Below are 42,693 nucleotides of genomic sequence, written 5' to 3' on the forward strand. Positions count from 1 at the left end.
AGAATTTACACAAACATTGTTTGCGTGGATGGGTGGTAAACACTATCTACGTAAGAAAATTATACCGATTTTAAATAGCATTGACCATGAAACCTATGTTGAACCATTTTTAGGCTCTGGTGTTATTTTCCTCAATAAAAGACCAGCAAAATATTCCGTGATTAATGATTTGAATGGAGAGATCACGAATCTGTTTCAATGTGTTCAAAATGACTTTGATGATTTAGCCAAACGACTAGAATGGTTTGTTTGTTCAAGACAGTTGTTTTTTGAACTTGCGGCTATTGAACCAGAGAGCCTCTCCAAAGTTGAAAGAGCCGCACGTTTTTTGTTTCTCCAACGTTGTGTGATGTATGGGAAAAAAGATTATGTCTCTTTTGGCTTTGGAAGGAAAAAGCCTACATTATTTAATCCCGATAAGCTGTTATCAAGGATGCGGCGTGTTAGACAGAAGCTTCTTGATACGACAATCTTAAATTTGTCGTGGGATCGGGTTATTGAGCTTTTTGATGCACCCGACAGTTTATTTTATTTAGACCCGCCTTATCTTGTGAAGAAGAAGTGTTACAGCTCTGGGAATTTTGTTGGAGATGATTTTGTGAACATGGCAAAAGTTCTCAAAGGGATCCAAGGTAAATTTGTCTTGAGTCTGAATGATTGTGATGCGGTTCGAGAGATTTTTAGGGATTTTGACTTTTTAGAATTAGAGACCCTTTGGACAGCAGGTACAGCTAAAAAAACACCCCGAAAAGAACTCTTGATTCGCAATAATTAGAGAGACGGTTGCAAAATCCTATTCCCTCACTTTTATTTACGTATCCCTCACTTTAAAAATATATGAAGTATCAATAACTTAATAGCAATATCAAGCTATATGGTGGGCGTGACAGGGATTGAACCTGTGACCCCTACGATGTCAACGTAGTGCTCTCCCGCTGAGCTACACGCCCATTTATTGATGTTGCATACACCATATAGAATACCAAACGTCAATGCCTAATTTCATTTTCTCTTTCAACAGATGAAAATAACTTTAAAAAAATACTTTTTAAGCAGCGATAAGGATCTTTTCAACCTCATTGACGAGTTCACGTAAGTGAAATGGCTTAGAGAGAACCTTTGCATCAGGAGGGGCATCGCTATTTGAATTGAGTGCTACCGCTGCAAAACCTGTAATGAACATTACTCGTAAATCAGGGTCAATCTCAGTAGCACGTCGTGCGAGTTCGATACCATCCATCTCTGGCATCACAATATCAGTCAGGAGAAGGGAAAATGGCTCTTCTTGTAAACGTTCATAGGCGCTAATACCATTATCGAAATCGGCGACTTCGTAGCCTGCACGTTCTAGGGCTTTTACGAGAAAGCGACGCATATCGTTATCATCTTCTGCGAGCAGGATTCGTTTCATGATTATGTTCCAATGGCTCCATTTGTCAGAGTTTTGCCGCATCAATTATACAATATAGAGTATTTATAAAAAAGATGGTAAAACGCTCATAATTGAAATGAATGGCAAAATGGTTAATTCTTACATTCTTATTCAGAATACAGCATAATCGTTGTGAGTTGGTTAAATTCGAAATATATGTGATTTTGAAAAAGAAGGGGTTCTCTAAAACTTTTAAAATGATTCATTGCTATCTTTTCTTTTAAATTTGCTGATTGTTATCAGAATTCCATTAAAAAACTTATGAAAACCGTTATTGTAGGGATTTCTTATATTGAGCAATTAGAAGAATATTGTGTTAATTTATTGTTTTTAAAAAGTTCTCCTAAGAAATAGAATTTTTATAGCTATTTGTTTTTATAGAGATTTGTAATGATTATTATAAATGCGCTTTATTTTCAGTTTTTTCTTAAATATAAGAAAACTATTATTTTTATAGATATAATATTAAATTAGCCATTAGTAATATATCAAAAATAGTATTTTGATGATTTACTTATAGATATGTACCATGTTATATTAATATATATTTATTACTTTTATTAATTATATAAAATATTTTTTATGATGTAAATTAATATTGTTTAATGTAATGATATACTTTGTATATTAGTTTTTTTATTAAAATGCGTGGTGAATATTTAGGTCATAGCTAGCCTGTAGAGGCTAGAAAACGAATCATATGAGTGGTTGGAAAGTAAAATCCGTTATATTAAAAAGTATTTGTAGACCCAATGTTCGTAGAAATTTACTTTTTTGATGGGGCGGAGCGGAAATTAAGGTTTAGTTTTATTTTATAGATACATTACTGGGAATAAATGCATCAAATGCTGCCCAAAATTGCTTTTTATAATCTTCATTAACCATAATTGTATCCAGTTCAGCACCTTTAATAGTAATACTTTCTGTCAGACGTGTGTGTTGGCATAATTGCCGTACTTCAATGTTGTTTGCAATATTGTTTTGATTGGCAAGAATAAAGAGTGTTGGGATTCGTAAATCTCCGTGAAGTACATTTCTCTTCATAGAATCAATCGCATTAAATACCGATGCCATCCATTGCGATGTTGGGGGCTTAATGGAAGAGATTGGCACTTTATGCATGTGTTCCAATTGTATATTTTTTTGTTTTGTTTTGTTTAATTTTTTCCCATCTTTCGCTGGTATAAAGCCAAGACCTATATCAGAAAGAAATTGTGTTAATTTATGTTGAAAACCATTCGTTTTATTGCCGAATGGAGCGAAAAGCGGAGAAACACAGAGTAATCTACTAAACTGATGATTAATAAGATCTAATCCGCTAAGTGCTATCAATCCACCTATGCCATAGGTGAGCATAGAGTAAGGAGGCGGACAATTAGGATAAACAATATTTTTAAGAAATTTATATAAGTCATTAAGATCATTATTTATATCAAAACAGTGATGTCGGATTTTTTTTCTTATCTTGAAGGATTTTTTTTCTTGATCAAACCAGTCAAATATTGCTGTATGAAAACCGCGTTTAGAAATTTCATTTATTAATAAAAAATATTTTTCTAAAGCATTTGCGTAGCTTTTGAGAATAACAATTGTTCCTTTAGATTTTTCCACCTCAGGATATGTTATCCCAAAACGAATTTCGTGATCTATTGCTATTTTAAGAGTACCATGATGGATATTAGGAGGAGTGGAACCCCAGTCTATGGGATAAAGAGGTGTTTCCAATTGAAATCCTTTACAGTGTATTTGCTGCTTAGTGCTTTGAGATTTATGTAATGAAGAAAAAAGATTTAAAAAGGGGTATATTTCTTTTTAGATAGTTTTTATCAATTTAGGTCCAAAAGAGTTGAAATAAAGAAAAGCGATTACCAGATAATATGGTGTGGTTGCCATGATGGGACCGCAGGTTCACAAGCAAGTTTGCCATTTGGGAACTTTGTGAATTAATTATTAAGTTATAGTCGCTCTAGAGGAGGGCAATATTATGCGTCAAGTAGATTTTTCACCATTTTATCGTTCCACAGTAGGTTTTGATCATCTTTTTAACTGGTTTGATTCTAGAACACAACCAGATGAAGTTTCTTCTTATCCCCCTTATAATATCGAGCGTTTAACTGAAGATTCTTATAGAATTTCTATGGCGGTTGCTGGTTTTTCCCAAGATGAAATTGATATTGAAACGCATTGTAACCAGCTGATCGTTAAGGGAGATAGAAAGACTAAAAATGATGATAAAGAGCGAGAATTCCTTTATCGAGGCATTGCTTCGCGTGCTTTTGAACGGCGTTTTCATTTGGCTGATCATGTTAAGGTTATTGGAGCAGAACTTGGAGATGGGCTTCTTCATATTCAGCTTAAACGGGAAATGCCAGCGGAATTAAAACCTAAAAAGATAACCGTACAGATGTCACCAGCCATTACAAAAAATGATAACAGCGAAATTATCGTGTAGGAAAATTTAGAAAATATAAGACCGAATAATTATAAATTTTTCTGAAGAATAAAAAACGCGAGACAAAAGGTCTCGCGTTTCGTGTGTTCCTAAGAACGAATCTTATTTTAATGAAACAGCTTATCTCGAATTTATGATAAAATGTTATTGCATATTATTCTACGTTGAAGAAAAAAATCATGTATGTGCAATTGAAATGCATAATAATTCATTTTTTAAGTAAGCTTATTTTTTATTTTATAGAATTTAAAAAATGGTCGGAGCGGCGGGATTTGAACCCACGACCCCTTGACCCCCAGTCAAGTGCGCTACCAAGCTGCGCTACGCTCCGAGTTCGTGTAAAACGATTAAATGACTGTTTCTTTAAAGGCAAGAGAAAAAATAAACAGAATAAAATCTAAAATGCTTTTGCACTTAGAGTTTTTGAAAGTAAAAATTTGGGACATCAATATTTTGTTGTCAGTTCAAGATACGTAATGAATCTATAAAATTCTTTGTGATCATTAAACTTTTAGCTCTATATTTAATAGATGTATGCATTTAACTACTTTTGCAGATTTTGAAGGGGTAAGATTGGTGGCTTTAGGGGTATGAATTGGAGAAGGAGGGGAGCAAATGAATGCGGGAGGTATATTTTTTCCTTATTTAATCGTTACTTTTCTAAAAAGATAAAGATTTTCAAAAGGAGAGGAGTGAATGTATGACATTGAAACATTTTCCTTTGAGTTTTTATAGACGAGGCATTTTGCATTTTATGTGGACAAAAAATTGTAAGTTCTGGATTGTATAATCACAAATCTCATTTTATGGGTATGCGTTTTTATCCAAATAAACAAGATCAGAATGCATTAATTAATGTTTTGTTGTTTTTTTTCTAAAATACCAGATAGAATATTGTAGAGGAAAAACTTTCAAAGTTTCTATTGAACTAAGAAAAGAGTAAACGATGAGCCGTTTTTCGGTAATAAATTTGACGGAAGCAGCAGTGGATCGTGTTAAAGCGATTATGGATGCAAAAGATGCACAGGGTATTCTTGTTGGAATCAAAAAAGGTGGTTGTGCAGGGATGGAGTATACAATTACTCTTGTCAAAGAAAAGGGGATAGATGCGGATGTTGTTGAAGTGAATGGTGCCCGTGTTTTTGTAGCACATGATGCGGTATTATTTTTATTAGGGACGCAGATGGATTATGAAGTGACAACGCTTCGTTCTGGTTTTGTCTTTAAAAATCCTAATCAAGTTTCAGCATGTGGGTGTGGCGAATCGGTGGAACTTCGTCCTGCTACGCAGGATCAATATAAAACAAATTAAGCTGAGCTAAATTATAATTCAGTAATTTTAGGGGAAATTTTTCTTTTAGGGAAGAAATCTACTATTTTTTATCGTTCATTTTTAGCTTGTTTCCAAAGTGCTTCCATTTCATTCAAGGATGCATCAGTGAGTGTTTTAGATTGAGTGGATAGCATTTCTTCAATATAGGCGAAACGATTTCGAAATTTTATATTCGTTTTTTTTAATGCTTTTTGTGAATCAATCGCTAAGTGGCGTGCGAGATTAAGGAGAATAAAGTAGAGATCTCCAAACTCTGCTTCTATTTCTGAATTTTGTTTATTTTTGATGGCTTCTTTGAGCTCTTCAAGTTCTTCTTCTATTTTTTCAAAAACTTTATCACTTTTTTGCCAATCAAAACCTACTCTAGCTGCTGCTTCTTGTAAAGCAAGTGCCTCTTGGTTTGCTGGCTGGATTTGTTTTACTTGTGCGAGTATGCTTGTGGAGGAATTGGTGTTTTTTTCTTCGTGCAATTTTTTTTGTTCAGCCTGTTCTCTTTTTTTTATATATTCCCACTCCTCTTTTATAAATCCGCGTTTTTTTTGCTCGGCATTTCCAAAAACGTGAGGATGGCGTCGAATCATTTTTGCCGTGATTGCATAAACAACATCTTCAAAAGTAAAGCTGCCTTCTTCTTGTGCAAGGATAGTATGATAGATAACTTGTAAAAGAAGATCCCCAAGTTCTTCACAGAGATCCTTTCGGTTTTTTCGTTCAATGGCATCGATGACTTCGTAAACTTCTTCGAGCATATAGGGTATGAGGGATTCAAAAGTTTGTTTTTTATGCCAGATACAGCCACTATCAGCATTCCGTAATGCAGTGATAATTGCAGTGAGATCTTTGATATTTTTTGAGGCTAACATTTGCACTTCCTTTATAAGCAATAGAGCTTATGTTAGATGTCCCAACGTCTATGTAACCACATCCATTGTCCAGGATATTCACGGACCCAAGATTCAACAATACCATTTAACTTTTGCGTAGAAGCAGCTATATCGATATCGTTTTTTTCATCACGTGGAAGTTCTACATGCTCATATAACTCTAAACGATGACGTCCATTAGGCAAACGAATACAACGTGTTGGATAAATATCACAATCATATTGTCGAGCAAGTTTTATAATTAAGGGATTTGTTTTAAGGGGTCTGTTAAAAAATGTTCCCATGATTCCGCGGCGAAATTTTTGATCAACGAGCATACCAACATTTTCACCTTCTTCTAATTTGGCTGCTAATGCCCATGCTGCACCGGCCTTGGAGGGAACAAGATGTCCCATAGAAGTTTGTCGTGCTTTAAGGATTCGTTTGGCAACATAGGGATTATTAGGTGGTCTAAATAATACCGTAACATTAAGATCAAAACTTTGTGCACAAATAGGCAGAAGTTCGAAATTTCCAGTATGTGCAGTGAAAAAAATATGTGGTTTTTTTTCATTTTTTAATCGCTCAAATATTTCAACGCCTTTAACCTCAATGAAACCTGGTTCGTTCGTATGAGGATCAAAATCAAAAATTTTATCAAGAAAAATATATTCGGCTAGGAAACGTCCTATATTTTCCCACATTTCTATTGCAATCGCATGGAGTTCTTGCTCTGTTTTTTCTGGATATGCACTCCTAAGGTTTGCAAGTGTGATTTGATGACGATGTACAAGGGGACCAATTTTTTTTGCTAACCAAGCAAAAAAAGAAATTCCCATTTTGGCAGGAAAGCATTTTAGAATAAATAAAGAACCAAAGAGCAGATATGCCCATAACAAGTAGGATATTTTTTTAGCTATAATTTTAATACGATATATGAGATTTTTAAGAGAAAGCTTCATCATGATTAATCGATTTTAAGGATAATTTTACCAAAAACATCACGGCTCTCCATTCGTTTTAAAGCTGTATCAATTTCATCAAGCTCAACAATTGTATCAATGACAGGGTGTACAGTTTTTTCTGCCATTTTTTGCATGGCGTTTTTCATATTTTCCATACGGCAGCCAAATGAACCGAATATCTTAAGTTGTTGTTGGAATAATTGCATGAGATTGATTGGTGCTGAAACACCAGAGGTAGAACCGCAAGTCACTAAGCGTGCTCCTTTTTTCATACATAACAGAGAACCGTTCCATGTATCTACACCAACATGCTCAAAAACAACGTCAACACCTTTTTTTTGGGTTAATTTACGCACCACACCTTCAAAACGGTCTTTACGATAATTAATTACATGATCTGCTCCAAGAGAGTGTGCTTTTGCAATCTTTTCATCTGAACCTACAGTTGTGATAACTGTACAGCCTATGTGTTTTGCAAGTTGAATGGCTGCAGAGCCAATACCTGAACCACCAGCCTGTATCAGGATTGTTTCTCCTGCTTGTAGTTTTGCGTTATCGAAAAGCATGTGTTCTACGGTACCAAAAGTAATTGGAGCAACTGCTGCCTGCAATTCATCACATTGGGGAGGTGATGGAACTAATAAACGTGCTGGCAAATTGACAAGCTCACACGCAAATCCATCAAGGTGAAAACCGTAGACTCCCTTTACATGACTGCAAAGATTATCCCGCCCTTCATGACAAGCTTGGCATATTCCGCAAGTTTTTGCACCATAAATTGAGACAATCTGTCCAAGTTGGAGATGTTCAACGCCATCTCCTATTTGTATAACCTCACCAGAGGCTTCTGCACCAATGATGAGTGGCATTTTTCTTTTCGCAAAAGCCATGCCACGCCATCCCCATACATCAATATGATTAAGAGCAACGGCTTTTATCCGCACAGTTACTTCACCTATACTAGGTGAAGATGGCGGGGAAATATTGGTGATTTCAAGCCGACGATCATCGAAGAGTTGCAGTGCACGCATTATCATCCCCCTTAAATATATTATTAGGTTAGCGTTATAAAATTTTATTATTAAAGGATTATCCTTTATATGCAGTGATAACAAGACTCATATTTTGACCACCAAATCCAAATGAGTTTGACAAAACCGCATTGACACAGGCTTTACGGCTATGATGAGGAACAACATCTAAAGGGATAGCAGGGTCAGGATTATCATAATTTATTGTAGGTGGAAGTATCCCCGATTGAATGGTTAAAAGCGAAAAAACCGCTTCTATTGCACCAGCAGCAGTTAATGTATGCCCAATCATTGATTTATTAGAAGAGACTGGAATATGCTCTAAAAGATCACCGAATACTGTTGATAATGCAAGATATTCCATTTTCTCATTTTCAGGTGTCGAAGTTCCATGTGCATTAATATAATCAATTTCATTGATGGTTATTTTTGCATCATTTAAAGCTTTGCGAACGGATTCAATTGCTGGTGATGCATCGGGTTTTGAACGTGTACGGTGAAAATCATCGGCGGTTTCTCCACAGCCAGCTAAAATTCCTAAAACTGTAGCATTACGGTTTAATGCGCTTTGAAGAGATTCAAGAACAAAAGCACCTGAGCCTTCTGCCATAACAAATCCATCCCGATCACGGCTAAAGGGTTTTGCTGCTTTTTCAGCAGGATCATTTTGGATTGAAAGAGCAGATAGTAACGAAAAACGGATGAGAGATTCTGCTGAAACTGATCCATCTGTCGCAATTATGAGAGCTCGATTTGTCTCTCCCCGTCTAATAGACTCAACACCTAATTGAATTGCTGTTGCCCCAGATGCACAAGCAGTGGAAAGTGTAACAGGAAGTCCTTTTGTGCCAAATCTTTTTTGAAGTTTTTCTGCAATTGCACCAAATTGTGTGGTTTCAAAAAGCTTTTCATGGAGTTTATCCTTACAGACTTTAAGAAGATGTGCATAAGAAGGTTCATTATTGAATTCTTGCTCTTGATCAAGACTAAAACGTGCGGTCCATTCAAGTTCAACAGGAGGAGCAGCGAGAAAGAGTGGTCCATTAAAATTTTTTTTATCAATAGCAGCTTGTTCCAAAGCTTCTTCAGCAGAAAGATGTGCAAGCTTCTCAGAGAGAGCTGAAGCACCAAGTGTACTTTCTTTGAGAAAATCAATTGTTCCAGCAATATATGTATTTAATCCCTCAACGGGAAAACGTGTTATTTTGTGGATACCGCTTACACCGCTTGTTAATTTTTGCCAATTTTCATGTTTCCCTTGTCCCAGTGATGTGACAATGCCTGCTCCAGTTATTGCTACAAGTGGACGTCCAAAATGATCATGATATTTCACTATAGAAATTCCCCTTCAAATAACTGTAAGACGCACAATACCTTCAGCTCTTTTTATACCGATAGTTGTAACAAATATTTCACGTACTTCTTTAGAAAAAGGTTTTTCATGAGGACTTAATGCTGGAAAACTGTGTTTTTTTTCAATTGAAAGTGCTGCAAGAGCTAGAGCTAGAGGAAATTGTGCTTCCCGCATATAACCAAATAATGTTGTAATGCCACGGTAAGATAGATCAGCATTGTCAAGAGCATTTTTCTCTGCCTTTGTTGCTTCGTGAGCTCCTGAGGCTGCTGAGATGGCTAAGGCAGATTTAGCGCCCGCAGTTTTTAACATTGTTGCAATTGACTCTCTAAGCGGAATTTTGGTTCTATCTGTTTGGTCTGTAATAATTTGGCTAATTTCAGCATAAGCACGTGCGTTGCGTTTTTTTGCATGTTCTCCACTTTCAAGAACTAGGAAGATACCACCAGAACCGGCTATGATACCGCCGCCAGGGTGGATTTCACGATCCCACACTGGGCTCCATCCATTATGGGTTAAAAGACCAGCAAGCTCATGCGCCAACAACATGTCATAACTTTGTGCATTATAGGAACCTCCTACAAGAGCATGGGTACTTTGACCTGATTGAATACGAGCTACAGCAATTTGAAGTGCAGAAAGCCCACAGCCTTCTTCTCCCATAAATGTACGAGATGATCCAGTGACTTTATGAACAATTGAAATGTTTCCTGCTAAAAGGTTTGAAAGTTGTGCCAAAAATAATGTTGGACGAAGTTCAGTTGAAAGAGCAACATTTAACATAGAGGCATGATCGGCAACTGTGCGCGCTTTAGAAAGAATCTGTGTATCAACAGTAATATCACGCTCTCCTCCACTTGCTGCTACGATCATATCCATTGTTGAAGTGAGTTGTTCATTATTTTTCATGCCGGCATCATCAAGAGCAAGACCAGCCGCATAGGTACCAAGACGCTGCCATGTTCCCATTTGCCGTTGATCGCTTTTTTTAGGAATTTGTAAATTCCAATCAATTTCAGGCAATTTATGAACCGTGTAGGGTGAAAACGTTGTACAATCTAGATTTGGTGTACGGATTGGATTATTTAAGAGATTCCAATGTAGATCAGTTCCTTCCCCCAGAGAGCTTATGAGGCCTATACCAGTGATGAATACGGATTGATTATGCATGATGAAAATTAACCTGCCTGTTTTAAGGCAACGAGATCATCAATTTTTGCACAAAGGTTTTTAAGAACAAAATATTCTTCTGTTGCAACGGTACCTTCGTTGACTTCTTGTGTCCATTGTTCTAGAGGGACTTTTATTCCGAAAGCTTTATCAATAGCAAAAACAATATCAAGAAAATCAAGACTGTCAATTCCTAGATCGTCAATTGTATGACTTTCAGGTGTAATTGTATTGCGATCAATTTCACTGATTTCTGCAATGATATCAGCAACTTTATCAAACGTGGAAGGCAATGTAAGGGTTCCTTATTATAGAGTTAGTAAATTCAAAATACATTTAATATTGCTCTTCTAGCCTTTTTTCTCTTTAAAAAAAAGACTTAATCCAGAATATAGCTGTCTTTTCTATAGAGAAAAGAGGTTTACAATACATGAAATACTATATCTCAATATTAAAAAAACTTTGAAATTTTATTGCACATTTATTTTACGAGACTATTTTTTCTATTGGCCGCAAGGACAGCAAGGGCTGTTATATTAACAACTCCCCGTGAAGTTACTGAAGGCGTTAAGATATGGGCGGGACGTGCTGCCCCGATTAAAATAGGACCAACATGGAGTGCATTTGTGAGGCTTTTAACAGTGTTGAGCGTGATATTGGCTGCATCAAGTGTTGGAAAGACAAGCAAATTAGCTTCACTTTTAAGACGAGAATCAGGAAAAACACGATCACGAAAAACTTTGGAAAGGGCAGCATCACCATGCATTTCGCCATCTGCTTCTAAATCAGGGTGTAATTTGGCAAGAATTTCTGTTGCACGTCGCATTTTACGCGCACTTTCCGTGTTTTTAGAACCAAAGTTTGAGTGTGATAATAAGGCTGCTTTTGGTGTTATTCCAAATGCTTCAACTTCTTGAGCTGCCAACACAGTCATTTCAGCGATTTCTTCTGCAGAAGGATTTTCATTAACGTAAGTATCTGTGAGGAAAAGAGTACGTTGTTGAGAGATAAGCAAACTCATAGCAGAAAAACGGTGAACTTTAGGATCAAGACCGATAATTTGTTCAATCAATTCAAGTTGACGTTCAAAACGTCCTTCTAAGCCGCAAATCATTGCATCTGCTTCTTCACGCATGACGGCAAGGGCAGCAATAGCCGTTGTTGATGTTCTCACTACGGTTTTTGCCATTTCAGGCGTAACACCACGCCTTCCTGTATAATGAAAAAATAAATTAACATAATCACGAAAACGTGGATCATCTTCAGGGTTTGTTAATTCAAAATCTATACCAGGACGAATTCTTAAACCAAAGCGTTTTAATCTCGCTTCCACGACATGAGGACGGCCGATAAGGAGAGGCGTTGCTGTTTGTTCTTCAATGACAACTTGTGCTGCACGAAGGACGCGTTCATCTTCACCATTGGCATAGATGACGCGTTTACGTTTTGCTGTTTTTGCTGCAGCAAAAACAGGTTTCATTGTTAAACCAGAAAGAAAGACAAATCGATTGAGGATATCATAGTAGGCTTCCATATCTTCAATGGGACGAATGGCGACACCAGTTGCCATTGCTGCTTTAGCGACAGCGGGAGCAATACGCAGTATTAAACGCGGATCAAAAGGAGAGGGGATCAGATAGTCTGGTCCAAAATTGGGTGGTTCTTTTGAGTATGCACGTGCTACAACATCTGAAGTTTCTTCACGTGCAAGGGCAGCAATAGCATGAACAGCGGCCATTTTCATTTCTTCATTAATTGCACGAGCACCTACGTCTAATGCACCACGGAAGATATAGGGAAAACAAAGGACATTATTAACTTGATTGGGATAATCAGAGCGTCCTGTGCAGATCATTGCATCTGGCCGTATAGAGCGTGCTTCTTCAGGCATAATTTCTGGTACTGGATTAGCTAGCGCTAAAATGAGTGGATTTTGAGCCATTCTTTTAAGATATTCAGGCTTTAAAACACCACCCGCAGATAGACCTAGAAAAATATCCGCATCATCAATAATATCAGATAAAGTTCGTGCGTCCGTTTTTTGTGCGTAATTGATTTTCCAACGATCCATAAGGGTCTTGCGACCTTCATAAACAACACCCTCTAAGTCACTAAGCCAAATATTTTCAACTTTCGCCCCAAGACGAACCAAAAGATTAAGACAAGCTAGGGCAGCAGCACCTGCACCTGAGGTAACTATTTTTGCATTTTCAATTTTTTTTCCTGAAAGATTTAAGGCGTTTAATACAGCCGCAGAAACAATAATGGCAGTTCCATGTTGGTCATCATGAAAAACTGGAATATTCATTTTAGCACGAAGCTTTTCTTCGACGTCAAAACATTCAGGAGCCTTAATGTCTTCAAGATTAATACCACCAAATGTAGGTTCTAAGGTCGATATTGTTTGCACCATTTGTTCTATATCGGAAGCATCAATTTCAATATCAAAAACATCAATATTTGCAAATTTTTTAAATAAAACGGCTTTGCCTTCCATAACTGGCTTTGAAGCGAGTGGACCAATGTTTCCTAAACCAAGAACAGCAGTTCCATTGGATATAACAGCGACTAAATTAGCACGGGAGGTATATTGGGCAGCAAGAGTGGGATCTTCATGAATCGCAAGACATGGTGCTGCAACGCCTGGAGAATAAGCAAGAGCCAAATCACGTTGATTATCAAGAGGTTTTGTTGCTTGTATTTCCAATTTTCCAGGTTTTGGGTGTTGGTGATAAAAAAGTGCGGCACTGTCAAGTTCAGCTTTTGGTGAACTGAAATCACTATTTCGTTTTCTAGACATTTTTATGATATCCAAGTTAGCGTATGTGTATACGAGATGTCCCATCTACGATAAGGTTTTGTCCACTAATAGATCCTCATTTCTCTGAATATCAAAATGCATGAGCATGAGCAAATTTTTCTGGATCGTAAAACCAGTTCGATGATTCTTTTTGTTTGTGTGCATGAATAATTTCATTGATAGCAGCACGATTAGTTTTTTCTTTTCCTTAATAAAACGCGTAAAAATTGATTAGTCTACAAACAAATAAAATATTACTAATGATTACATTACCAAGCCATTATTTTTTTTGCAATGCTTACAAAATAAGGAAAGAAAAGAAGAGTGTTGTCTATTAACTTCATTTTCTTTATTTAAATTTCTATAGGGAGCTAGAAGAAATTTTAAATAACAATTTGCAATTTATAAATTGTTTTTGCAGCTATTTAAAAGGAAATTGGAACTTTAAAAATGAAAGTTGTTTTGTTTATTATTCAATTAAACTCTTAATAATGCGATCTGTACATTTTTAATATACTGACAAATGTGTGTTTTAATAAACGAAAGGTATATCAGAAACAGCTGTAATTGCATGTTTTATACCTAAAGTTCATATATTCCGTATAATGCGTTACTTTATAATTTATAATGAATTATCTCGTATGTTGAGTAAAAAATTTTAATATAATACGATTCATTCATTTCAAATCCACCTATAATAATAAAAAATATTTACTTATATATTTCAAGCTAAGAAAGAAACAGAAATGTTTCTTATAAACTATTTCACAAAAGCACGAAAAATATTGAGAATTAGAAAATAAATAATATTATTATTTTTGTATCTTTATGAAACTATGAAAAATAAAGGGATTAAGAGAAGGATAAGAAAATATGCTTCAGGGGTATTGTTTAGGATATCAAAGAAAACCGCATGCCAATTATTCCAGCCTTTGAAGTACAAAGCTACAGTTGAAAGAAAAGGACTCTACGATGAACCACTAAAACAACTGGAGAGAGAGAAAAAGTGGAAAAAATATTTTTCCACTTTCTTATTTGTTTATTGGATTCGACCACTTGCATGAGCAAGCATAGTATAAACTTTTCCGGTATCTGATATCAGGTATTTGCGAACTGAGTTGGAAGAACCAGAACTGTGCAATATATCACGTAAGAGCTTTTCGAAATCTGTAATATATTGACTCACTGAACGTTTAAACTCAAAATCGCTCATATATTTTCTCTTAATCATTTCAAATATTTTTTGTCCATTTAAAGTATAAAGGCGTTCTGTTACGATATTTTTTTGCCCACGTTGATAATGATCCCATAGCTCAACAATGGCATTATGATTAATAGCTTGCACTATACCAGAGGCTAATGAATTAAGAGAGCTGTTTGCAGGAGATGGTTTTGTTTGCACTGATGTTAAAACATTATCACTAGGGGGAGCATCATAAAACGTTTCTTCACGTGAAGCCCTTTCTAAGAGATTTGACACCCATTTATTTGGTCTTTTTTTGCTTTGATCTTGTTGCAAAATAGGCTTAGGTGGCACAATTTTTTTAATGGACTCAGTGGAACTGTCACTTCTTTGATTAAACATTGATGATGCAGGAAATTCTGATATCAGCTGTTTTTTTGCGCTCTTTTGATCATTTTGTATAACACTGACTAGATCTTGTAACGCTGTAATCTGTTCATTCAAAGCTGTGCGAATTGTTTGCGTTGTTTCTTTTGTCTTTTCTGGAAGTTTTTTTACATTTTCATCGATATCATCATTAATCTTTGAAAGCTCTAAACGAACTTCATCAGCGGAACGACGTATATCTTCTGCTGCTTCTGAAAAACGCGTTGATGCTTCACTAACAAGCCTATTAAGTGATTGTTGGAATGAATTTGTGGAGTTACGCGCATTCTTATCAGAGCGTTCAAGTGCTAAGTTAAAGATTTTTTCATAATGCCCAATCATTTGATTAATTTCATGAGATTTTGAAACAAGAGCATCGCTTAATACAGAAAGCGTATTATGTTTTTCTTCAAGTGTTGCACTAAGTGAATTTTCAGATTGTTCAAGAACGTGAATAGTTTGGGAAAGTGTCTTTGCATGTTCACCAAAGCTACTTGTTATATGATTAATTTGTTCAAAGGTATTCTTTGAAAGTCCTTGCAGAATTTCAACATTATTATTGAGCGCTTGATTTGAGACTGATAAACGCTCTGCTACTTGGTCCGTGTTGCGGAAAAAATTATTCGCACTCTCATTAAACTGACCATCAATATTTTGAACAGCTGACAATAAAACATTGCTATTTTCGTGAAAATTGTAAATTGATTGATTCAACTGTGTTAAGATGGATGAGACATTATTAACAAGCTCTTCCTTCATAACCGTTATTGTTTGAAGTGTTTCAGAGTTAGCTTTGGTTAAGCTATTCACTAAAGATTCATTATGTGCATAAATTCTTTGTTCAGCATCTTGTGTGGAAAGAGAGAGTTGTTCACCGATATGCTGTGTTAAAGAATCTATTGATTCTGTCGTATTTTGCGCTGCTTGATTTAAGTGATTTGTAAGCTCTGTTATTTTTCCAACATGTTGTGAAATTTGTGTTGTTGTTTGATTTCCTGCATCTTCCAGACGGCTTGTTACATCAGAGAGCTGATATCCTAAATTATTTTTAAGATTTTGCATAGAGTGATGAAGAACATCACAGCGTTCATTAAGGACCTGCTCTATTGCTGTTGTTGATGTATGAATAGTTTCGTTCAATAATGCGTGTGCATTATGACTGGCTGTTGCGAAAGCTTCGACAGTATGCGCTGTTTGTTCAGACAGAACTGACAGAACTTTTTCACTGGTATCATAAACAGTTTTTTTGACATTTGATACAATGCGATTGCCTGATTCTGAGAGAATATTTTCTGCTTGTGCAGTAACATTTGTAACAGATGAAAGAATTTGTTCACTCGTAGAAGAAAGAATATCAGAAGCTTTTATAATCTTATTATGCAGGTTATCTGTAACTGTATTAACAGAGTCTTCTAAGGTTACACGCATATTGTCAACACTGCTTTCCAGCGCTTGTTGAATTATCTGACTTTGCTCATTATTAAGCATGAGAGACGTTTTTAACGTGTCAGAACGTTCCTCAATAACAGATGTTTGCATATCAATGGCTTCACAGATTTGGCTAAATTTTTCAGATAATGTTTCCTCTAGCGTTGTTGTTCGTTCAAAAATTTTGTGTGCACGATCTTCTAGATCTGTATCGAATGATTCCATACGTGTTTCAAGGGTTTCAAAGAAAACACCACTCGATTGAGAGAGAGTATTCTTTAAAATTTCGGCATGGCTTTCAATGCTTTTGATATGATCTTGAACCGTTTCAGTAATGTTTTTATTATTGGCGACAATTGCACTCTCAACTAAATCTATTTGTTGTTTCAATGCAACATCGACACGTATATCACTTTTTGCAATGAGGTTATGGATTGTTTCCATGCGTTGCTCAAGTGTGCGTGCTTGATCGGCAAGAACTTCATTGAGAGAAAAACTATTAATTGCTAAAGAGTCACGCAGAGCATCGGCACGGATATCAATATTTCTCGCTTGTGCTTCTAAAGCATCTTGAGTTGTATTGCAGCTTTGTACAATGACATCTTGTAGTTTTTCAGTGCATTGAATGATGTTTGTAATATGATTTTCAGCTTTTTTATCAACGACTTGAATATTGTCAGCCAAAACTTTTTCAATATGAGAAGTATTTTGGGACAAGACATCAATTTGATTTCTTAATGTATCCGCAATTTTATTCTTCTCGTTATCAAGCATATCTGCCATAAGAGCTCGTTGATCAGAAAGTTGTACTTTAAAATCTTGTGAACGTTCTTGTATAATATCAACAATGGCATTGTCGACATACTGAATTTCTTCTCTGAGACTTTCTTTACTTTTATCAATTGCAGAAAGAATAGCTTCACGTCCATTTGTAAATGCATGGGTAATGTCTGCTGTTTTTTCTTGGAGGTTTTCATTTATTTTCAAGACATGAGATTCCAAGAAGTTACCAAGTTTTTCAGCATTATCCTCTAAAGCCTGACTGCGTTCTATAAAGGAATCAATGATGGAATCACTATGTTCTTTAAGAGAAAGATCAACAGTTGCTAAACGTTGTTCAAAGGCTCCAATTGCTTGCGAGGTTACGTTATCAAATTTAGAAGAGAGTTTATGTGCTTGGTCGTCGAGCTTTAAGATCTTCTCATCAAAATTCTGTAGAGATTGATTATTACGATCAATAAGAGCTTTATCCAAGGCTTTAAACTTTTCATCGACAGCGTGCAAAGTTTGATCTGTTACTGCTTGTATATGTGTTGCAATTTTAGCAACGTGCACTTCCGCTTTTTCAGCTGTTTCATTAAAAGTCTTTTCTATTTGTTTTTCATTATGATCAAATCGTTTTGCAAAACCATCGAAGTTTTTTCCTAATTCATGAAAAAATTCTGTGTTTTTCTGCTGAATTTGTGTTGTTGTTTTGTTAAATTTTTCAACAAGCTGATTTGTTACGCCATCACCGGCATAGGAAAGTTTTTCAACAAGGTCTTCACCTTGTTTTTGTAAAGTTTGAGAAAGGGTTTGTGCAAGCTTTTCAACATTGGTTACAATGTTAGAGGTAACCAAACCAAATTCATCACTCAGTTGTTCTTGGGTTCCTTTAATTGTTGATTGTACGCGATCTGCGTGATTCAAAATGGCTATGCGTTCATTACTCAATTCTTTGATTAATGTGTGAATGCGTGATTCATTCTCAGCATAGGCTTGTTCTAGATTGTGAACTTCACCTTGAATGATTGCTTCAAGCTCAACAGCACGTCCGAGGGTACGTTCAATACCTTCATTCATTGCCGCTACTTCTTCACGAATGGTTTGCCCTATAGCAATAGCTTGTTTTTCAGATAGATGTTGTGGTTCACTAAGGCGCTGTGCAGCATTTGTCATAAGAAGTGCAATATTGTGCAAGTCATTTGAACGTTTTGTTAATTGAGCAACGCCCCAAGATATAAGGATAGGAATTGCGGTTCCGGCTGCTACAGCAAGTCCTGTTGGGGATGTGACAAAAGTGCTGATATTGGATAAGGAGCTTAGTCCGGTAGGTGCGAGCTTATGCGCAATAAAAGCGCCTCCCGTTGCCCATAAAGCACTAAGCGCTGTTGTATACCAGTAGACTCGAGAGGAAGAACGCTGCTTGAATGGTCCAAAATTTACAGGGGTTGTTATATCATCATTTGCAGGAAGAAGTTTTGTAGGCAACAATGTATTATGAACAGTTCCACCTGAGATATCAGGTGAAGGTTTTGGAGCAAAAAGCTGTTCAACAACGGATTTATCAACAACAGCTTCATCATGAATATTAGAAACAAAAGTTGAAGTACCGTTTTCAGCAAAAAATTCTTCTTCTGCCATTGCAATTTTTTGAATCAGATCATCGACATTAACAACATTTTCAGAATTATTGGATGATATCGTTTCAAATTCTGTGTGATCGAAATCAAAGTTCATAGCTTTTGTGAGGGCTTCTTCAACTTCAACTTCAAATGTTTGCAATTTGGTTCTGCGTGCCATACTCGCCTCGTACTCTTACAGACGGAAAAGGGATACGTCCTCTTCCACATAACTTCTACATACTAGCTGTTAATTATTTAGAAAGGAATATGCTTAGGAAAAAATTTTAAAAACTTATCAAGATAAAGTTAACGCGGTTTCTTATACCCTGGTTAAAAATATTATAAAATATAATAAAAACAATTTATTATTTGAATCTAACAAAAACAAAAATACTGTTTACAACTTGTGTTTATAAAAAACTTTATAAGCCGGTAGTTTTTGAAATAAGGACAATTTAAGTGCGGTTATATATAGTAAGGTGTGAATGCCTCTCTTTAATACCGACGATCGTTAATAAATATTGTTGTCAGCTTACTTTTATTGATTCTAAACGAAGCAGATTCATCATCACATATAGTCTGTAATAGCTTAGGATGTATAAAAGTATGTCTTTGAATTGTAAGCTCATAAAAAAGTAAACGTGGAAAAATTTTTAATTTAATATAGCTTTTTGTAAGTTGCGCTTTATTATTGCCTTAAAGAGCCGTTTTTTCTCTAATTTCAGTTGTTTGTTGCTAAATTTTGAAGCTTCTACGTTGACAATTGGATATTTTTCAGTCGATATGCATGCACGAATATTTTATGCAATTGAGATGAAGGTGTAAGAATAATGGCAGAGCGATCACAACACCTGCAAGATGTGTTTTTAAATACGGTGCGTAAGCAAAAAATTTCCCTTACAATTTTTCTTGTCAATGGCGTTAAGCTCACAGGTATTGTAACTTCATTTGATAACTTTTGTGTTCTTTTGCGCCGAGATGGACATGCGCAATTGGTTTATAAGCATGCTATTTCTACGATTATGCCTGGGCAGCCTGTACAGATGTTTGAGGGTGAAAGTCCTGAGTAAACATATCATTTTAAGATAGACCTCTTATCCCATTTTAAAAGTACTTAGATTGCTATGATAAATGAAAATGAGAGATTAGGAGGGGTATTTTCGCAGAATACAGGAAAGGTGCGCGCACTTGTTTTAATACCGATTTTTCAAGAAAATAGAAGTGAAAGCTCTTTGAGAGAGGGTTCTATATCTTCTCGTGTTAAAGAGGCATTGGGATTAGCGCGTGCTATAAGGTTAGAAGTTGTTAATTATGAAACGATTAATATTGCAACGCCTCGCTCTGCGACTCTCTTTGGAAAAGGTAAAATAGCTGCGTTAACCTGTTATATAGACGAATATTCTATTGAGCTTGTGATTGTAGATCATTTTTTAACGCCAGTACAGCAGCGTAATTTAGAAAAATTATGGAATTGCAAAGTTATTGATAGAACGGCTTTGATTCTTGAAATTTTTGGGGAACGTGCACGAACAAAAGAAGGCGTTTTGCAAGTAGAGTTAGCGCATTTGTCCTATCAAAAAGGGCGACTTGTGCGTAGTTGGACACACTTGGAAAGACAACGAGGGGGGCGTGGTTTCCTAGGTGGACCTGGTGAAACACAAATTGAAGCAGACAGGCGTCTTTTACAAGAGAAAATTATTCGTATTCGCCGCGAATTGGAAACGGTTATTAAAACACGTGCACTTCATAGAGCAAAAAGGAAAAAAACATCTTATCCTGTTGTGGCACTGGTAGGATATACGAATACAGGAAAATCAACTCTCTTTAACCGTTTAAGCGGTGCAGATGTTTTAGCAAAGAATATGTTATTTGCAACGCTTGATCCGACTTTGCGTAAAGTTGTTCTTCCCCATGGAAAAACTATTCTTTTGTCTGATACTGTAGGGTTTATTTCTAACTTGCCAACAAATTTGATTGCAGCTTTTAGAGCAACCCTTGAAGAAGTGGTTGAAGCGGATCTCATTCTTCATGTAAGAGATATGTCAGATTTAGATCATCGTGCACATGCCCAAGATGTTTTAGAAGTGCTTTCAAGCCTTGATATCGATATTGATGATATGCAGCATATTATAGAAGTTTGGAATAAGATTGATATGTTGGATGAGCAGGCATTGAATGTTTTACAAACAAGCGCAAAAACACGATTAAATCCTGCTCTGATGGTATCAGCACTTAAGGGCGAGGGACTCGATCAATTATTAAGAGCCATTGAAAAGCGAATTTTTGGAGAGGTGCAAAGCATTGAATATCTTTTAAAACCGCATGAAATGTCGCTTATCGATTGGTTCTATGAAAACTCTGCGGAAATAGTGCAAGAAGGACATGATGATGGGTCTATTACCATTAGAGCCGTTATTACTTCTGAAGCAAAAAAACAATTAGAGAACATCAAAAAAAATATGAATTAAGTTTTTTAAAGCTATTGCTGAACATTTGTGCTCAAATTTTATGTTTTTCTTATCTGAAAATAATATGACAGCAAGTTAAGAGGATAGTTACTACTTTCTCTTAATAAAACAATATGAAGAAGTATTTTGCTGGTTAAAATAAAGATGAGTCTTAAGTGTCATAAAAGGCTATTCATACGTACCGTATGGCGAAGCATTTTGATTGTTTTGCTATTGCAAATGCTATGTACGTCTTTGATTTGGTTGTATTATTTTGTCCAGCCTCGTGGTTATCAAGCAACTTTAATATTTTCATTATCTGATTCTGTAGGAAAACCGTTACCAATTCAAAAGCAAGACAATATTATCGCTTTTTTGTTTTCACAGCCTATGTTCTTTAATGATTCGCATTTTTCTTTAAGTGCTTCTTATAAGAAAAAAGATCATGAAAATATCCGTTTATCGCGTCATGGTGATTTTATCGATCTTACTTTTGAAGCTGAGACACTTGAAGCAGCTCAACGTGGGTTGGAAACTTGGTTTTCCGCATTTTCACAAGCAATCATAAAACAGAAACAATTCTTATTAAATGATAAATTAGAAGACACACAATATGATAATACTGCAATCGTTAATATCGTGCAGGGATTTCGTACATCTGTTGATTCTTTTATTCAGCATGGTGTAAAACAAACAGAGCTTCATGATCTTTCTATGCAATTAACGCAAGCAACCTTAAAGCGCATTCATTTAACAAGTTTGAATTCAATGATTAATATGATGCGTGAAAAGGGACAGTCTTTACTGTCTTTATCATTTATTGCAGGTAATTCAGCAATTGTTGCTCTGGAATCTAAACGTGATCTTTTGGAAACGCAAAGAGCACATATGGCAGCGCAATTGGGGTGGGCACATCCTCAAATTAAAGCAATGAGTGCGGAATTAGAGACAGTTTCTCAACAATTAAAAAATAAAATTTTACAAATCGTTTATCAAGTTCATTCAGATGAAGTTATTGCAACGGAATTAGAAGAACAGCTCAAAAAAAGAATGAACTTTTTTGTAAAAGATCAATCCCAATCTTTGAATGAAATATTTAACGAGTTTGAAAATAAAATAAAAGCAGCAGTTTATGCACAAAATAAAGCGATGAGCAAATCTGCTCAACGAAGAGAAAAAACTATTGGTTCATATCGGAGCTTGAGTGATGATCCTCTTCTCTTGCAAAATACAAATATCCACGTGGTTACGCCAACAACGTTAGCACCAATTTCTTTTATGGCTCTTTATGGAAAAAATATTCTTGTGAGTACATTGGCCAGCTTCCTTACTCTTTTGCTAGGAATACTGTTATTTTATCCGTGCTTTAAAAGCAAAAAAGACCAACTCTCTGAAGAGGATTTGAGATCAAAAGAAAATGCTCTTAAGAAGAACGAGAGTATTTTAGTCTCTCAAGAAATGAAAAAATTTGAAGCTTTTATTACGATAGAGGGATTATCTGATGTTTTGAAATGGCGTGCTTCAACCATTATTTCAATGATTGGACCAGAGGCTGCACGGACAGCGGCAAAGCTTTCACTTCATCTCACAAAAGAGAACAAAACAATTTTGTTGGTCGATATTTCTGGTCAACAAATAGAGAAAGTCATTGGCCCACATCGCGGACTGAGTGATATTTTAACGGGCAATGCCAAGTTGCATGATGTTATTTACCGTGATTATGATACGGGGGTTGATATTCTTCCTCAGGGGTTAACAAGTGCTATTTCTGCACAGGATTTCTCAAATGACATTTCTCATATATTACAAGAATTTAAAAAAGAATATGATTTTATCATCCTAGAGATGGCAAGCGAACCAAAATATGGATTTGAACAATTTGCAGAGCTAACAGACTATTATATTTGTAATACTGTTCTTAATGAACAAGAATGGATGATGCGGATGGTAGACAGCTTTCCAAAAACTGTTTATCGCGTTGTTGCATCATAAAGTTTGTAAAACAGAAATATGTATCGCATGTTATAGTGGTACGCTTGTTTTTTGCTAAAGTTATAGTACATACTAGTATACACAAAGAGTTAATGTTTAAATTTTAAAATGCATTGTAGTTGGAGAGAAGCGTGGGGCAATCAGAGATGGCAGTAAAGAGATTAGACAATAGCATTTTAACGCCTATGCAAAAGAAAAATAGAAAACAAATACAGGTGTGGCTTTACTCTATTTTATTGCTTTGTTTAGCAATTGTCTTAGTGGGGGGCGCTACTCGTTTGACGGGATCAGGGTTATCTATAACGGAATGGAAGCCAATACACGGTATTATTCCACCAATTGGTGTGGATCAATGGCAAGAGGAATTTTTAAAATATCAACAGATAGCACAATATAAGCTGCTTAATCCTGATATGACCTTAAGTGCTTTTAAGATCATTTTTTGGTGGGAATGGGCGCATCGTGTTCTTGGGCGTCTTGTTGGTCTTGTCGCTTTATTGGGGCTCATTTGGTTTTGGGCGACTAAGCGTGTTGAAAAAAATATCTTACTCCCGCTTATTGTCGTACCCATTCTTATCGCCTTTCAAGGCTTTATTGGTTGGTGGATGGTTGCTTCAGGGATTGGGCAAAGCAATTTAACAAGTGTGAGCCAATATCGTTTGGCATTTCATCTTATAACGGCATGTTTTGTTATTATTTTTGTTACTTATTTATCTCGAGGACTTGCAGAATACTCAGAAAAGCCTGCAAATCAAAAGGTGCAATATTTTGCGGCTTGGCTTGTTATTCTCGTCTTGATGGAGATTTATTTTGGAGCTTTGGTTGCAGGGCTTCATGCTGGAAAAGTCTATAATACATGGCCTCTTATGGATGGGCAGATTATTCCGGATGGATTGTTGCTGCATCGTCCTGTTTGGCTCAATTTATTCGAAAATTCCTTAATGGTTCAATTTATTCATCGGTTTTTTGCTTATTTTTTATTTATTGTCTCAGTTGTTCATGCTTTCTATGTACAAAAAAATGTTCCACATTCAACCCATTCTCGTCGTGCATTTCTTATCTGTGTTATGATTATTATCCAAGCACTTTTGGGTATCTTAACACTGTTACATGAGGTTCCGATAAGTTTAGGGCTCATTCATCAAAGTATGGCACTAGCAGTGTTATGTTTTGCGGTTGCGCATTGGCGAGCAACAAAAGGAGCATATCGGGTTGTTGAATAAAAGTTTGTGTTTAGGAGGTTTAGTCGCTTGAAAGCATTAAATCGAGGTTCTGGATAGCCGCAGCTGATGCGCCTTTTCCTAAATTATCGAATATGGCGCTGAGATTAAAAATACCTTCACGATCATTTCCAAATACGAACAGTTTCATATCATCGTTATTGGCTAAACACTCTGGATTAAGTCTTTGAAGTGAAGCAGTTTCTTCTTGTGATGCAACTAAAATGGTATTTTGTCCATCGTAATGGTTTGCGAGAATTTCGCGCAAATCAGAACAGTTTGCTGATTTTGTGAATAAATGGCGATGCAGTGGAAGATTCACAATCATTCCCTGAGGAAAACGACCAACACTTGGTGTAAAAAGTGGGGTTTGTTTGATTTGTCCATAGATTTTGATTTCTGGCACATGTTTGTGTTCAAGATTAAGACCATAGATAAAATAATTGTCCTGAATATTTTGTTGAGATTGATTTTCCATTTGTAAAATCAACTGTTTTCCACCACCGGTATAGCCGGAGATTGCATTAATCGAGATGGGATAATAGGCGTCTAGCAGTCCTGCTTCACGGAGTGGGCGAATCAAACTAATGGCACCGGTGGGGTAGCATCCGGGATTGGTTACATAACGTGCTGCTTGGATGCGCTTTCTTTGTCCTGCTGTCATTTCAGGAAAACCGTAAACCCAGTCTGGTGCAACACGGTGGGCTGTCGAGCTATCAATAATCCTAATGTTCTTATTTTTTTTAAGCCAATGAACTGTTTTACGTGCAGCATCATCTGGAAGACACAAAATAGCAATATCGGCTTGATTAAGATAGTCTTGTCGTAGATGAACATTATGGCGATCTTTATGAGCAAGAGAGAGTAGTTTTAAATCTGTACGCCTCTCTAAGCGTTTTTGTATTTGTAGTCCGGTTGTGCCATGTTCACCATCAATAAAAACTTTGGTTAGCATTCTTATTTGCCTTCGTATTAACTTTACCTATTATATTCAGCTTTTCACATTATCAATTATTTTTAATCATTAAATTATTGAATTTCTTTAGATTATAGATACCTTTTGTAAAAGGTGTAAACAAATAAGCGTGTAAAAGAAGAAATGTAAATTCATTTTTCACCATTCTTGAGAGGGAAGTTTTTCGCTGTTTTTATAACAAAGAATAAGATAAATATTTGCGTCATTATTTTTTAGTGTAAGTAGTTTAAAATGTTTGGTTTGCATGGTTTGCTGTGTTATCGTTCAGTGACTTTATTTTTTTATGTTAGGAACATGTTTTATGACTCAGCAAGAAAATGACGCACAAAAGCGCTTTTTTAATGATAATTTACAAACTGTTGATGGTGCAATCTTTGATGCAATTAGAGGGGAGTTTGAGCGCCAACAACATGAAATTGAATTGATTGCTTCAGAGAATATTGTTTCAAGAGCGGTTCTTGAAGCGCAGGGGTCTGTTTTAACTAATAAATATGCAGAAGGTTATCCAAGAAACCGCTACTATGGTGGATGTCAATTTGTTGATGTCGTTGAAGATTTAGCCATTGAAAGGGCAAAACAGCTTTTCGGTGCTGCTTTTGCAAATGTACAGCCTAATTCTGGTAGCCAAATGAATCAAGCTGTCTTTTTAGCTTTACTTCAGCCTGGTGATACATTTATGGGATTAGATTTAAATGCTGGTGGTCACCTTACGCACGGGGCATCTGTTAATATGTCAGGAAAATGGTTTGATGTTGTTTCCTATGGTGTGCGTAAAGAAGATCAGATCATTGATATGGATGATGTTGAGCAGCTTGCAAAAGAGCGTAAGCCCAAACTTATTATAGCGGGTGGCTCATCTTATCCACGGCTATGGGATTGGAAACGATTCCGTGAAATTGCAGATGAGATTGGTGCTCATCTACTCGTTGACATGTCTCATATTGCTGGTCTTGTTGCCGGTGGCGTGCATCCTTCACCTGTTCCACATGCGCATATTGTAACTACAACCACACATAAGTCGCTTCGAGGTCCTCGTGGTGGTTTAATATTGACAAATGATGAGGCTTTATCCAAAAAAATTAATTCTGCAATTTTTCCTGGTCTTCAAGGTGGTCCTTTAATGCATGTGATTGCCGCGAAAGCTGTTGCGTTTGAGGAGGCTTTGCGTCCCTCTTTCAAGAGTTACAGTGCCAATGTTGTCGCTAATGCGAAAACTTTAGCAGAAACATTACAGGGTAATGGTTTTAATATTGTTTCTGGCGGTACAGATAATCATTTGTTGTTGGTTGATTTACGTTCCAAAAATCTAACGGGTAAACGTGCTGCATTGGCTTTGGGACGCGCTCATATTACCTGCAATAAAAATGGTGTTCCTTTTGATTCTGAAACGCCATCTATAACATCGGGAATTCGTTTGGGATCACCTGCTATCACAACGCGTGGTTTTTTAGAAAAAGAGTTTATTCAAGTTGGTCATCTGATTTCAGAAGTTCTTGATGGTCTTCGGAGCGCAAAAAGTGATGAAGATAATTATGCCGTTGAAATGGCTGTTAAGAAAAAGGTAAAAGATTTAACGAGTCAATTTCCTCTTTACTCTTATCTTAGCACTCGTTAAGGACATAAAAGATGCGCTGTCCTTACTGCCAATACGAGGATACACAGGTTAAAGACTCACGTCCAGCCGAAGAGGGGGCAGTGATTCGCCGCCGTCGTGTGTGTTCCGTTTGTGGTGGACGTTTTACGACTTTTGAACGTGTTCAGTTGCGTGAGCTCTTGGTTACTAAAAAAAGTGGACGATGTGAACCATTCGATCGTGATAAGTTAATGCGATCAGTTGATGTGGCTGTACGTAAGCGCAATATTGATCCTGATCATATTGAACGAGCAATTTCTGGTATTGTGCGCCAGCTTGAAAGTTTGGGAGAACCAGAGATTTCTTCAGAAAAAATTGGACATCTTGTGATGGAAGCATTGAAAAGAATTGATGATATTTCTTATATTCGTTTCGCTTCTGTGTATCGAGATTTTCGTAATGCAAGCGATTTTCACGATGTTATAGATGAATTATCAAAGGGTATTGCGGATACAGAATCTCGTTTTGATGAATAAAAAAGTGCAAGATGAACGGTTTATGGCTGCAGCTATTCGTTTAGCAGAGCGTCATGTCGGTCTTACAGGTGAGAATCCTTCCGTTGGTACGTTAATTGTGCAAAACGATAATGGTGCGGGGGCATTTATTGTTGGCTATGGCGTAACAGCTATTCATGGGAGTCCTCATGCGGAAGTGCAAGCTTTACACATGGCTGGTTCTTTGGCTCAAGGAGCGACTGCTTATGTTACTTTAGAGCCTTGTGCGCATTATGGAAAAACTTCGCCGTGTGTGAATGCACTTATTAATTCAGGGATTTCTCGAGTTGTTGTTGCGTTGACTGATTGTGACAAGCGTGTTGATGGTCATGGTATTGCTCTTTTGCGAGCGGCGGGTATTGAAGTGGTTGAGGGCATTTTAGCTGAAGAGGCTTTTGAATCCTTATGGACGCATTGGTGCATAAGGAAGATACAACGCTGTGCGGTCACTTTTAAAATGGCAATTTCTGCCGATAATGGTATTGGAAAAAGAGAGAAGGGTAGCGTAAAAATTAGTGGAACACTTTCTCATGCCCATACGCATATTCTACGTGCTCAAAATAATGCTATCCTCGTTGGTATTGGTACTATATTAGCAGATGATCCACAGCTCAATTGCCGCTTGCCAGGGATGGAGATGCGCTCACCAATTCGTATTATTTTGGATGCAGATTTATCTATCCCCCTTGATGCAAAAGTTGTCCAAACAGCCATGAAAATTCCTACATGGGTTATTTGTGATGTGGATCTTTCAAAGAAAGGCAAAAAAAATGCATTGGAGCAATATGGTGTGTCTGTTTATTCGGTAGAGATGAACAATGGTTGTGTAGAACCCTTTACTCTTTTACAGATGCTTTATAAACATGGGATTAATAGTGTTTTATTGGAAGGGGGCGTAAAGACAGGGGAAAAGTTTTTGAATGCTGGTTGTGTTGATCATTTGATATGTTTTTATACCCCTATGGTTTTAGGAAAAAATCGTATTGAAGCCCCTCATTTTGGAAATTATCTTTCGCAATTTCATAAGGTTGAATCAAGAATGTTTGGAAATGACCGTTTTTATAAATGGAGACGTAAGACATTATGTTCACAGGAATTATAACGGATATTGGTTGTATTGAAGATGTTCAACCTTTAACGCAGGGGATACGATTAAAGATTTCTACACGCTATGCTATAGAAAGCTTGGCAATTGGCGCATCAATTGCTTGTTCAGGAATTTGTCTGACAATTGTAGAGCGAGGACTAAAACAAGAAGATTCTAATTGGTTTGTTGTCGAGGCGTGGGAAGAAGCATTACGTTTAACTAATCTTGCACAATGGACAAAAGGAACTTTTGTTAATTTGGAACGTTCGCTTCGATTAGGTGATGAAATGGGAGGACATTTGGTTTCTGGTCATATTGATGGTTTGGCTGAAATCATTGATCAAAAAAATGAAGGGGATGCAATTCGTTTTTATTTAAAAGTTGCAAGACAATTTATGCCTTTCATTGTCAATAAGGGATCTATTGCACTTAATGGGACGTCTTTGACTGTTAATGGTGTTAAGGATTGTGTTTTTGATGTTCTTATTATTCGCCATACACTCGAAATGACAACGTGGAAACAAGCTAAAATTGGAGATCAGGTCAATTTGGAAATTGATCAACTTGCTCGTTATGCTGCAAAAATTTTTGCTTTAAAAAGAGAAGATGAATAAGTCAAAACTCTATTGATCGTTTTCAGAATTTTATGCTTTATAGCCTTGATTTTTTTTGATTCGTTTTTTGTGGAATTCCATTATGATGAAAGAGATACGTAAAAAACTTCACGTATTGATTGTTGAAGCACGCTTTTATGAGGGGATTTCTGATGCGCTTTTGAGAGGTGCAGTGAATACTTTGCAAAAAGCTGAAGCAAGTTATGATGTTGTAACGGTTCCTGGAGCATTAGAAATACCAAGTGCAATAGCTTTTGCTGAACAAAATAAAATATCTTATGATGGTTATGTTGCTCTTGGTTGTGTTATTCGGGGTGAAACATATCACTTTGAAATTGTTGCTAATGATTCTTGTCGTGCATTGATGGATTTAACTGTTCATCAGCACTTGGCTATTGGAAATGGTATTTTGACTGTTGAAAACGAAGAACAAGCATGGGCGCGTGCAAAACTAGATGACAAAAATAAAGGTGGTTTTGCGGCTGAAGCTGCTTTATGTATGATCGCTCTAAAAAAGAGATTTGGAGATAATCGTTAAATATGGCTGATATAAAAAGCAGACATTTTCCGCGTTCAGCCAATAAACGTGGAGCAGCAAGACTCGCTGCAGTTCAAGCCCTCTATCAAATGGATATCGTGGGTTCGGGGGTGATGGAAACAGCAGCTGAGTATGAAGCTTATCGTTTGGGAAAAGACATCGATGGAGACCAGTATCTTGAAGCTGATTTTCAATGGTTTTTGTCTATTATAACGGGTGTTGTAAAAGATCAAAAGCAGCTTGATCCTCTGCTTCATCAACAGCTCTCTGCAGAGTGGTCTCTTTCACGTCTTGATTCTATATTGCGAGCAATTTTACGAGCAGGTTTATGGGAGTTGATCAACCGCAAAGATGTTCCCGTTGCGGTTGTCATGAATGAATATGTTGACATAGCAAAAGCATTTTTTGAAGGTGATGAGCCAAAACTTGTTAATGCAGTTCTCGACAGTATGGCAAAAAAAGTCCGCCTCTAAGAGCTACAAACTCTCCCATTATTAGGTCTGATAATATCAAACCTAATAATATTGGAATAGTATGCGGACTATATGATTTAGTTATGGGGTGGCAAATTGGCAGGGCCTTTTATAATTTGAATTAAGAAAGGATGTTCTTTTGTTACAGTTGGCGTTGTTTGTGTAATAAAATCAAACACTTGACCGTCTTGCAATCCGTAATTTGCAACTTTCGCAACCTGATCATTTTTATTGAAGTAAATGGCTAAAACTTTGCGATCAATAATCTTTGTTTTCATAAACTGCATCCCACGATAGCGTGTCTGTGAGATGTAATAAAAAACTTCATTATCATATTTTGTTTTTAGGGAAGGGGTCCCTAAAGTTAAAAGAACTTGCTCTTGACTTGAGCCAACAGAGATAGAGCTTAGAGCATTTTTATCAAGAACATAGCCCTCTCTATAAATTTGGCTCGAACCTGAAGAATCAAGAAGACTACACCCCGCAAGCATTCCTATGCTTGCTATTGATAGACCAATCAATAATTTACGTTTGATTAAAGTTATTATGTGAGGCATTTGAAACAATGATATCTCCTTTTTATACTGAGATGTAGGACAAGAAGGCAACCTCAAGTTTTTTCTAATTTTAACTTAATCTACCGTAGCTTACACTGAGTTTCCTTGTTATAAAGCAAATTATGCCATATAGAATTTCTTTAGAAAAGAAAAAAATGCATAAATACTTGAGATAAATAAAAACACAGTGCTTTATGCGTTTTTATGTTTGGGAGTTGTCAATGAATGTTCAAAATGTTCCTCAAATGACATTTGCTTTGGCTTATCCAATATCCGTACGTTCTCTACCTGCTAAAGGTATAAGGGTTCATCTTTGTGCAAACAAAAAAGAATGTACACATTTAGCCCAGAACCATAATTTAATTGAAGTAAAATCTTGTGAGGGAAAATTCCATATTTTCCCGTGGAAAAAACGCGGAGTGCGTATAAAAGGTCTGTTGCAAGCGCGTATACTACAGTTATGTGTTGTTACATTAGAACCATTAGAAAATATCCTTTGTGAAAATATTGAGGTTGTTTTTGTTCCTGAAGATTCAAATTTGATGAAGCCCAAAATATCAGAGGATACGGGAGAATTGTTTTTAGATGTGGAGGGGCTTGATACTCCTGAAGTGTTTTATGATGATAAAATTGATATTGGTGCAATCATGGAAGAATTTTTTGAGTTGTCTATTAATCATTATCCACGTAAAGAGGGGATAAAGATGAATATGGTTGAAAATTTAGAAGAAGCAGAGCAAAAAATCTCTCCATTTTCTGTTTTGAAAAATTGGAAGTGATTGTAAAAAAATAAAAAAAATATCTATTGTATGCTAAACAGTATTTTCTGCGGAGTGATTTTCGCAAGATTTGCTTTGTGAGTGTTCAGGAGCCAAAAATCATAATATGTATTTAAAGATGTAAATGAAAAGATGTGGGATATGCAAGCGTGATTAGAATTTCTGTGGATGTCATGGGCGGTGATTACGGTCCAGAAGCAGCTATTGCAGGAGCAGCAATTGTACAAAAATATTTATCAAATATTTATTTTCTGTTTTATGGAGTAGAGGAGGTTGTTCGTCCGGTTTTAAAAAAATATCCCTGTTTGGATTCTGTATCGCGCTTTTGCCCTACAGAAAGTTATACACGCATGGATGAAAAGCCAAGCCAAGCACTTCGTAATGGACGTGGTAAATCATCAATGTGGTACGCCATTGAGGCGGTAAAAAATGGTGAAGCTGATGCTTGCATTTCTGCTGGTAATACGGGTGCACTCATGGCTATGTCTTATTTTTGTTTGAAAATGCTAGCCGAGGCAGAACGTCCTGGTATTGCGGGTATCTGGCCAACACTTCGCAGTGAGAGTATCGTTTTAGATATTGGAGCAACAATTGGTGCCTCTGCTAGCCAGTTGGTTGATTTGGCGGTTATGGGAGCGGGTATGTTTCGCGCTTTATATCACACTGAAAGACCTAGTGTTGGACTTTTAAATGTGGGAGTGGAAGAGGTTAAAGGACTTTATGAAATAAAAAAAGCAGGAATGATATTGCGTGAAGTGCAATTAGACGGATTGGAATATAAAGGATTTGTTGAGGGCAACGACATTGGAAAAGGAACAGTTGATGTTGTTGTAACAGAAGGATTTTCTGGTAATATTGCTTTAAAAACCGCAGAAGGAACTGCGCGACAGATAGGAGAGATTTTAAACTCCGCACTGCGCAGTTCTTTTTTAACATCTCTTGGTTATTTTTTATCGCGGGGTGCTTTTCGTATACTGAAACACAAAATGGATCCCGATAGGGTGAATGGAGGTGTACTTTTGGGGTTGAATGGTGTTGTGATCAAAAGCCATGGGAGTGCTAATGCTAATGGTTTTGCTTCTGCTATCCGCGTTGGTTATGAGATGGTTAATAATGGGCTTTTGAAAAAAATAACTGCTGATTTGCGACGGTTTCATGAGAATAAAGAAACACTTTTTGATCAAGAAGATGAAGCGGCGGTGAATGGAGAGTCCTTATGATAAGCTCTTATAATAGAAATGAAAAATTTGAAGAAAAGGTAAGAGCTGAATGATTCGGTCAATTATACGTGGTGTAGGGAGTGCTTTGCCGAAAAGAAGTTTATCAAATGATGAGATTGCAAAGTTTGTCGAAACGTCAGATTCATGGATTGTTCAGCGTACAGGAATACGCCAACGTTATATTGCCAGTGAAAATGAAACGACTGTTTCTTTAGGAGTTGAGGCTGCGCAAGCAGCGCTTACAAATGCTGGTTTAACAATAAAAGACATTGATTGTATTATTTTAGCAACGTCCACCCCGAATCGTACTTTTCCTGCTTCTGCTGTTGAAATTCAGCATGCTTTGGGAATGAGCCATGGATTTTCTTTTGATATTCAAGCTGTTTGCTCTGGTTTTATTTTTGCTTTAACAACGGGAGATTCTTATTTACGGTGTGGAGCGGCTAAAAGAATTTTAGTTATTGGATCCGATACATTTTCTCGAATTTTAGATTGGGAAGATCGTACGACATGTGTTTTGTTTGGTGATGGTGCGGGTGCCGCTATTTTGGAAGCTCAAGAAATTGAGGGGGATATTGCTTTTGAGCGTGGTATATTGTCTACGAAACTGCGCTCCAATGGTGCTTATATAGATAAGCTATATGTTGATGGTGGACCTTCAACAACACAAACGACAGGCTATTTGCGTATGGAAGGACGAGAAGTTTTTAAATATGCTGTTGGTATGATAACGGATGTGGTTGATGATTGTTTTGCAGCTGCAGGTATGGATTCTTCACAACTAGATTGGTTTGTACCTCATCAGGCTAATAAGCGCATTATTGAAGCATCTGCTAAAAAGCTGGGAATTTCACTAGATAAAGTTGTGATTACCGTTGATCAACATGGTAATACGTCTGCGGCATCAGTTCCGTTGGCTTTAACAGCAGCTGTTTGTGATGGAAAAATAAAAGAAGGAGATCTTATCATGTTAGAAGCCATGGGAGGTGGATTTACATGGGGGGCAATTCTTATTCGTTGGTAAATCATGGCTACTTGACCATATTTCAAGAAAACGTATAAGTCATTTTGTAATTTTTAATATTTTAATAGGTGGTTATAATGACAAGTAAGACAGTAACGCGTGCAGATTTAGCGAGCGTAGTTTGTAAAAGAGTGGGCTTGTCACATACTGAATCAGCAGCTTTAGTCGAATTGGTTTTGGATGAGATTTGCAACTCACTTATAAGAGGTGAAGCGGTTAAATTATCTTCTTTTGCAACTTTTCAGGTTCGCAGTAAAAATGAACGTGTTGGACGCAATCCAAAAACAGGTGTTGAAGCACCTATTCCGCCGCGACGTGTTGTGACGTTTAAGGCTGCCAATGTCCTTAAACAGAGAATTTTAGATTCGCATCGTGCAAGACAGAAAAAATGATATCTCATAAATCAATGCCATGATATGTTTGGTATTTGTTAAAAAATGTATAAAATGAAGTTCTTTGTTTTTTAGAAAAAGACTGTTGAGTAAGTCGTCAATGATGGTCTTATTTTTGACTAATCTTGTTGAGAAATTGGGACAGAATGAGTCATTGTAAAGTAATTTATTTTGTTTTAAATAAGGTGTTGCAAAATGGATAAAAGCTCTGATGCTTTTCGCACAATTAGCGAAGTAGCGGAGTTATTAGAGCTTCCGCAGCATGTCTTAAGATTCTGGGAAACACGTTTTAGGCAGATTAAACCAATGAAACGTGGGGGAGGAAGGCGCTATTATCGTCCAGTCGATGTTGATTTGCTCAAGGGTATTAAGCAGTTATTATATGATCAGGGTTATACGATAAAAGGTGTGCAACGCCTTTTGAAAGAAAATGGTGTTGCTTTTGTGACTGCATTGGGTAATGGTGATCTTGATGCTATGAATGTGGTCATAGAGAAGAAACATGCAGGACAAACTTCTGAAAATGCTAGCAATAAGCCTAAGAAATCTTCTTTTGGGCTTTTGAGTTTCATGAGGAATGAAGGAGAAACATCTGTCGGTTCTGTGAATCTTTACAAAGATAAAACTGATAAAGCATTGTTGCAAGAAATCCTGTTTGAGCTCATTGAATGTAAGCGTGTTCTTGATAGAGCACGATAACGATAATATTTTTTTATTTTATATGTGGTTCTTTTTTAGCAAAACATGTGTTTTGAAATTGTTTACAAATCAATATCTAGCATCTGGCGTGGCAATGTGTTGCGTAGATATTTAGATGTTTTATGAATGTGCTCAGAGTTTGATACGTCCAACGAGTAGTCATATATCGTATGTGTGTATTTAACGAGTTTTTTATTTGGTAAAATATGAAGAGGGGAAAGGGTACACGCTGAGTTTTGCTATTTTTCTTTGATTTAGCTTTATAAAAGTTAAGGCAATATCTCATCAGTGTAGATTGTGTGATGTAGAATGCTGTTGGTTTACCAATTCATGTGCTTGTTTTAAAGAGGCGTTTCTTAAGGCTTCTTAAGCTTATTTTACCATGATGCCTCGTGAATGATATAATGGTAAACCCGTTGAGCACCGCTATTTTTATACTTATGAAGGAGCAAGTTGTTATCATCATTATAGTTTATAGCCTGCCCTCAATCATTTTTATCCAGACACTCATTCCGCTTGTTTCGTGCAAGCGAATGATTTTGATAGATTCAACATAAACATATTTAAAATGAGAGAGCCTTATGATATTCGAAACCTTATTTAATATGAATAACGGTATATTATCATTATAAATCAATGTACTGTCTTTTTTATAAGGGCTTATCTTACGAATAAGTCATATCATTGTTTAGCTAATTTTACATATTTTTTATTAATAAATATAATCTTGTTTTCGGTCTCCTTGATTGATGTTGCTATCATTATCGTGATGATCTATCCTTGATAATAGCACTATCTTTTCATTATAAAGCTAAAAGATGAATGTTATCATTAATATTCAATTGTCTATGATTTTTACATTTAAACAGCTCATAGCGTACATTCAATTTTTTCACCAATCCACCTTGTAAAGAGTGATCACGTGATTCTTTCTGGTGATCGGTAATTGTGCATGAAAGAAAAACGTACGACAACATCAAATCGTTTTATTTTGTGCAAAAATTGAAGATTTATAGTAAAAAATTAATGTATTATCATCTTCTGTGATGTTATGCATTTATTACACGTTGCAAATCCGGAGGTGTTGCCTCATTTAAGAGTTGTTTAATCACATCTTCTACAGATAAAAGGGTTTGATTTGTACTTCCTAAGCGGCGCATATTTACGCTGTTTGTTTCAGCTTCACGTTTACCACATACCAAAATTACGGGGACTTTTTGTAAAGAATGTTCTCGTATTTTATAGTTAATTTTTTCATTACGGAGATCTATTGTTGCGGAAAGCCCTATAGCTTTAAGTTTTGCCATTATTTTTTGAGCATATTCATTTGCTTCGGATGTAATTGTTGCAACAACAACTTGTTCAGGAGCAAGCCAAAGTGGCATATGTCCAGCAAAATTTTCGATTAATATACCAAGAAAACGCTCCATTGATCCAAAAATAGCACGGTGGATCATAACAGGTTGACGTTTTTCTGAATCTTTATCAATATAGAATGCACCAAAACGTTCAGGGAGATTAAAGTCTATTTGTGTTGTTCCACATTGCCATTCACGACCGATAGCATCCTTTAATGTGTATTCAAATTTTGGACCATAAAATGCTCCTTCACCTGGAAGGATGCTTGTTTTGATTTGTCCTGCAAATTTTGTTTCAATTGTTTTAAGAACAGATTCCATGATACTTTCTGCATGATCCCACAATGCATCAGACCCAACTCGTTTTTCTGGACGTGTTGAAAGCTTAAGACTAATTTCTTTAAAACCAAAATCAGCATAAGTTGATAAAATAAGATCATTAATACTGAGACATTCATCGGCTAATTGTTCATCAGTACAAAAAATATGTGCATCATCTTGCGTAAAACCACGCACACGCATAAGACCATGTAAAGAGCCTGAAGGCTCATAACGATGAACAAGTCCAAATTCCGCAAGTCTAATAGGCAAATCACGATAAGATTTTAAACCATGTTTAAAAATTTGCACATGGCCAGGGCAATTCATTGGCTTAAGGGCATAAACATTCCCATGATCTGAATCTTCTGCTGCTGGAATTACTTTGAACATATTTTCTTTATACCAGCCCCAATGGCCAGATATTTCCCAGAGTGACCTATCGAGAACTTGTGGAGCATTAACTTCAGCATATTGATGATCATCAAGGCGTCTACGCATATAGTTGATCAAATTTTGGAACATTTTCCAACCTTTTTTGTGCCAAAAAATCATTCCTGGCCCTTCTTCTTGAAAATGAAATAAGTCCATTTCACGTCCCAAGCGGCGATGATCACGTTTTTCAGCTTCTTCTAGCATATGGAGGTAGGCTTTTAAGTCATTTTCATTTGCAAATGCTGTTCCATAAATTCTCGTGAGCATTGGATTATTGGCATCGCCACGCCAATAAGCTCCTGCGACCTTCATTAATTTGAAAGCATTCCCAATTTGCCCTGTAGATTGCATGTGTGGTCCGCGGCAAAGATCAAACCATTTTCCTTGATAATAAATTTTTAAATCTTGATTTTCAGGAATGCTATCAATAAGTTCAACTTTATAAAACTCCTTTTTTTCAGAAAAAATTTTTCTTGCTTTTTCACGAGACCAAATTTCTTTTCTAAAAGGTTTATTGCGTTGGATAATTTCACGCATTTTCTTTTCAATGACGGTGAGATCATCTAATGTAAAAGGTTGTTGGCGTGCAAAATCATAATAGAATCCATTCTCAATGACAGGACCTATTGTTACTTGCGTTTCAGGAAAGAGTTCTTGCACTGCTTCAGCAAGGACATGGGCGCAATCATGCCTTATGAGCTCAAGAGCGCGTGAATCTTCTCGGGTAATAATCTCTACTTGACCAGATTGTTCCAATGGATCCGATAAGTCTCGTATGATACCATCAAGACTATAGGCGACTGCTTTTTTTGCAAGTGATTTAGAAATGGATTCTGCTAATTCCAAGCCTGTTATTTCTGCGGGGTAATTACGTTTTGAACCATCGGGAAAAAAAAGAGAAATAGAGCAAGACATAAAAACACCCATTTAATCCAATTCCGCTAACGATTGCGGATGGTTTCGTGAAAATTAAGTAAAAAGCTTATAGACTGATTTTTTATCAATACATACGAAAAAAGGAAAGGATTATTTGTTGTGTTTGTCAGAAATTTTCCAGTAACGCCAAGGTTTATAAAAACAGCAAGAATTTCCAAGCGAAATAGGCACTGGATCAAAGCCATCTGTTCCAAAGGGACCACAACGTATGATACGAAAGAGTCCCATCCACGCACCCGCCCAAAGCCCATGGCGTGCAATCGCTTCATATGTATATTCTGAACAAGTCGGGGCATGGCGACATTGATTGCCTATAAGACTCGAAAGTGTTATCTGATAGAAACGTATTAAGAAAATACCCAATAATCGTCCTGGTGTTTTTTGCCACGTGCCTGTGTAGTTTCGAGTCAATTTTTTTTGTCGAGCTTGTGATTTGAACATTTATTTTTCTTCAATTTTTTGAATGCAGTCTATCGTTGCATCAAAGGGGAGTAGTGTTGCTGCATGGCGCATTTTATAGTCTTTAATGGGCTGTAAGCAAGAAAAATCCTCAAATGGAGCTTGAGGAGAAGGACCATTTTGTGTTAGCATTTGATATATAACTTCACGCAATATTTTAAGATCTTGTGTTGTTTGTCCGATAATATGAGATGCTAAAAGTGAAGCCGAAGCTTGCCCTAGTACACATGCATGTATTTCATGGGCAAAATCCGTAATAATACCATTTTCCACTTTTAAATCTACAGTGATTGTTGAACCACAAAGATGTGCATGTTTTCTTGATGTTGCATCAGGATTATTAAGACGCCCAATTTTGCCTATATGTGCAGCATATTTAAGTATTTTATCATTATAGATATTATCAATCATATGCTATTGCCTGAAATTTTGAGAGTTGTGATTGTTTAAACTTTTAATTCGCTTATATAGAGATTATACAAAATGAAATAGGTATGGAGCAAATGCTTTGTATAGAGTAAGCTTGGAGTTTTTGAATGCGTAACGTTGTTAAAGAAGACGCGAATTTATCTGAAGAAAAGCGTCCGAGTATTGAAGAGGTGGAAGAAGCGATTCGTACATTACTCTTATGGATAGGGGAAAATCCAAATAGAGAAGGGCTTTTAGATACTCCAAAACGTATGGCCAAGGCATATCGAGAGCTGTTTAATGGTTATAGTCAATCGGTTAAAGAAACCTTAGGCACAGTTTTTGAAGAGGTTTCAGGATACAATGAAGCCGTAATCGTAAAAAATATACCTTTTTATTCACACTGTGAGCATCATATGATTCCAATTATTGGGAAAGCACATATAGCATATCTTCCTAATGCAAAAATTGTTGGCCTTTCAAAAATTGTACGTATTGTAGATATTTTTTCTCGTCGTTTACAAACACAAGAAGCTATGACAGCGCAAGTGGCTCACGCGTTAAAAACGTATCTGAAGCCTCATGGTGTAGCAGTATTGATTGAGGCTGAGCACATGTGTATGGCTATGAGAGGAATCCAAAAACAGGGCTCTACAACAATTACAAAAAACTTTCATGGTTATTATGAAAAAGATCAAGCGGCACAAGCACATTTTATGATGATGATTCAAAGATCATAGTAAAGCCCATATTTCTCGTAATCTCTATTAAGTTATAAAGCATCCGGATAAAATAAATTATGAGAAAAAGAAAATTGGCTTGTACCTTTCTTTATGATTTGTTAAAGGCTAAAAACCAAGTTTTTTCTTTCTACGTGCGGTCGTGGCGGAATTGGTAGACGCGCAGCGTTGAGGTCGCTGTGGGGCAACCCGTGGAAGTTCGAGTCTTCTCGACCGCACCAGTTAGCGGTGAGTCTCTCCATAATGACATGAATTTATTTAGAGAGAGGGTATGTATACGCATTATAGAAAAATCTTTGTTATATGTTATTTGTTGGTGTGTTTCTAAGAATGTTTCATTTTTTATTACTTTATCTATGCATTTGAAATGTTATATTTTTATAAGGTGGGGTGACATTGCTGTGAGAAGTATAATGATTCTGAAATATTTAACACTTCTTATTTGTATTTCTTTATTGTCAGCATGTAGTGATTCACGTGCTGTACTTTGGCATGGTGTGCATGCAACTCCTTCTATGACTGCAGTAGAAAGGGAAGTTGAAGGGAATCCGGTTCCTCCAAAAGCTATTGTTCCAGTGTATGTTGCAACAAGTCGTATGATGCAAAATAATTACGCTCAACCTTATGGTGCAGAGCGATCAAATAAAGTTCATTATAATCGCATTGATGTAGGAATTCCTCAGCAACATGTAAAGGGAGTTGTTGAAATAAATGCGTATAAACCTACGCATGATAAGTATTTTGCAGCAGTAGCATTGCAAAAATACGATAATAAAGAACAGTTTAAACAGCAATTAAATGCTGCTTTAGCAAAAAAGCCAAAAGGAAAAAGAGAAATTTTTCTTTTTATCCATGGGTATAATAATAATTTTGCAGATGGTACATTTCGTACAGCACAGTTTACACACGATTATTCTTTAAATGTTGTCGCTGTGCATTATTCTTGGCCTTCCGCCGGATCTGTTCCTCTTTATATTTATGACCGTGACAGTGCTAATTTTGCTCGTGACGGATTGATAGAGCTTTTAACACTTATTAGTGAAACCAATGCTGATCAAATTTCGGTTATTGCACATTCTATGGGCAATTTTGTTATAATGGAAGCATTTAGAACTTTAGCCTTACAGAAAAAATATAAGCCTATTCGTCGTATTACAAGTTTATTAATGGCTGCACCAGATATTGATGTTGATGTATTTGAGCGCCAACTTAATGATATAAAAAAACTCCCGCAGCCAACAGCTATTTTAGTATCCAGAGCAGATAAAGCTCTCGCGGTTTCAGGGCGCCTTACGGGTGGACATCATCGTGTGGGCGATGGCTCAGATATTGAAATGTTGCGTAAAAATGGAATAGCTGTTCTTGATTTCTCTCATGTGGATGGGGGAGCACACAATGTCTTTGCATCTTCGCCAACGTTGATGGCTCTTTCTCGAGAAGGTTCTTTGGCTTCCACAATTATGCAAGGCACAGAATTGTCACCTAGTCAAGCCCTTCTTGCTGATAGTAGTAGTGTGTTGGAGAAAACAACACATCTTATCCTTTATACACCTGTACGTTTTCTCTCTCCGAGGATTCCTCGTTGATAGTGAAAAGAGAGAAGGGATTCCATCGAATAATGCATTGGAGGTAATATTTTTTAGCACTTTCTTTAGAATGGTTTTGTAAGATGAAAAATAAATAGCGGGATGAATATAAAAAACAGTCATTAGGTGGATTTTTGATGATTGCACAGGAACGCTATGTTAATACGCCTACAGTTGTTGATTATTTATCTCATTCCGCAATTAAGTTGTTAGACATTCATGCTATGCTTGTGAAGGTGAGAAAAGGTGATATGGGGGAAAAACCAAATTTATTGCGTCAAATTGATTCTACAAAAAAACAGTTAGATGAGATAAGCCATGCTCTTATTTTAGAATATCGTAAACGCCAAGAAAATGAGCGTTTTTTTAAACAAATTCTGCTATCCATTTCCGATCAACTTTTTGCGCTTAATAATGGTTTTAAGGAAACAGGACGTCTTTTTTTTCAAGAAGTTAGAATACTTCAATCTCAGATGCAATGCTTATATGAGGGAAAGGAGAGGCTGCATTTGTTGAATAGCCAAGAATCTTTTTGTTCTCCATCAAAGATTGATGAAGTCATTAAACAGTTACAAAAAGCACGAGAAAAACTTATTCTTGAAAGCCCACATCTTTTTGAAAAAAGCACAAAAGCTAAACAATAAAAGTTCTTTAGTTGAGCAGATAGATAATTTGAATTTTACAGCAAAAAATGCTGTTAGATAGAAGGCTATAATCTTTTTTAAGAAAAGAATTTGCTTTAAGAAATGAAACACATGTATTTTATAATCACACTCTTTATCGCATTAAAGCTTTAAAAGACTTTGGTTATATCTTTCCTAAAGTTAAGGCTGATGCATTAGGTGGCTTTATTGAAGAAAATATTTGTGGAAAGAACTTAAAAAAACTATCTGATTCTTTTAATAATGGCTCACCGGATAATTTTGCTAATATTATGGAGTTGTTAGTATATTCATTAGAAACTTAAATTCTAATATTGTTCTTGATAGGAATCAGCTGAATTTAAAGCATTAAAAAAGAAATTTGATAAAAATAACACGTTTTTTTAATTCACGCCCAGCTCCATCTTCTCCTGAATTTAAAAATGCTCGGAAAATGAATAAACTACAGGTGGAACAAAAAAAGCATATGGTGCCCCCAGAGAGCGAATCAGGCTTTATTAGCAAGAATCAGATTGTGTAAAGATGCGCAAGGACGTATTGATGTCTATAGCTTTTTATGATTCAATAAAAAAAGTAAGTATTAAAGAAAAAATCTCAAATCAGAAATTAAAGGTGGTCTAAAAGGTGGACCCAAAAAGGTGGACGAGCAATGCTTGAAAAGGTGGACGAGAGGGGACGTTAAGTGAGGGCGATTCATCGGTTATCAGCATCATTCGTAAAGACGTCTCCGCAGGGTAAATATTGTGACGGGGCAGGGCTATGGTTAAATGTTCGAAAAGACAATACACGCTCTTGGTTTTTTCGTTATACGCACCACAATAAGCG

37 protein-coding genes and 3 tRNA genes are annotated in these 42,693 nt (G+C 36.4%); 23 read left to right on the top strand and 17 right to left on the bottom strand.

Going from position 1 to position 42,693, the window contains the following annotated elements; translation table 11 throughout:
- A partial coding sequence (locus ACFIK6_RS06895; protein WP_375677495.1) for a DNA adenine methylase occupies positions 1 to 775 on the top strand: 775 nt, incomplete at its 5' end.
- A 100-nt stretch (positions 776 to 875) separates the two neighbouring features.
- Here ACFIK6_RS06895 and ACFIK6_RS06900 read toward each other — a convergent pair.
- From ACFIK6_RS06900 to ACFIK6_RS06910, 3 genes are all read right to left on the bottom strand, one after another.
- A tRNA-Val gene (locus ACFIK6_RS06900) sits at positions 876 to 950 on the bottom strand.
- A gap of 98 nt (positions 951 to 1,048) precedes the next feature.
- Entirely contained in the window at positions 1,049 to 1,411 is a 363-nt protein-coding gene (cpdR, locus tag ACFIK6_RS06905) for a cell cycle two-component system response regulator CpdR (RefSeq protein ID WP_005773448.1), read from the bottom strand.
- Between the two features lie 828 nt (positions 1,412 to 2,239).
- Positions 2,240 to 3,157, bottom strand: coding sequence for a serine aminopeptidase domain-containing protein (locus ACFIK6_RS06910; protein ID WP_375642364.1), 918 nt, complete (start codon positions 3,155 to 3,157; stop codon positions 2,240 to 2,242).
- 259 nt (positions 3,158 to 3,416) lie between these two features.
- Here ACFIK6_RS06910 and ACFIK6_RS06915 point away from each other — a divergent pair, with 259 nt between their 5' ends.
- Positions 3,417 to 3,884 carry an Hsp20 family protein gene (locus ACFIK6_RS06915; RefSeq protein ID WP_375642363.1) on the top strand — a complete coding sequence of 156 codons (468 nt, stop codon included), beginning with the start codon at positions 3,417 to 3,419 and terminating at the stop codon, positions 3,882 to 3,884.
- Between the two features lie 254 nt (positions 3,885 to 4,138).
- Here the strand turns inward: ACFIK6_RS06915 and ACFIK6_RS06920 are convergent.
- Positions 4,139 to 4,215: transfer RNA gene (locus ACFIK6_RS06920), tRNA-Pro, on the bottom strand.
- 615 nt (positions 4,216 to 4,830) lie between these two features.
- Between ACFIK6_RS06920 and ACFIK6_RS06925 the strand changes: the two genes are divergently transcribed.
- Positions 4,831 to 5,196: an iron-sulfur cluster assembly accessory protein gene (locus ACFIK6_RS06925; protein ID WP_015856470.1), complete on the top strand. Its 366-nt coding sequence runs from the start codon at positions 4,831 to 4,833 to the stop codon at positions 5,194 to 5,196.
- Positions 5,197 to 5,264: 68 nt separating this feature from the next.
- Here ACFIK6_RS06925 and mazG read toward each other — a convergent pair whose 3' ends face one another.
- From mazG to ACFIK6_RS06965, 8 genes are all read right to left on the bottom strand, one after another.
- Positions 5,265 to 6,080 carry a nucleoside triphosphate pyrophosphohydrolase gene (gene mazG, locus ACFIK6_RS06930; protein ID WP_375642362.1) on the bottom strand — a complete coding sequence of 272 codons (816 nt, stop codon included), beginning with the start codon at positions 6,078 to 6,080 and terminating at the stop codon, positions 5,265 to 5,267.
- Positions 6,081 to 6,112: 32 nt separating this feature from the next.
- Positions 6,113 to 7,042: a lipid A biosynthesis lauroyl acyltransferase gene (locus tag ACFIK6_RS06935; RefSeq protein ID WP_375642372.1), complete on the bottom strand. Its 930-nt coding sequence runs from the start codon at positions 7,040 to 7,042 to the stop codon at positions 6,113 to 6,115.
- A 5-nt stretch (positions 7,043 to 7,047) separates the two neighbouring features.
- On the bottom strand, positions 7,048 to 8,076 hold the full coding sequence (locus tag ACFIK6_RS06940; protein ID WP_375642361.1) for a zinc-binding dehydrogenase: 1,029 nt from the start codon (positions 8,074 to 8,076) through the stop codon (positions 7,048 to 7,050).
- 58 nt (positions 8,077 to 8,134) lie between these two features.
- On the bottom strand, positions 8,135 to 9,409 hold the full coding sequence (locus ACFIK6_RS06945) for a beta-ketoacyl-ACP synthase (RefSeq protein WP_375642360.1): 1,275 nt from the start codon (positions 9,407 to 9,409) through the stop codon (positions 8,135 to 8,137).
- A 15-nt stretch (positions 9,410 to 9,424) separates the two neighbouring features.
- A complete protein-coding gene (locus tag ACFIK6_RS06950; RefSeq protein ID WP_375677496.1) occupies positions 9,425 to 10,600 on the bottom strand; it encodes a beta-ketoacyl-ACP synthase in 1,176 nt (391 codons plus the stop codon).
- Positions 10,601 to 10,608: 8 nt separating this feature from the next.
- A complete protein-coding gene (locus ACFIK6_RS06955; protein WP_375642358.1) occupies positions 10,609 to 10,893 on the bottom strand; it encodes an acyl carrier protein in 285 nt (94 codons plus the stop codon).
- Between the two features lie 188 nt (positions 10,894 to 11,081).
- On the bottom strand, positions 11,082 to 13,400 hold the full coding sequence (locus ACFIK6_RS06960; protein WP_375642357.1) for an NADP-dependent malic enzyme: 2,319 nt from the start codon (positions 13,398 to 13,400) through the stop codon (positions 11,082 to 11,084).
- 1,039 nt (positions 13,401 to 14,439) lie between these two features.
- The gene (locus ACFIK6_RS06965) at positions 14,440 to 18,999 is read right to left on the bottom strand and encodes a hypothetical protein (RefSeq protein ID WP_375642356.1); all 4,560 of its coding nucleotides are present in this window, start codon (positions 18,997 to 18,999) and stop codon (positions 14,440 to 14,442) included.
- A gap of 652 nt (positions 19,000 to 19,651) precedes the next feature.
- Here ACFIK6_RS06965 and hfq point away from each other — a divergent pair.
- The 4 genes from hfq (at position 19,652) to ACFIK6_RS06985 (ending at position 24,483) form a co-directional block, all read left to right on the top strand.
- On the top strand, positions 19,652 to 19,891 hold the full coding sequence (hfq, locus tag ACFIK6_RS06970) for an RNA chaperone Hfq (RefSeq protein WP_005773461.1): 240 nt from the start codon (positions 19,652 to 19,654) through the stop codon (positions 19,889 to 19,891).
- 54 nt (positions 19,892 to 19,945) lie between these two features.
- Positions 19,946 to 21,289 carry a GTPase HflX gene (gene hflX / locus ACFIK6_RS06975; protein ID WP_375642355.1) on the top strand — a complete coding sequence of 448 codons (1,344 nt, stop codon included), beginning with the start codon at positions 19,946 to 19,948 and terminating at the stop codon, positions 21,287 to 21,289.
- Positions 21,290 to 21,433: 144 nt separating this feature from the next.
- On the top strand, positions 21,434 to 23,260 hold the full coding sequence (locus ACFIK6_RS06980) for a hypothetical protein (RefSeq protein ID WP_375677497.1): 1,827 nt from the start codon (positions 21,434 to 21,436) through the stop codon (positions 23,258 to 23,260).
- A 146-nt stretch (positions 23,261 to 23,406) separates the two neighbouring features.
- Complete coding sequence (locus tag ACFIK6_RS06985) at positions 23,407 to 24,483, top strand: COX15/CtaA family protein (RefSeq protein ID WP_375677498.1); 1,077 nt, start codon at positions 23,407 to 23,409, stop codon at positions 24,481 to 24,483.
- 19 nt (positions 24,484 to 24,502) lie between these two features.
- Here ACFIK6_RS06985 and argC read toward each other — a convergent pair whose 3' ends face one another.
- The gene (argC, locus tag ACFIK6_RS06990; protein ID WP_375642352.1) at positions 24,503 to 25,435 is read right to left on the bottom strand and encodes an N-acetyl-gamma-glutamyl-phosphate reductase; all 933 of its coding nucleotides are present in this window, start codon (positions 25,433 to 25,435) and stop codon (positions 24,503 to 24,505) included.
- A gap of 322 nt (positions 25,436 to 25,757) precedes the next feature.
- Between argC and glyA the strand changes: the two genes are divergently transcribed.
- From glyA to nusB, 6 genes are all read left to right on the top strand, one after another.
- On the top strand, positions 25,758 to 27,071 hold the full coding sequence (glyA, locus tag ACFIK6_RS06995) for a serine hydroxymethyltransferase (RefSeq protein WP_375642351.1): 1,314 nt from the start codon (positions 25,758 to 25,760) through the stop codon (positions 27,069 to 27,071).
- Between the two features lie 11 nt (positions 27,072 to 27,082).
- Positions 27,083 to 27,565 carry a transcriptional regulator NrdR gene (nrdR, locus tag ACFIK6_RS07000; RefSeq protein ID WP_375642350.1) on the top strand — a complete coding sequence of 161 codons (483 nt, stop codon included), beginning with the start codon at positions 27,083 to 27,085 and terminating at the stop codon, positions 27,563 to 27,565.
- Positions 27,558 to 28,685, top strand: a complete 1,128-nt coding sequence (gene ribD / locus ACFIK6_RS07005) for a bifunctional diaminohydroxyphosphoribosylaminopyrimidine deaminase/5-amino-6-(5-phosphoribosylamino)uracil reductase RibD (RefSeq protein ID WP_375642349.1) — start codon at positions 27,558 to 27,560, stop codon at positions 28,683 to 28,685. Before nrdR ends, ribD begins: the two co-directional genes overlap by 8 nt.
- Positions 28,667 to 29,284 carry a riboflavin synthase gene (locus tag ACFIK6_RS07010; RefSeq protein ID WP_375642348.1) on the top strand — a complete coding sequence of 206 codons (618 nt, stop codon included), beginning with the start codon at positions 28,667 to 28,669 and terminating at the stop codon, positions 29,282 to 29,284. Before ribD ends, ACFIK6_RS07010 begins: the two co-directional genes overlap by 19 nt.
- An 82-nt stretch (positions 29,285 to 29,366) precedes the next feature.
- On the top strand, positions 29,367 to 29,822 hold the full coding sequence (locus ACFIK6_RS07015) for a 6,7-dimethyl-8-ribityllumazine synthase (RefSeq protein ID WP_375642347.1): 456 nt from the start codon (positions 29,367 to 29,369) through the stop codon (positions 29,820 to 29,822).
- A gap of 2 nt (positions 29,823 to 29,824) precedes the next feature.
- On the top strand, positions 29,825 to 30,295 hold the full coding sequence (nusB, locus tag ACFIK6_RS07020; RefSeq protein ID WP_375642346.1) for a transcription antitermination factor NusB: 471 nt from the start codon (positions 29,825 to 29,827) through the stop codon (positions 30,293 to 30,295).
- A 77-nt stretch (positions 30,296 to 30,372) separates the two neighbouring features.
- On the opposite strand, the gene ACFIK6_RS07025 is transcribed toward nusB, so the two are convergent.
- A complete protein-coding gene (locus tag ACFIK6_RS07025) occupies positions 30,373 to 30,852 on the bottom strand; it encodes an outer membrane protein assembly factor BamE (RefSeq protein ID WP_375642371.1) in 480 nt (159 codons plus the stop codon).
- Between the two features lie 221 nt (positions 30,853 to 31,073).
- On the opposite strand from ACFIK6_RS07025, the gene ACFIK6_RS07030 reads away from it, so the two are divergent.
- The 5 genes from ACFIK6_RS07030 to ACFIK6_RS07050 all read left to right on the top strand — a co-directional run bounded on the left by ACFIK6_RS07030 (position 31,074) and on the right by ACFIK6_RS07050 (position 34,966).
- Positions 31,074 to 31,631: a DUF177 domain-containing protein gene (locus tag ACFIK6_RS07030; RefSeq protein WP_375677499.1), complete on the top strand. Its 558-nt coding sequence runs from the start codon at positions 31,074 to 31,076 to the stop codon at positions 31,629 to 31,631.
- A 149-nt stretch (positions 31,632 to 31,780) separates the two neighbouring features.
- A complete protein-coding gene (plsX, locus tag ACFIK6_RS07035; protein ID WP_375677500.1) occupies positions 31,781 to 32,851 on the top strand; it encodes a phosphate acyltransferase PlsX in 1,071 nt (356 codons plus the stop codon).
- A 49-nt stretch (positions 32,852 to 32,900) separates the two neighbouring features.
- Positions 32,901 to 33,875 carry a beta-ketoacyl-ACP synthase III gene (locus ACFIK6_RS07040; RefSeq protein WP_375642343.1) on the top strand — a complete coding sequence of 325 codons (975 nt, stop codon included), beginning with the start codon at positions 32,901 to 32,903 and terminating at the stop codon, positions 33,873 to 33,875.
- A 77-nt stretch (positions 33,876 to 33,952) separates the two neighbouring features.
- The gene (locus ACFIK6_RS07045) at positions 33,953 to 34,267 is read left to right on the top strand and encodes an integration host factor subunit alpha (protein WP_375642342.1); all 315 of its coding nucleotides are present in this window, start codon (positions 33,953 to 33,955) and stop codon (positions 34,265 to 34,267) included.
- Between the two features lie 195 nt (positions 34,268 to 34,462).
- Positions 34,463 to 34,966: a MerR family transcriptional regulator gene (locus ACFIK6_RS07050; protein ID WP_375642341.1), complete on the top strand. Its 504-nt coding sequence runs from the start codon at positions 34,463 to 34,465 to the stop codon at positions 34,964 to 34,966.
- Positions 34,967 to 36,015: 1,049 nt separating this feature from the next.
- On the opposite strand, the gene thrS is transcribed toward ACFIK6_RS07050, so the two are convergent.
- From thrS to ACFIK6_RS07065, 3 genes are all read right to left on the bottom strand, one after another.
- The gene (gene thrS, locus ACFIK6_RS07055) at positions 36,016 to 37,992 is read right to left on the bottom strand and encodes a threonine--tRNA ligase (protein WP_375642370.1); all 1,977 of its coding nucleotides are present in this window, start codon (positions 37,990 to 37,992) and stop codon (positions 36,016 to 36,018) included.
- Positions 37,993 to 38,103: 111 nt separating this feature from the next.
- A complete protein-coding gene (yidD, locus tag ACFIK6_RS07060) occupies positions 38,104 to 38,454 on the bottom strand; it encodes a membrane protein insertion efficiency factor YidD (RefSeq protein WP_375642340.1) in 351 nt (116 codons plus the stop codon).
- A complete protein-coding gene (locus ACFIK6_RS07065) occupies positions 38,455 to 38,883 on the bottom strand; it encodes an iron-sulfur cluster assembly scaffold protein (RefSeq protein WP_375642339.1) in 429 nt (142 codons plus the stop codon). It abuts the gene before it with no gap.
- Between the two features lie 125 nt (positions 38,884 to 39,008).
- On the opposite strand from ACFIK6_RS07065, the gene folE reads away from it, so the two are divergent.
- The 5 genes from folE to ACFIK6_RS07090 form a co-directional block, all read left to right on the top strand.
- Positions 39,009 to 39,620, top strand: a complete 612-nt coding sequence (gene folE, locus ACFIK6_RS07070) for a GTP cyclohydrolase I FolE (RefSeq protein WP_375642338.1) — start codon at positions 39,009 to 39,011, stop codon at positions 39,618 to 39,620.
- Positions 39,621 to 39,756: 136 nt separating this feature from the next.
- A tRNA-Leu gene (locus ACFIK6_RS07075) sits at positions 39,757 to 39,841 on the top strand.
- A 192-nt stretch (positions 39,842 to 40,033) separates the two neighbouring features.
- Entirely contained in the window at positions 40,034 to 41,206 is a 1,173-nt protein-coding gene (locus tag ACFIK6_RS07080) for an alpha/beta hydrolase (protein WP_375642337.1), read from the top strand.
- 137 nt (positions 41,207 to 41,343) lie between these two features.
- Positions 41,344 to 41,850, top strand: a complete 507-nt coding sequence (locus ACFIK6_RS07085) for a hypothetical protein (protein ID WP_375642369.1) — start codon at positions 41,344 to 41,346, stop codon at positions 41,848 to 41,850.
- 700 nt (positions 41,851 to 42,550) lie between these two features.
- Positions 42,551 to 42,693, top strand: a 143-nt coding sequence (locus ACFIK6_RS07090) for an Arm DNA-binding domain-containing protein (RefSeq protein ID WP_375642368.1), incomplete at its 3' end; no start/stop codon positions are given.

Origin of the sequence: Bartonella sp. AS69XJJH, from assembly GCF_042195585.1 — a bacterium.
GTDB lineage: Bacteria > Pseudomonadota > Alphaproteobacteria > Rhizobiales > Rhizobiaceae > Bartonella.

Bases quoted from the DNA above. Each gene is read 5' to 3' on its own strand.
- cpdR (WP_005773448.1), bottom strand. From the start codon at position 1,411: ATGAAACGAATCCTGCTCGCAGAAGATGATAACGATATGCGTCGCTTT.
- ACFIK6_RS06915 (WP_375642363.1), top strand. From the start codon at position 3,417: ATGCGTCAAGTAGATTTTTCACCATTTTATCGTTCCACAGTAGGTTTT.
- ACFIK6_RS06925 (WP_015856470.1), top strand. From the start codon at position 4,831: ATGAGCCGTTTTTCGGTAATAAATTTGACGGAAGCAGCAGTGGATCGT.
- mazG (WP_375642362.1), bottom strand. From the start codon at position 6,080: ATGTTAGCCTCAAAAAATATCAAAGATCTCACTGCAATTATCACTGCA.
- ACFIK6_RS06935 (WP_375642372.1), bottom strand. From the start codon at position 7,042: ATGAAGCTTTCTCTTAAAAATCTCATATATCGTATTAAAATTATAGCT.
- ACFIK6_RS06940 (WP_375642361.1), bottom strand. From the start codon at position 8,076: ATGCGTGCACTGCAACTCTTCGATGATCGTCGGCTTGAAATCACCAAT.
- ACFIK6_RS06950 (WP_375677496.1), bottom strand. From the start codon at position 10,600: ATGCATAATCAATCCGTATTCATCACTGGTATAGGCCTCATAAGCTCT.
- ACFIK6_RS06960 (WP_375642357.1), bottom strand. From the start codon at position 13,400: ATGTCTAGAAAACGAAATAGTGATTTCAGTTCACCAAAAGCTGAACTT.
- ACFIK6_RS06965 (WP_375642356.1), bottom strand. From the start codon at position 18,999: ATGGCACGCAGAACCAAATTGCAAACATTTGAAGTTGAAGTTGAAGAA.
- hfq (WP_005773461.1), top strand. From the start codon at position 19,652: ATGGCAGAGCGATCACAACACCTGCAAGATGTGTTTTTAAATACGGTG.
- hflX (WP_375642355.1), top strand. From the start codon at position 19,946: ATGATAAATGAAAATGAGAGATTAGGAGGGGTATTTTCGCAGAATACA.
- ACFIK6_RS06980 (WP_375677497.1), top strand. From the start codon at position 21,434: ATGAGTCTTAAGTGTCATAAAAGGCTATTCATACGTACCGTATGGCGA.
- ACFIK6_RS06985 (WP_375677498.1), top strand. From the start codon at position 23,407: ATGGCAGTAAAGAGATTAGACAATAGCATTTTAACGCCTATGCAAAAG.
- argC (WP_375642352.1), bottom strand. From the start codon at position 25,435: ATGCTAACCAAAGTTTTTATTGATGGTGAACATGGCACAACCGGACTA.
- glyA (WP_375642351.1), top strand. From the start codon at position 25,758: ATGACTCAGCAAGAAAATGACGCACAAAAGCGCTTTTTTAATGATAAT.
- nrdR (WP_375642350.1), top strand. From the start codon at position 27,083: ATGCGCTGTCCTTACTGCCAATACGAGGATACACAGGTTAAAGACTCA.
- ribD (WP_375642349.1), top strand. From the start codon at position 27,558: ATGAATAAAAAAGTGCAAGATGAACGGTTTATGGCTGCAGCTATTCGT.
- ACFIK6_RS07010 (WP_375642348.1), top strand. From the start codon at position 28,667: ATGTTCACAGGAATTATAACGGATATTGGTTGTATTGAAGATGTTCAA.
- ACFIK6_RS07015 (WP_375642347.1), top strand. From the start codon at position 29,367: ATGATGAAAGAGATACGTAAAAAACTTCACGTATTGATTGTTGAAGCA.
- nusB (WP_375642346.1), top strand. From the start codon at position 29,825: ATGGCTGATATAAAAAGCAGACATTTTCCGCGTTCAGCCAATAAACGT.
- ACFIK6_RS07025 (WP_375642371.1), bottom strand. From the start codon at position 30,852: ATGCCTCACATAATAACTTTAATCAAACGTAAATTATTGATTGGTCTA.
- ACFIK6_RS07030 (WP_375677499.1), top strand. From the start codon at position 31,074: ATGAATGTTCAAAATGTTCCTCAAATGACATTTGCTTTGGCTTATCCA.
- ACFIK6_RS07040 (WP_375642343.1), top strand. From the start codon at position 32,901: ATGATTCGGTCAATTATACGTGGTGTAGGGAGTGCTTTGCCGAAAAGA.
- ACFIK6_RS07045 (WP_375642342.1), top strand. From the start codon at position 33,953: ATGACAAGTAAGACAGTAACGCGTGCAGATTTAGCGAGCGTAGTTTGT.
- ACFIK6_RS07050 (WP_375642341.1), top strand. From the start codon at position 34,463: ATGGATAAAAGCTCTGATGCTTTTCGCACAATTAGCGAAGTAGCGGAG.
- thrS (WP_375642370.1), bottom strand. From the start codon at position 37,992: ATGTCTTGCTCTATTTCTCTTTTTTTTCCCGATGGTTCAAAACGTAAT.
- yidD (WP_375642340.1), bottom strand. From the start codon at position 38,454: ATGTTCAAATCACAAGCTCGACAAAAAAAATTGACTCGAAACTACACA.
- ACFIK6_RS07065 (WP_375642339.1), bottom strand. From the start codon at position 38,883: ATGATTGATAATATCTATAATGATAAAATACTTAAATATGCTGCACAT.
- folE (WP_375642338.1), top strand. From the start codon at position 39,009: ATGCGTAACGTTGTTAAAGAAGACGCGAATTTATCTGAAGAAAAGCGT.
- ACFIK6_RS07080 (WP_375642337.1), top strand. From the start codon at position 40,034: ATGATTCTGAAATATTTAACACTTCTTATTTGTATTTCTTTATTGTCA.
- ACFIK6_RS07085 (WP_375642369.1), top strand. From the start codon at position 41,344: ATGATTGCACAGGAACGCTATGTTAATACGCCTACAGTTGTTGATTAT.